This window comes from Aeromonas sp. Lyrl_2, from assembly GCF_051948815.1.
In the GTDB taxonomy this organism is placed as follows: domain Bacteria; phylum Pseudomonadota; class Gammaproteobacteria; order Enterobacterales; family Aeromonadaceae; genus Aeromonas; species Aeromonas veronii.
Genome location: NZ_JAYJLJ010000003.1, coordinates 172447 through 229721, shown reverse-complemented (window position 1 = coordinate 229721; position 57275 = coordinate 172447). Strand labels below are relative to the sequence as shown.

General features: G+C 59.6%; 54 protein-coding genes and 1 riboswitch (2 of these 55 only partly in view). Of the genes, 40 read left to right on the top strand and 14 right to left on the bottom strand.

From position 1 onward, the window contains the following. A protein-coding gene (narQ, locus tag VF684_RS04065; RefSeq protein ID WP_139440132.1) for a nitrate/nitrite two-component system sensor histidine kinase NarQ crosses the window boundary here: on the bottom strand, positions 1–1042 show its 5' portion. 671 nt of this gene lie to the left of the window's left edge; only the first 1042 of its 1713 coding nucleotides appear in the window; it begins with the start codon at positions 1040–1042; its stop codon lies beyond the left edge, outside the window. A gap of 78 nt (positions 1043–1120) precedes the next feature. Further along, positions 1121–1261, top strand: a riboswitch (molybdenum cofactor riboswitch). Between narQ and moaA the strand changes: the two genes are divergently transcribed. From moaA to VF684_RS03975, 18 genes are all read left to right on the top strand, one after another. Then, positions 1249–2244, top strand: coding sequence for a GTP 3',8-cyclase MoaA (gene moaA / locus VF684_RS04060; protein ID WP_043821348.1), 996 nt, complete (start codon positions 1249–1251; stop codon positions 2242–2244). It overlaps the preceding riboswitch by 13 nt. 239 nt (positions 2245–2483) lie before the next feature. Further along, the gene (gene napF, locus VF684_RS04055; RefSeq protein WP_106842667.1) at positions 2484–3026 is read left to right on the top strand and encodes a ferredoxin-type protein NapF; all 543 of its coding nucleotides are present in this window, start codon (positions 2484–2486) and stop codon (positions 3024–3026) included. A gap of 29 nt (positions 3027–3055) precedes the next feature. After that, positions 3056–3310: a chaperone NapD gene (locus tag VF684_RS04050; protein ID WP_031227438.1), complete on the top strand. Its 255-nt coding sequence runs from the start codon at positions 3056–3058 to the stop codon at positions 3308–3310. Between the two features lie 101 nt (positions 3311–3411). Continuing rightward, positions 3412–5901 (top strand): nitrate reductase catalytic subunit NapA, encoded by a 2490-nt coding sequence (gene napA / locus VF684_RS04045; RefSeq protein ID WP_227274011.1) that lies wholly within the window; start codon positions 3412–3414, stop codon positions 5899–5901. A gap of 16 nt (positions 5902–5917) precedes the next feature. Next, positions 5918–6655 (top strand): ferredoxin-type protein NapG, encoded by a 738-nt coding sequence (gene napG / locus VF684_RS04040; RefSeq protein WP_058059905.1) that lies wholly within the window; start codon positions 5918–5920, stop codon positions 6653–6655. Beyond that, complete coding sequence (gene napH / locus VF684_RS04035; RefSeq protein WP_279474868.1) at positions 6652–7527, top strand: quinol dehydrogenase ferredoxin subunit NapH; 876 nt, start codon at positions 6652–6654, stop codon at positions 7525–7527. Before napG ends, napH begins: the two co-directional genes overlap by 4 nt. Beyond that, positions 7527–7982 carry a nitrate reductase cytochrome c-type subunit gene (locus tag VF684_RS04030; RefSeq protein ID WP_005334452.1) on the top strand — a complete coding sequence of 152 codons (456 nt, stop codon included), beginning with the start codon at positions 7527–7529 and terminating at the stop codon, positions 7980–7982. Before napH ends, VF684_RS04030 begins: the two co-directional genes overlap by 1 nt. Before the next feature lie 11 nt (positions 7983–7993). Then, positions 7994–8584, top strand: coding sequence for a cytochrome c3 family protein (locus VF684_RS04025; RefSeq protein WP_279474870.1), 591 nt, complete (start codon positions 7994–7996; stop codon positions 8582–8584). Between the two features lie 241 nt (positions 8585–8825). Further along, positions 8826–9332 carry a molybdenum cofactor biosynthesis protein B gene (moaB, locus tag VF684_RS04020; protein ID WP_005344126.1) on the top strand — a complete coding sequence of 169 codons (507 nt, stop codon included), beginning with the start codon at positions 8826–8828 and terminating at the stop codon, positions 9330–9332. A 9-nt stretch (positions 9333–9341) separates the two neighbouring features. Then, entirely contained in the window at positions 9342–9866 is a 525-nt protein-coding gene (moaC, locus tag VF684_RS04015; RefSeq protein ID WP_101530463.1) for a cyclic pyranopterin monophosphate synthase MoaC, read from the top strand. Then, complete coding sequence (gene moaD / locus VF684_RS04010; protein WP_005353453.1) at positions 9863–10108, top strand: molybdopterin synthase sulfur carrier subunit; 246 nt, start codon at positions 9863–9865, stop codon at positions 10106–10108. The genes moaC and moaD overlap by 4 nt, the downstream gene beginning before the upstream one ends. A 2-nt stretch (positions 10109–10110) precedes the next feature. Next, complete coding sequence (gene moaE, locus VF684_RS04005) at positions 10111–10584, top strand: molybdopterin synthase catalytic subunit MoaE (protein WP_244775600.1); 474 nt, start codon at positions 10111–10113, stop codon at positions 10582–10584. Positions 10585–10671: 87 nt separating this feature from the next. After that, positions 10672–11400, top strand: a complete 729-nt coding sequence (gene modA, locus VF684_RS04000) for a molybdate ABC transporter substrate-binding protein (protein WP_043821148.1) — start codon at positions 10672–10674, stop codon at positions 11398–11400. A gap of 111 nt (positions 11401–11511) precedes the next feature. Continuing rightward, complete coding sequence (modB, locus tag VF684_RS03995) at positions 11512–12192, top strand: molybdate ABC transporter permease subunit (protein WP_005361814.1); 681 nt, start codon at positions 11512–11514, stop codon at positions 12190–12192. Further along, positions 12189–13289 (top strand): molybdenum ABC transporter ATP-binding protein, encoded by a 1101-nt coding sequence (gene modC, locus VF684_RS03990; protein ID WP_244775601.1) that lies wholly within the window; start codon positions 12189–12191, stop codon positions 13287–13289. The genes modB and modC overlap by 4 nt, the downstream gene beginning before the upstream one ends. A 91-nt stretch (positions 13290–13380) precedes the next feature. Beyond that, a complete protein-coding gene (locus tag VF684_RS03985) occupies positions 13381–14157 on the top strand; it encodes an alpha/beta fold hydrolase (RefSeq protein ID WP_279474881.1) in 777 nt (258 codons plus the stop codon). Between the two features lie 104 nt (positions 14158–14261). Further along, positions 14262–15305 (top strand): plasmid segregation protein ParM domain-containing protein, encoded by a 1044-nt coding sequence (parM, locus tag VF684_RS03980; RefSeq protein ID WP_139440137.1) that lies wholly within the window; start codon positions 14262–14264, stop codon positions 15303–15305. Further along, the gene (locus VF684_RS03975; RefSeq protein WP_234879858.1) at positions 15295–16056 is read left to right on the top strand and encodes a hypothetical protein; all 762 of its coding nucleotides are present in this window, start codon (positions 15295–15297) and stop codon (positions 16054–16056) included. Before parM ends, VF684_RS03975 begins: the two co-directional genes overlap by 11 nt. A 72-nt stretch (positions 16057–16128) precedes the next feature. Here the strand turns inward: VF684_RS03975 and moeB are convergent, their stop codons facing one another. Beyond that, positions 16129–16884, bottom strand: a complete 756-nt coding sequence (gene moeB / locus VF684_RS03970) for a molybdopterin-synthase adenylyltransferase MoeB (protein ID WP_279477106.1) — start codon at positions 16882–16884, stop codon at positions 16129–16131. Beyond that, positions 16881–18107, bottom strand: a complete 1227-nt coding sequence (gene moeA / locus VF684_RS03965) for a molybdopterin molybdotransferase MoeA (protein WP_440173827.1) — start codon at positions 18105–18107, stop codon at positions 16881–16883. The genes moeB and moeA overlap by 4 nt, the downstream gene beginning before the upstream one ends. A 309-nt stretch (positions 18108–18416) precedes the next feature. On the opposite strand from moeA, the gene folE reads away from it, so the two are divergent. From folE to VF684_RS03950, 3 genes are all read left to right on the top strand, one after another. Next, positions 18417–19073 (top strand): GTP cyclohydrolase I FolE, encoded by a 657-nt coding sequence (gene folE / locus VF684_RS03960; protein ID WP_005334419.1) that lies wholly within the window; start codon positions 18417–18419, stop codon positions 19071–19073. Positions 19074–19329: 256 nt separating this feature from the next. After that, a complete protein-coding gene (locus VF684_RS03955; RefSeq protein ID WP_139440141.1) occupies positions 19330–21417 on the top strand; it encodes a methyl-accepting chemotaxis protein in 2088 nt (695 codons plus the stop codon). Positions 21418–21689: 272 nt separating this feature from the next. Continuing rightward, a complete protein-coding gene (locus VF684_RS03950; protein WP_279474883.1) occupies positions 21690–23345 on the top strand; it encodes a methyl-accepting chemotaxis protein in 1656 nt (551 codons plus the stop codon). Positions 23346–23417: 72 nt separating this feature from the next. Here VF684_RS03950 and VF684_RS03945 read toward each other — a convergent pair whose 3' ends face one another. Next, on the bottom strand, positions 23418–25148 hold the full coding sequence (locus VF684_RS03945) for a formate--tetrahydrofolate ligase (RefSeq protein ID WP_279474884.1): 1731 nt from the start codon (positions 25146–25148) through the stop codon (positions 23418–23420). A 67-nt stretch (positions 25149–25215) separates the two neighbouring features. On the opposite strand from VF684_RS03945, the gene VF684_RS03940 reads away from it, so the two are divergent. Next, positions 25216–25632 carry a hypothetical protein gene (locus VF684_RS03940; protein ID WP_279474885.1) on the top strand — a complete coding sequence of 139 codons (417 nt, stop codon included), beginning with the start codon at positions 25216–25218 and terminating at the stop codon, positions 25630–25632. A 58-nt stretch (positions 25633–25690) separates the two neighbouring features. On the opposite strand, the gene VF684_RS03935 is transcribed toward VF684_RS03940, so the two are convergent. Then, positions 25691–26590: a LysR family transcriptional regulator gene (locus VF684_RS03935; protein WP_421319002.1), complete on the bottom strand. Its 900-nt coding sequence runs from the start codon at positions 26588–26590 to the stop codon at positions 25691–25693. A 109-nt stretch (positions 26591–26699) separates the two neighbouring features. Here VF684_RS03935 and VF684_RS03930 point away from each other — a divergent pair, with 109 nt between their 5' ends. From VF684_RS03930 to VF684_RS03915, 4 genes are all read left to right on the top strand, one after another. Further along, the gene (locus VF684_RS03930) at positions 26700–27260 is read left to right on the top strand and encodes a YceI family protein (protein ID WP_005334411.1); all 561 of its coding nucleotides are present in this window, start codon (positions 26700–26702) and stop codon (positions 27258–27260) included. Then, positions 27260–27997: a hypothetical protein gene (locus VF684_RS03925; RefSeq protein WP_113739143.1), complete on the top strand. Its 738-nt coding sequence runs from the start codon at positions 27260–27262 to the stop codon at positions 27995–27997. The genes VF684_RS03930 and VF684_RS03925 overlap by 1 nt, the downstream gene beginning before the upstream one ends. A gap of 182 nt (positions 27998–28179) precedes the next feature. Next, positions 28180–29304 carry an adenosylhomocysteinase gene (locus VF684_RS03920; protein WP_193860001.1) on the top strand — a complete coding sequence of 375 codons (1125 nt, stop codon included), beginning with the start codon at positions 28180–28182 and terminating at the stop codon, positions 29302–29304. A 77-nt stretch (positions 29305–29381) separates the two neighbouring features. After that, a complete protein-coding gene (locus VF684_RS03915) occupies positions 29382–29690 on the top strand; it encodes a SelT/SelW/SelH family protein (protein WP_279474892.1) in 309 nt (102 codons plus the stop codon). A gap of 113 nt (positions 29691–29803) precedes the next feature. Here the strand turns inward: VF684_RS03915 and VF684_RS03910 are convergent, their stop codons facing one another. Further along, positions 29804–31513 carry a lysophospholipid acyltransferase family protein gene (locus VF684_RS03910; RefSeq protein WP_279474893.1) on the bottom strand — a complete coding sequence of 570 codons (1710 nt, stop codon included), beginning with the start codon at positions 31511–31513 and terminating at the stop codon, positions 29804–29806. 212 nt (positions 31514–31725) lie between these two features. Beyond that, complete coding sequence (gene pepT / locus VF684_RS03905; protein ID WP_279474895.1) at positions 31726–32949, bottom strand: peptidase T; 1224 nt, start codon at positions 32947–32949, stop codon at positions 31726–31728. Between the two features lie 1014 nt (positions 32950–33963). Here pepT and speA point away from each other — a divergent pair. After that, positions 33964–35865 carry a biosynthetic arginine decarboxylase gene (speA, locus tag VF684_RS03900; RefSeq protein WP_005344160.1) on the top strand — a complete coding sequence of 634 codons (1902 nt, stop codon included), beginning with the start codon at positions 33964–33966 and terminating at the stop codon, positions 35863–35865. Between the two features lie 284 nt (positions 35866–36149). Next, complete coding sequence (locus tag VF684_RS03895) at positions 36150–36338, top strand: hypothetical protein (protein WP_139440156.1); 189 nt, start codon at positions 36150–36152, stop codon at positions 36336–36338. A gap of 80 nt (positions 36339–36418) precedes the next feature. Here VF684_RS03895 and VF684_RS03890 read toward each other — a convergent pair whose 3' ends face one another. From VF684_RS03890 to VF684_RS03880, 3 genes are all read right to left on the bottom strand, one after another. Next, the gene (locus tag VF684_RS03890; RefSeq protein ID WP_128815873.1) at positions 36419–36706 is read right to left on the bottom strand and encodes a hypothetical protein; all 288 of its coding nucleotides are present in this window, start codon (positions 36704–36706) and stop codon (positions 36419–36421) included. A 266-nt stretch (positions 36707–36972) separates the two neighbouring features. Beyond that, positions 36973–38979, bottom strand: a complete 2007-nt coding sequence (locus VF684_RS03885) for a methyl-accepting chemotaxis protein (RefSeq protein ID WP_440173810.1) — start codon at positions 38977–38979, stop codon at positions 36973–36975. Positions 38980–39172: 193 nt separating this feature from the next. Next, complete coding sequence (locus tag VF684_RS03880) at positions 39173–40468, bottom strand: amino acid permease (RefSeq protein ID WP_110302463.1); 1296 nt, start codon at positions 40466–40468, stop codon at positions 39173–39175. 251 nt (positions 40469–40719) lie between these two features. On the opposite strand from VF684_RS03880, the gene VF684_RS03875 reads away from it, so the two are divergent. The 7 genes from VF684_RS03875 to VF684_RS03845 all read left to right on the top strand — a co-directional run bounded on the left by VF684_RS03875 (position 40720) and on the right by VF684_RS03845 (position 48943). Next, on the top strand, positions 40720–41103 hold the full coding sequence (locus tag VF684_RS03875) for a Rid family detoxifying hydrolase (RefSeq protein ID WP_005344164.1): 384 nt from the start codon (positions 40720–40722) through the stop codon (positions 41101–41103). Between the two features lie 22 nt (positions 41104–41125). Beyond that, complete coding sequence (locus tag VF684_RS03870; protein ID WP_139746735.1) at positions 41126–42415, top strand: L-cysteine desulfidase family protein; 1290 nt, start codon at positions 41126–41128, stop codon at positions 42413–42415. Positions 42416–42479: 64 nt separating this feature from the next. Then, entirely contained in the window at positions 42480–43133 is a 654-nt protein-coding gene (locus tag VF684_RS03865; protein WP_005334376.1) for a helix-turn-helix transcriptional regulator, read from the top strand. 154 nt (positions 43134–43287) lie between these two features. Further along, positions 43288–43875: a histidine phosphatase family protein gene (locus VF684_RS03860; protein ID WP_279466496.1), complete on the top strand. Its 588-nt coding sequence runs from the start codon at positions 43288–43290 to the stop codon at positions 43873–43875. A 323-nt stretch (positions 43876–44198) separates the two neighbouring features. Then, on the top strand, positions 44199–45824 hold the full coding sequence (locus VF684_RS03855) for a methyl-accepting chemotaxis protein (RefSeq protein WP_323950003.1): 1626 nt from the start codon (positions 44199–44201) through the stop codon (positions 45822–45824). Positions 45825–46111: 287 nt separating this feature from the next. Continuing rightward, positions 46112–47305, top strand: coding sequence for an enoyl-ACP reductase FabV (gene fabV, locus VF684_RS03850; RefSeq protein ID WP_005361765.1), 1194 nt, complete (start codon positions 46112–46114; stop codon positions 47303–47305). Between the two features lie 162 nt (positions 47306–47467). Next, positions 47468–48943 carry a YfcC family protein gene (locus VF684_RS03845; RefSeq protein ID WP_058055838.1) on the top strand — a complete coding sequence of 492 codons (1476 nt, stop codon included), beginning with the start codon at positions 47468–47470 and terminating at the stop codon, positions 48941–48943. Between the two features lie 63 nt (positions 48944–49006). On the opposite strand, the gene VF684_RS03840 is transcribed toward VF684_RS03845, so the two are convergent. Further along, complete coding sequence (locus VF684_RS03840) at positions 49007–50221, bottom strand: pyridoxal phosphate-dependent aminotransferase (protein ID WP_005334367.1); 1215 nt, start codon at positions 50219–50221, stop codon at positions 49007–49009. 381 nt (positions 50222–50602) lie between these two features. Between VF684_RS03840 and VF684_RS03835 the strand changes: the two genes are divergently transcribed. Further along, a complete protein-coding gene (locus VF684_RS03835) occupies positions 50603–50815 on the top strand; it encodes a DUF1653 domain-containing protein (protein WP_005334366.1) in 213 nt (70 codons plus the stop codon). Between the two features lie 270 nt (positions 50816–51085). Then, positions 51086–51775 (top strand): aquaporin Z, encoded by a 690-nt coding sequence (gene aqpZ, locus VF684_RS03830; protein ID WP_005361747.1) that lies wholly within the window; start codon positions 51086–51088, stop codon positions 51773–51775. A 92-nt stretch (positions 51776–51867) separates the two neighbouring features. Here the strand turns inward: aqpZ and VF684_RS03825 are convergent, their stop codons facing one another. Then, positions 51868–52617 carry a lytic transglycosylase domain-containing protein gene (locus VF684_RS03825; protein ID WP_370688921.1) on the bottom strand — a complete coding sequence of 250 codons (750 nt, stop codon included), beginning with the start codon at positions 52615–52617 and terminating at the stop codon, positions 51868–51870. A gap of 328 nt (positions 52618–52945) precedes the next feature. Between VF684_RS03825 and VF684_RS03820 the strand changes: the two genes are divergently transcribed. Next, positions 52946–53386 carry a GNAT family N-acetyltransferase gene (locus VF684_RS03820; protein ID WP_041980377.1) on the top strand — a complete coding sequence of 147 codons (441 nt, stop codon included), beginning with the start codon at positions 52946–52948 and terminating at the stop codon, positions 53384–53386. A 5-nt stretch (positions 53387–53391) separates the two neighbouring features. On the opposite strand, the gene VF684_RS03815 is transcribed toward VF684_RS03820, so the two are convergent. Beyond that, entirely contained in the window at positions 53392–53934 is a 543-nt protein-coding gene (locus VF684_RS03815) for a DUF1439 domain-containing protein (protein ID WP_162516374.1), read from the bottom strand. A 97-nt stretch (positions 53935–54031) separates the two neighbouring features. Here VF684_RS03815 and cls point away from each other — a divergent pair, with 97 nt between their 5' ends. Continuing rightward, entirely contained in the window at positions 54032–55513 is a 1482-nt protein-coding gene (cls, locus tag VF684_RS03810) for a cardiolipin synthase (protein WP_005361740.1), read from the top strand. Between the two features lie 107 nt (positions 55514–55620). Further along, entirely contained in the window at positions 55621–56883 is a 1263-nt protein-coding gene (locus VF684_RS03805; protein WP_139440167.1) for a DUF945 family protein, read from the top strand. A gap of 79 nt (positions 56884–56962) precedes the next feature. Here VF684_RS03805 and purU read toward each other — a convergent pair whose 3' ends face one another. After that, positions 56963–57275, bottom strand: the 3' end of a protein-coding gene (gene purU / locus VF684_RS03800) for a formyltetrahydrofolate deformylase (RefSeq protein WP_019445959.1). Its footprint extends 524 nt past the window's final position; 313 of the gene's 837 nt are visible here — the last part of the coding sequence; its start codon lies off the right edge, out of view — the gene reads right to left on this strand; its stop codon occupies positions 56963–56965.

Below are 57275 nucleotides of genomic sequence, written 5' to 3'. Positions count from 1 at the left end.
GAGCCAGCAGCATGGTGAAGTTCTTGATCAACCGCTCATCGATGGGGTGCTGGCTGATGATGTCGAGGCGGCCGAACTCCTGCTCATCCATCTGCAGATAGAAGCTGGCGACCGCATCGAGATCGCCGGGCCAGCCGGTGCGCCCCGAGATGTAGACCGGCATGGCTTTGTGCTCGAAGCGGGTCAGCCGGATGTGGTCGATATGCTGGTGGGCGGCGGCGCGGTCTAGCAGTTTGATAAGGGTACGGGTGCTGAGCGGGGCAGCGTGCAGCTTCTGGGCGGTCGAGTAGAGAAACGAGAGGGTGTCATTGGCCTGCTGCAGCTTGGCGGTTTTCTCTTCCACCTTGTTTTCCAGTTCCCGATAGAGCTTGCCCAGCTCGTCCGCCATGGTGACGAAGGCGCGCGACAGCTCCCCCAGCTCATTTTCGCCGTGGGCGGGCAGCTTAAGATCGAAATCCTGCCGCTGGATCTGGCGGGCGCAGTAGACCAGCTGGTTGAGGGGGGCGACCACCTGCTGGCGGGTGAAGCGCACTGTAAACCAGGCGATGGTGATGATGGCCAGCAGGCCGAGCCCCTCCGCCAGTGCCAGCATCCGCACCTTGAATTCCACGTGGTACTGCATCTGATTGACGAAATTGTCGATGGCCGCCACAAACTGCTCGGTGTTATCGGTGTACCGTCTGGGGGTGCGATCCTCGATGTGCTGGCGCATTACCTGCCACTGGCCGAGCACCTCGCCATAGGTGCGACGCAGGGAGGCAGGAGTGATCCAGCGCTGGGTCTCCTGCAGCTCTTCGGCGTGCAGGGTCTCTTCAAATTGGGAGAGGCGCCCCAGCACGCTGTCGCCCCGCTCGATTTCGTAGGCCATCCGGTAGGCTTGCATCCGCAGCGAACCGGAGAGGTTGATCGCCTTGGCATCGGGTACCGAGTAGAAGAGGGTGACCATGGCGACCAGCGCGATCAGGCTGGCCATGAAGAGGATCAACACCATGGCGCGGCCAATGGCACTGCTGACCGAATGGACCCTGAACCGTTTTCCCATACTGATGCGCACCTCTGAATAGTGATAAGGACCCCGCAAGATGCGTGGGAGTGTACTCCAACTTGTGTTAGCATCGAAAAACTAGATGAACTCCGAGCGGTTTTGCCTAAGTCCTAGCGATAGGGGGAAACCAGCCGTCAGCCGACGTTCGAGCTGTAAGGGTCAGGAAAGAAATGCCCTGGCCTCCCGTATTTGGAAAGGTGTTTATGTTGCCACTTGAAGATGGTTTTTCCCGTCGTTTTTACTATTTGCGTCTGTCGGTGACCGATGTGTGCAATTTCCGTTGCACCTATTGCCTGCCTGACGGTTATCGACCCCCAGAAGGTCACAAAGCGGGGCGTCAACCCTTTCTCTCGATTGACGAGATCCGCCGCGTGGTCAGCGGTTTTGCCGCCATGGGCACCCGCAAGGTGCGCATCACGGGGGGCGAGCCCTCCCTGCGCCGCGATTTCACCGAGATCGTCAAGGTGATTGCCACCACCCCGGGTATCGAGAAGGTCGCCATGACCACCAACGGCTATCGCCTCAAGGAGCGGGCTCAGGAGTGGTTTGATGCCGGACTCAACGCGCTGAATGTCAGTGTCGACAGTCTCGACCCGCGCCAGTTTCACCAGATCACCGGTGAGAACAAGCTGGCCGAGGTGATGGAGGGGATCGAAGCAGCACTGGCCGCCGGTTTCAAATCGGTGAAGATCAATGCGGTGCTGCTCAAGGGGCTCAACGACTACCAGCTCGATGCCTTTCTGGGCTGGATCAGGCACAAGCCTATCGAGCTGCGCTTTATCGAGCTGATGCAGACCGGCGAGATGGATACCCTGTTTCGTGACCACCATGTCAGCGGCGAGCAGATCAAACAGCGCTTGCTGGAGAGCGGCTGGGTGCAGCAGTTGCGGGGCTCGGATGACGGTCCGGCGCAGGTCTTTATGCACCCCGATTCGCAAGGTGGGGTGGGGCTTATCATGCCCTACAGCAAGGATTTCTGTGCCGGTTGCAACCGGCTGCGGGTCTCCTCGCTGGGGAAGCTGCATCTGTGCCTGTTTGGTGACAACGGCATCGACTTGCGGGATCTGCTCGGCGCAGATGCACAATCCGATGAGCTGCAACAGCGCATTCGCGCGGCACTGGCGGGCAAGAGTGCCACCCATCGTCTCCATGAGGGCAATGCCGGCATCACCCCTCATCTCGCCTCGATCGGCGGATAACCGCAAAAAATCGCCAACGATTAAATAGCAATCCTCACATGGAGGTATTTTAACCGATACCTCCTTTTTTATTGCGCTGCAAGGCTTTGATCTGGCGCAAGAATCCCCCCTGTTTATCTCCCTGGTGGTATATCCCTTACCTTGTCAGGGCCGCAATATACACCCACTCTTATAATTGGTATCAAGAATGCCAATCATGGACTCGCACTGTCCCCTTTTTCACCAGAACAGGAGTCAACATGCCGGATGAGATCGATCTTGCCCGCCGCGGCCTGTTCCGGGGGCGGCTGAGAACTGCCGAACCGCCGGTGCAGTTGCCCTGGTCAGTCAATTGGTCGACATTTGTCGCCGACTGCACCCGCTGCGGGGACTGTCTGGCGGCCTGTCCGGAGCAGATCCTGGTGAATGGCGAGGGCGGTTTTCCGGTGGTCGATTTCCAGCGTGGTGAATGCACCTTCTGCACCGAGTGCGCCACGGTCTGCAAGGCGCCTGTGTTTCGCCCGACCAGCGAGTCTCCCTGGCACTATAAGGCCCATATCGAGGCCAACTGTCTGGCCAATGGTCAGGTGTTCTGCCAGCGCTGTCAGGACAGCTGCGAGCCCAATGCCATTCGTTTTATTCCGGTGCTGGGGCGTGTGCCCACCCCGACGGTCGAGCCGGATCGCTGTAATGGCTGCGGCGCCTGTGTGCAGGATTGTCCGGTTGGCAGCATCAAGGTCGACGGGCGAGCCGCCCCATCCGGTGGTGCGAGCCAGCCCACCCTCAAGCAGGAGTCAGAATGAGTCAGAAGCCGTGTGACACAGAAGCCACAATGGATCAGGAGTTCCATGTATCGAGTCTGGTGGTGCTGACCCAGCCCCCTTTGCGCCATCAGCTCGCCGAGCAGATTGGCGCCCTTGAAGGGGCCGAGATCCACGCCGTCAGTGACGAGGGCAAGCTGGTCGTGACCCTGGAAGGTCCGAGCCAGCGGCCGATCATGGCGGCCATTGATGCGATACAGGCGATGCCGGGTGTGCTCTCAGCCGCCCTGATTTACCACCAGTTCGATGAACTGGGCGGTCACTGAAAAGAGTGATGGGATGCCGGGCGTGCCCTCTGCCGCTGATGGCTGGCTCCCGTTCGACAGATTCGACAACTATTACGCGATAAGCAATGTGAGGATATGCCATGAAGCTGAGTCGACGCGACTTTATGAAGGCCAACGCGGTGGCAGCTGCCGCTGCCGTGGCCGGTGTCAGTGCCCCCACGCTGGCAGCCAATCTCATCACCAGTACCGACAAGACTGCCATCCATTGGGATAAGGCTCCCTGCCGCTTCTGCGGTACCGGCTGCTCCGTGCTGGTGGGCTCTCAGGATGGTCGGGTCGTGGCGACTCAGGGTGACCCCGATGCACCGGTCAACCGTGGCCTCAACTGCATCAAGGGCTACTTCCTCTCCAAGATCATGTACGGCCAGGATCGCCTGACCCAGCCGATGCTGCGGATGAAGAACGGCCAGTTCGACAAGGATGGTGACTTTGCCCCCATCAGCTGGGATCAGGCGTTCGACATCATGGCCGAGAAGTTCAAGGCGACCCTGAAAGAGAAGGGGCCGACCGCCGTCGGCATGTTCGGCTCCGGCCAGTGGACCGTCTGGGAAGGTTACGCCGCCGCCAAGCTGATGAAGGCCGGTTTCCGATCCAACAACATCGATCCCAATGCCCGTCACTGCATGGCCTCTGCGGTCGTCGGCTTCATGCGTACCTTCGGCATGGACGAACCGATGGGCTGCTACGACGATATCGAGCAGGCCGATGCGTTCGTGCTGTGGGGCTCCAACATGGCCGAGATGCACCCCATCCTCTGGTCGCGGATGTCCGATCGCCGTCTCTCCAACCCGGATGTGCAGGTGCATGTGCTCTCGACCTTCGAGCACCGCAGCTTCGAGCTGGCGGACAACGGCATGGTGTTTACCCCGCAGACCGACCTGGCGATCCTCAACTATGTCGCCAACTACATCATCCAGAACGACAAGGTGAACTGGGACTTCGTCAACAAGCACACAGTGTTCAAGAAGGGGGTCACCGACATCGGTTACGGCCTGCGCCCGACCGATCCGCTGCAGCAGAAAGCGAAGAACCCGGACAGCGGCGATGCCACTCCGATGACCTTCGAGGAGTTTGCCAAGTTCGTGGCGGATTACGATGTGGAGTCGGTCTCCAAGCTCTCCGGCGTCTCCAAAGAAAAGCTGGAAAAGCTGGCCAAGCTCTATGCCGACCCGGCCAAGAAGGTGGTCTCCTACTGGACCATGGGCTTCAACCAGCATACCCGTGGCGTCTGGGCCAACAACCTCTGCTACAACATCCACCTGCTGACCGGCAAGATCTCCGAGCCGGGTAATGGTCCTTTCTCACTGACCGGCCAGCCCTCTGCCTGTGGCACCGCGCGTGAAGTGGGTACCTTTGCCCACCGTCTGCCTGCCGACATGGTGGTGACCGAGCCCAAGCACCGCGCCATTGCCGAGAAGATCTGGAAACTGCCAGAAGGGACCATTCCCGACAAGGTGGGTTTCCACGCCGTGCTGCAGGATCGCATGCTCAAAGATGGCAAGCTCAACGCCTACTGGGTGATGTGCAACAACAACATGCAGGCCGGCCCCAACATGAATACCGATCGCCTGCCTGGTTATCGCGATCCGCGCAACTTCATCGTGGTCTCCGATCCGTACCCGACCGTCACGGCCCAGGCCGCTGACCTCATCCTGCCCACTGCCATGTGGGTGGAGAAAGAGGGGGCCTACGGCAACGCAGAGCGCCGTACCCAGTTCTGGCACCAGCAGGTGAAAGCGCCCGAAGGGGCCAAGTCCGACCTGTGGCAGCTGATGGAGTTCTCCAAGCGCTTCAAGGTGGAAGAGGTGTGGCCAGCTGAGCTGATTGCCAAGATGCCCGAAGTGAAGGGCAAGACCCTGTTCGACGTGCTCTATGCCAACGGTCAGGTCAACCAGTTCCCGAAAGAGCAGAGCAAAGGGCAGCTGAATGACGAGGCCGAGCACTTCGGTTTCTACGTCCAGAAGGGTCTGTTTGAGGAGTACGCCACCTTCGGTCGCGGTCACGGCCACGATCTGGCGCCGTTCGATCAGTACCACGAAGCGCGTGGTCTGCGCTGGCCAGTGGTAGATGGCAAAGAGACCCTGTGGCGCTACCGCGAAGGGTTTGACCCGTACGTGAAAGCGGGCGAGGGAGTGCGTTTTTATGGCAAGCCAGATGGCAAGGCGGTCATCTTCGCCCTGCCGTTCGAGCCCGCCGCCGAGTCGCCGGATAAAGAGTACGACCTGTGGCTCTCCACCGGTCGCGTGCTGGAGCACTGGCACACCGGCACCATGACCCGTCGGGTACCCGAGCTTTATCGTGCCTTCCCGGATGCGGTGCTCTTCATGCACCCGGACGATGCCAAGGCTCGCGGCGTGCGTCGTGGCGAAGAGGTGATCGTCTCCTCCCGCCGTGGCGAGGTGAAGACCCGTGTCGAGACCCGTGGTCGCAACCGTCCGCCGAAAGGACTGGTCTTCATGCCCTTCTTTGATGCCAGCCAGCTGGTCAACAAGCTGACCCTGGACGCCACCGATCCGCTCTCGAAAGAGACCGATTACAAGAAGTGCGCCGTCAAGGTGATGAAGGCTTAAGGCGGGGGAGTGCGAGATGAGTCGTAGTCGTCGCCAGTTTCTGGCCGACATGGCCAAGGGGGCCTGCGGTGTGGGCCTGCTTGGCGTGGGGCTCGGTGGTGTGGCCCGCCAGCAGGCACAAGCTGTGCCTGCCCAGGCGCTGCGTCCGCCCGCCGCTCTCGATGAAACAGAGTTCCTCAGCGCCTGCGTGCGTTGCGGGCTCTGCGTTGAGGCCTGCCCCTACGACACCCTCAAGCTCGCCCGGCTGTTTGACCCTGTGACCACTGGCACCCCCTATTTCAAGGCGCGTGCCGTGCCCTGCGAGATGTGTGATGACATCCCTTGCGTGGTGGCCTGTCCGAGCGGGGCGCTGGATCAGCAGATGACCGACATCGATCAGGCCCGGATGGGGGTAGCAGTGCTCATCGATCACGAGACCTGTCTCAACTATCTGGGTCTGCGCTGCGATGTCTGCTATCGGGTCTGTCCGCTGATTGACAAGGCGATCACTCTTGAGTTGCAGCATAACCAGCGTACCGGCAAACACGCCATGTTCCTGCCCACGGTACATAGCGATGTCTGTACCGGCTGTGGCAAGTGCGAGCATGCCTGCGTGCTGGAGGAAGCGGCCATCAAGGTGGTGCCACGCCAGCTCGCCAAAGGTGAACTGGGTCATCACTACCGGCTCGGTTGGGAAGAGAAGGCCAAGGCGGGGAACAAGTCGCTCATCGGCGACAGGCTCACCCTGCCCACCCGCAAACCGGAGGGGTTATGAGTCGTTATCCGGGGGAAGAGGCTCGCATCAAGCTGGGGTGGTGGCGTTCCCACCGCTTCCTGTTGCTGCGCAGGCTCAGTCAGTTCAGCGTGCTCGGGCTGTTTTTGCTGGGGCCGCTGGCGGGCATCTGGATCCTCAAGGGCAACCTCTCCAGCTCGCTGTTGCTGGAGACGGTGCCGCTGACCGATCCCCTCACGCTGTTGCAGTCGCTGGCGGCGGGTCACTGGCCCATCACCACCCTCTGGCTAGGGGCTGCCATTGTGCTGGCCGGCTACTGGCTGGTCGGGGGACGAGTGTTCTGCTCCTGGGTCTGTCCGGTCAACTTCATCACGGATGCCGCAGCTTGGCTCAGGGTGCGCCTTGGCCTCAAGGGCAATGGCCAGTTCAGCCGTGCGACCCGCTACTGGCTGCTGGCCATGGTGCTGGTGGTGCCAGCGGTGGTCGGGGTGATGGCGTGGGAGCTGGTCAATCCTGTGTCGCTGGCCATGCGCGGCCTGCTGTTTGGCATGGGGGCTGGCTGGGCCCTGCTTGCAGCGCTGTTCCTGTTCGATCTCTTCGTAGTTGAGCGGGGCTGGTGCGGTCATCTCTGTCCGGTGGGGGCCTTCTATGCCCTGGTCAACCGGGTTGGATTTATCAAGATTTCTGCCAAGGGGCGCGAGCGGTGCAACAACTGCATGGATTGTTATGCGGTTTGCCCGGAACGTCCCATCCTGCGCGGGCCTGTTCACGGTGCCAAGCGCGGTCACGGGCCCTTGATTGCGGCTCAGGAGTGTACCAACTGTGGCCGCTGCATCGATGTCTGCGCGGAACAAGTTTTTGAAATCACTGTAGGTTTTGCCGTCAAGGCAGAAAAAACGTCGGAGAACAAATAATGAAAAAGCTGATTGGAGCAATGCTGGCCTGCCTGATGGCGGGATCCTTGATGGCAGCGGCCCCCGAGATCACCAACAGTACCGGTGGCCTCAAGTCCGAGCGTGGCGCCACCGATCTGGTGACCGATGCCACCGCCGCGCCCCTGAAAAACTTCCGCAAGGATGGCGCGCCCTACGATCGCCAGTACATGCATCAGCCGCCGCTGATCCCCCACGACATTCGTAACTACGAGGTGGATACCAAGGTCAACAAGTGCCTGGCTTGCCACAGCTTCAAGAATGCCAGCGCCATGAAGGCCCCCAAGATCAGTCCGACTCACTTCGAGACCCGCGACGGCCTGACCCTGGGTGAAGTGTCGCCGCGTCGCTACTTCTGCCTGCAGTGCCATGTGCCGCAAGCGGATGCCAAGCCGCTGGTGGAAAATACCTTTAAACCGGTTGAAGCGCTGAACTGAGGAATCCATAGATGAAATTACCCGGCTTTATCCAGCGTCTGTGGACCACCTTCAAGTCACCGTCGAAGGCGGCTCTCTGGGTCATCTTGCTGATGGGCTTCTTCGGTGGCGTGATTTTCTGGGGTGGCTTCAACACTGCCATGGAAGCATCCAACACCGAGGCCTTCTGCACCAGCTGTCACGAGATGAAGGACAACGTGTTCGAGGAGTATCGCGATACCATCCACTACGCCAACCGCTCCGGTGTGCGGGCCAGCTGCCCGGATTGCCACGTACCGCACGAGTGGACCTACAAGATCATCCGCAAGGTGCAGGCTTCCAAGGAGCTGTGGGGCATGATCACCGGCAAGGTGGATACCCGTGAGAAGTTCGAGTCGCACCGGCGCGAGATGGCGGAGCGGGAGTGGCAACGGATGAAAGAGACCGATTCGCGCGAGTGCCGCAACTGCCACAACTTCGAGTACATGGACTTCTCCCTGCAGGGGCAGCGTGCCGCCAAGATGCACTCTACCAATCTGGCCAGTGGTGAAAGTACCTGCATCGACTGTCACAAGGGGATAGCTCACCAGCTGCCCGACATGACCGAGGTGAAAGGGTTCTGATCCTGCGACGACAGGCCGGGTTTGCCCGGCCTGCGTTTTGTTCATATATGGGACAAGCATCAGATTTGTGTGTCTTTTAAATCCCATATCTCGTGAAACCTTTGATAGAATCAGCCCGCCGTCACACGCTTGAGCAAGTTGGTCACCCCTGTCTGCGTCCGTTTTTGCGCCCTGACAGCTGGCCTCTCATACCCCTTCTCTTCCAGCCTCGTTGACGGCCATAGCCACAAGGAGCTGCCCGATGGGACAGAAACACAACGCATTTATTCCCCTCAAGATCGCCGTGCTGACGGTCTCCGACAGCCGCACTGCCGCCGATGACAGCTCGGGTGACTATCTGGTCTCGGCCCTTACTGACGCGGGCCATCAGCTGGCCGATCGGGCGCTCTGCCCGGACAACCTGTTTCGCATCCGCGCGCGGGTGAGCGAGTGGATCGCCGATGAGGGGGTGCAGGTGGTACTGATTAACGGCGGTACCGGCTTCAATGAACAGAACCGGGTACCGGAAGCGGTCGGTGTGCTGTTCGAGCGCACCGTACAGGGTTTTGGCGAGATGTTCCGTCAACTCTCTTTTGCCGAGATTAAAGGCTCCGCCATGCAGAGCCGTGCGCTGGCGGGACTCGCCAATCGCACCCTGATCTGCTGTCTGCCCGGCTCCACCGGCGCCTGCCAGCTGGGTTGGGAGCAACTGATCCGCGATCAGCTCGATGCCCGCACCAAGCCGTGCAACTTTGTCTCCCACCTCTGAGAGCAAGTGATGAACCAGACCGATACCAAGCAGACCCAGCCCAACCTGACGCATCTGAACCAGAGCGGCGAAGCCCATATGGTGGATGTGACCGACAAGCAGGTAACCGAGCGTGAAGCCCGTGCCGAGGCGTTTGTTGCCATGGCCCCCGAGACGCTGGCGCTGATTTTGAGCGGCCAGCACCACAAGGGGGATGTATTCGCCACCGCCCGCATCGCCGGCATCATGGCTGCCAAGAAGACCTCTGATCTGATCCCACTCTGCCATCCGCTGGCCTTGACCAAAGTCGAGGTGGAGATAGTGCCGCTGCCCGAGCAGCACAAGGTGCATATCCGCACCCTCTGCAAGCTCTCCGGCAAGACCGGGGTAGAGATGGAGGCGCTGACGGCGGCATCGGTGGCGGCGCTGACCATCTACGACATGTGCAAGGCAGTGCAAAAGGACATGGTGATCGAACAGGTGCGGCTGGTAGAGAAAAAGGGCGGCAAGTCCGGCCATTTTCAGCTGGGGTCAAATAGCGGGGAGCAAGCATGATCAAGGTACTGTTTTTTGCGCAAGTAAGAGAGCTGGTGGCCTGCGACGAGCTGAGCCTGCCGTGCGACTACGCCACTGCCGAACAACTGCGCGCGGCGCTCTGTGAGCGCGGCGACAAGTGGGCGCTCGCCCTCGAGGCGGGCAAACTGCTGGTGGCGGTCAATCAGACCCTGGTGCCCCTCGATACCCCCATCAACGATGGCGATGAGGTGGCCTTCTTCCCGCCGGTGACCGGAGGTTAAGGATGAGCGACGCAACCATCACAGATCGCATTCTGGTGCAGCGGGAGGATTTCTCGCTGGCGGACGAATATGCCCGCCTAGCCACCCGCCCAGACAGTGGCGCCATTGTCACTTTCGTTGGCAAGGTGCGCGACTTCAATCAGGGGGAGGAGGTGAAGGGATTGGCCCTCGAGCATTACCCCGGTATGACCGAGAAGGCGCTGGCCGATATCGTGCAGGAGGCCCGCCGCCGCTGGTCGCTGCAGGAGTGTACCCTCATTCATCGTATCGGCGAGTTGTGGCTTGGCGATCAGATCGTGCTGGTGGCGGTGAGCAGTGCCCACCGCGACGCCGCCTTTGACGCCTGTCACTTCATCATGGATTTCTTGAAAACCCGGGCGCCGTTCTGGAAAAAAGAGCTGACAGCCGAGGGTGTGCAACGCTGGGTCGAGGCTAAGGAGAGCGACAACGCCGCCGCTGCCCGCTGGCAAGCCTGACCTGTTCATCACGAGGGGCGCAGGTTCAACGGGAACCACGGCCCCGCCAAGGGGCGCGGATGTGCGGGCCCCATCAGGAGAAAGGGAATGAAACCGCTATTATCTGTTGTTATCGCCGGTGTCTGCGCCGCCACCTTGCATACCGGTGCCGTTCAGGCCGATGAAGTGAAAGTGGCCGTGGCGGCCAATTTCAAGGGCACCATAGAGCGTATCGGCAAGGAGTTCACCGCCAAGACCGGCCACACCCTGGCCATCTCGTCTGCCGCCACCGGAGTGCTCTACACCCAGATCAGTCACGGTGCACCGTTCGATCTCTTCCTCTCCGCCGATGCGGCGACCCCCGAGAAGCTGGAAAAAGAGGGCAAGGGGAGCGATCGCTTCACCTACGCCATCGGCCAGCTGGGGCTGTGGAAGAAGGGGGGGCCGGCCCCTGACGAGGCGACCCTGCGTAGCTGGAAAGGCAACCTCGCCATCGCCAATGCCCGCACCGCACCCTATGGTGCAGCCGCCATGGCTACCCTCACCCATCTCAAGATCGATCCCAAGCAGTACCGGTTGCTGACCGGCGCCAACATCGGCCAGACCTGGCAATTTGTCGACACCGGCAATGCCGAACTGGGCTTTGTCGCCTGGGCCAATCTGGTGGAAGCGGGCAAGACTGGTGAAGCCTGGGCAGTGCCTGCGAGCTTCTATCCCCCCATTGAGCAGCAGGGGCTGGTATTGAAGAAAGGCGCCGCGGTCGAGGCGCTGGTGGCCTGGCTCAAGGGGCCGGGTCAGGCGCAGATCAAGGCAGCTGGTTATGCCTTGCCCCAATAAGGGGATGGGCCTGATGCGATACCCTGAGTGGTCGGCCTTCGGGTCGGCCACTCTTTGCAATAAGGATGGATACCATGCCGTTGGGGGCATTTATCAACCGGGAGGTCGGCAATGAGTGAAGGGGATCTGCTGGCGGTCTGGCTCACCCTGAAGCTTGCGGCCTGCACCACAGCGATTTTGCTGTTGCTGGCACCGCCGCTGGCCTGGTGGCTGTCGCGCAGTCAGAACCGGCTGCGGCCGCTGGTGGAGGCGCTGGTGGCACTGCCGTTGGTGCTGCCTCCCACGGTACTGGGTTTTTATCTGCTGCTCGCCTTCTCCCCCGAATATGGCTTCGGCGCCTGGTGGCGCGACACCTTTGGTGCCCCGCTCGCCTTCAGCTTTCTTGGCCTGCTGTTTGCTTCCATCCTCTATTCGCTGCCGTTCGTGGTGCAGCCGCTCACCTCCGCCTTCGTCAACATGGGCAACAAGGAGCTGGAAGCTGCTGCGACCCTGGGGCTCGGCCCGCTGGAGCGCTTTTTCCACATCATCTTGCCGATGACCCTGCCCAGCTTCGTGATGGCGGCGGCCCTTGGCTTTGCCCACACCCTGGGGGAGTTTGGCGTGGTGCTGATGATTGGCGGCAATATCCCCGGCGAGACCCAGGTGCTCTCGATTGCCCTGTTTGATCATGTGGAGGCGATGGATTACCAGAACGCCCATATTCTGGCGGGCGGCCTGATGGCCTTCTCGCTGGTGATGCTGGTGCTGGTCTACGGGGTGTTGCAGCGCAGACAGCGGAGAGTGTTTGGATGAACCAGCCCGCTACTATGCCGCCTGTGAACGTGCCGCACCGCCATGCCCTGAACCTCCATGCCAGGCGCGAGTTTGGCTCATTTACTCTCGATTGCGCACTGACTCTCGAACTGGGGGGGATCCTAGGCCTGTTCGGCCCCTCGGGCTGTGGCAAGAGCACCCTGTTGCGCATCATCGCCGGACTCGATCGCCGAAGCGGGGATCGCTTGCTGTGGCGCGATCGGGAGTATGCTCAACTGCTGCCCGAAGCGCGCCGGATCGGGCTGGTGTTTCAGGACTCGCGGCTCTTCCCCCATCTGACGGTGCTCGGCAATCTGCAACTGGCGGCCCGCAAGGGGCGAGGGCGCTGGCAGCCCGAAGCGCTGGCGGCTCGGCTCGGTTTTGTCGATCTGCTGGGGCAGCCTGCCCATGCCCTCTCTGGCGGCCAACGCCAGCGGGTAGCGCTGGGGCGGGCGCTGCTGGCCGAGCCTGATTTGCTGCTGCTCGATGAGCCTTTTTCTGCGCTCGATCGGCGCAGCCGCATCCATCAGGCCCATGTGCTAAAGGGCTTGCAGCAGGAGAGCGGCATCCCGATGATCTTCGTCAGCCACGCCATGGAGGAGGTGAGCCTGCTCTGCGATCAGCTGGTGCTGCTGGAAGGTGGCAGGGTGGAGGCGCAAGGCCGGCCGAGCGAGATTTTCGCCCGTACCGACCTGTCACTCGCCAGCCGTGACGATGCCGGGGTGATGCTGGCGGCGACCCTCTCTCACTACGATGAAGAGGAGCAGATGGCGACTCTGCAGCTTGGTGAGCAGCGACTGCGGGTCACCATGACCCATGTTCCGGACGAGAGCGGCCCCTTGCAGATCAAGGTGGCGGGGCGCGATGTGGTGATTGCTACAGCCCCCATCGAGCACTCCAGTCTCTCCAACTGTCTCGTCACCCGTCTGCTGGCGGTGCGCGAGGTGCGCCCCGGCCAGACCCTGTTGCAGTTGGCGCTGGGTGAGCAGATACTGCTGGCCCGGATCACCAGCCGCTCCGCCAGGCGGCTGGCGCTGGCGCCGGAGCAGCAGATCTACGCTTATATCAAGGCGGTGAGTCTGGTCAGCGAAGGCTGATTGGGCGCCGTGCTGATAACGTGGCAGGATGGCCACGGGCAACATAACAACAAGAGATGGTTCAGGTGATGAGTCGAGAGGCAATACACTGATGCGCCGCAATCAGGTGATGAAATTCAACGGTCTTGCCCTGCGCAGTGCGGGGGAGGGCCCTTTGCTGTTGCTGCTGCATGGGCTGGGCTCCTCCAGCCTCGACTGGCAGGCGCAGATCGAACGGTTTTCCGAACACTACCGGGTGGTGGCGCTGGACTTGCGCGGCCACGGCCAGAGCATGCAGGAGGGGCCGTTCGATGTCGCGACCTTGGCAGCCGATGTGGTGAACTGGCTCGATGCACAGCCAGAACCCGCCTGGGTCGTGGGATTGTCGCTTGGGGCCATGGTCGCGCTGGAGCTGGCGCTGCAACTGCCCCACAAGGTGCAGGGGCTGGTGCTGGTCAACGGTTTTAGCGAGTTTCTGCTGGAGACCCCCAAAGAGCAGGAGCGTTACGCCCAGCGCCTCAAGTGGCTGCGCTGGTTTGGCATGCGCCCGCTCGCCTGGTGGCTGGGACGCGAGCTCTTCCCGGGCACGGATCTGGCGCAGGTGCGCCACACCTTCCGGCTGCGTTTCGTGCGCAATAAAAAGAAAACCTACAAGGCGCTGCTGGAGGCGTTACCCGGCTGGTCGGTACGCGCCCGGCTTGGCTCCATCTGGCAGCCGGTGGCCATCATCTCCACCAGTCACGACTACCTGCCGCTGGCCAAACGGGTAGAGCAGTTTGCCGCCTTGCCTAACGCCACCATCCACACCCCCAACGGCCACCACGCCTGGCCCGCGGAAGATCCTTCCGGATTTAATCATTTGCTTCACCGGATTTTAGAAACCCATTAAACTTGTCGCCCTTTACCCCGTGTATCTATTGGTTCGATCGCCTTGCCAAAGGCATAAGGCAAGGCAATCGGACCCATTTCTGATCTATTAACAGGTGTTTCCTCATGTCTGAAGTAATGAAAATGGCCATCGATGATGGCTCGACCAACGTCAAGGTGAGCTGGATTGAGAACAAGGTGCTCAAGACCATCATCTCTCCCAACTCCTTTCGCAAGGACTGGAAGAGCGCCGCATTGCGTAAAGACAAGAAGATCTACAACTACGAGATAGGTAACACCAAGTACACCTACGACGCGACTTCCGACAAGTCTCTGGCCACCACCCACGTGGAGTACCAGTATGACGATCTCAACCTGCTCTCAGTGCATCATGCCCTGTTGCAGACCGGAGTGACGCCGTGCGATGTCGCCATCACCGTGACCCTGCCCATCACCGAGTTTTACAACCCGGATGATTGCCAGCGTAACGAAGAGAAGATCGAGAAGAAACGCCGCAACCTGATGCGTCCGATCACCCTTAACAAGGGCGAGCTGTTCAATATCGTCAGCGTCGAAGTGATGCCGGAGAGTCTGCCTGCTGCGCTCTCCCGCCTGATGGGCTCAGGCTGCAACGAGTTCACCAAGACTCTGGTGATCGACTGTGGCGGCACCACTCTGGATATGGGGATCATCGTCGGTGAGTTTGATGATGTCTCCGATGTCTACGGTAACAACGAGATCGGTGTCTCCATGGTGACCGACGCTACCCGCAAGGCGCTGGCCGCAGCAGACAGCGACTCCAGCTATCTGGTGGCCAACGAGTTTATCAAGCGTCGTCACGACATGAGCTTTGTACGCGATGTGGTCAACGATGAGAGCCAGATCCCCAAGATCCTCGAAAAGATGCAAAACAAGATCGACGAGCTGGGCACTCAGGTTGCGCATGAAGCGAAGAAGTTCGCCAAGAACCCGAACCGTGTCTATCTGGTCGGTGGCGGCGCATCTCTGATTTATGACGCGATCAAGGCGGCCTATCCCACCCTGGGTGACCGTGTCGAGCTGCTGGACGATGCTCAGTCCGCGCTGGCTCGTGAAATCTGCCTCTACACCACGGAAGAGGATGAAGTCTATCGCGAAGCGCCAGTGATGGCCGAGGTTGATGATGAGTAGTCAACTCAAGCGCATGACCTTCTCCATCTACATGGATCCGGGTGCGCTGGAGTCTGATCGCTATGCGGTCGGGGTATTGCAGAACTGGTATCAACGGGCGCGCAAGATCCAGGAGGGCACCGAGGAGTTTGACTTCTCCAAGAGCCGTTTCCACAAGGATATCTACCTCTCCGGCATGTTCATGTATGTGCTGGCGCCCAACCTCTGCAAGGCGATCGCCAATGCGCTGGGGCCGGAGCAGGTGAGCATGACGACTCTGCGTCATGCTTTTGCCAGCTGTGGTTTCAATCTGGGGGAGGTGGCTGGCGAGGCGCAGCCTGCCGCAGATGTGATGATCGACGAGATAGTGGCCAGACTGGCCCCACAGCTGGGACAGAGTGATACCACTTCACTGGTAGACGAGATTGTCAGCCGGCTTGGCGAGCAACAACCCGCCGAGATGTGGGATGAACTCAGACAGGGGCTACCTGCTGCGCTGGATCATGACCAGTTGGCCGAAGCTATCGCTGGCAAGCTGCCATCAGCAGGGGCCGAGCAGGATCTGGCTCCCCTTGCCAGCAGTATCCAGCTGCTCTCTCGCCAACTGGAAGAGCAATCCCGGCTGATCCGCGAGCAACACAGATTGATCCAGCGACTGGCCAGTGCCCCCGCTCGACAGAGTGTTGTCGGCACAGAGGCAGAACCGTTGATCGAGGATCTCTCGAGTCAGGTGGCCAGTATGAAAAAGGTCAAAGCCAAGGGGATCTTCTGATCCCCGATACCGTTACTAAATCGGAATACAAAAGCCGAACCACAGGGTTCGGCTTTTTTGATCCCGTTTGCTTTATGGATGGGAGCAGACGGGGCAGTCGGGGCGCTTGGGCAGCTTCATCTCGCGGAAGGTGCCGCTCAAGCCGTCGATCATCAGCAGGCGGCCGCTGTAGCTTTTGCCCATGCTGGCCAGGATCTTGATGGCTTCGAGCGCTTGCAGGCTGCCCACCAATCCCACCACGGGGGCGAGTACACCGGCTTCGACGCAGGTGAGGGCCTGCTCGCCAAACAGGGCGCTGAGGCAGGCGTAGCAGGGTTCATCTTCCTGCCAGGTAAAGCTGCAGAGCTGCCCCTCCAGCCGGATGGCGGCGCCACTGACTAACGGAACCCTGTGTTGGCGTGCCTTGTGATTCAGCAGGTTGCGAATGGCCAGGTTGTCAGTGCAATCCAATACCAGCTGATGCCGGGGCAGCAAGGCATCGAGCAGCACCTCGTCGGCCACGGCAGCGTGGGTCTGTACCTCAAGCCAGGGGTTGAGGGCACGCAGTGACTGGGCGGCAGAGTCTACTTTGTAGTGACCGATGCGCTCATCGTTGTGTAGCACCTGACGCTGCAGATTGGAGAGCTCCACCTTGTCGAAATCGACCAGGGTGAGTTGGCCAACCCCGGCCACCGCCAGATACTGGCTGGCGGCGCAGCCAAGGCCGCCGGCGCCGATCACCAGCACCCTGGCCTGTTTGAGTGCCTCCTGCCCCTCGAAATCGAAGGGTTTGAGGATGATCTGGCGGTTGTAGCGCAACAGCTCGGCGTCGCTCAGGATCTCGCTCACAGCAGCAATCCCCCGAACGGTTCGACGGTGACGGTTTCGCCCGCAGCGACGCGCCCACGCTCGCGCTCAAGGACGATGTAGCAGTTGGCCCGCGACAGGGAGCTGAACACGGCGGAGTCCTGCGAGCCAGTGCTGCGTACCTCGAGGCCATTTGGTCCCTGACTCAGGATGCCGCGCTGGAAGTCGAGTCGGCCCGGACTCTTTTTGAGTTGCTCGGTGGTGACGGCCTGCAGCTGAAGCGGGCGCTCGAAGCGTTGACCCGCCAGCTTGGCCAGCGCCGGTTGCACCAGCTGATCGAAGGTGACCATGGCGGAGACCGGGTTGCCCGGCAGGCCGAAGAACCAGGCGCGGGGCAGGCGGCCGAAGGCAAATGGCTTGCCCGGCTTGATGGCCAGCTTCCAGAAGCCGATCTCGCCGAGCTCGTCCAGCAGCTGTTTGGTGAAGTCCGCTTCCCCTACCGAAACGCCGCCGGTGGTGATGAGCACATCGGCCTCTTCATCGGCGTGGATAAAGGCGGCGCGCAGTTGGGCCGGGTCGTCCGGGATGATGCCAAGGTCGAGACAGTCGCAGCCCAGCCGCGCCAGCATGGCCCGCACACCGTAGCGGTTGGAGTCATAGATATCGCCGTGGGCGAGGGGGGTGCCAACTGGCTTGAGTTCATCGCCGGTGCTGAAGATGGCCACTTTCAGCGGTCGGCGTACCGGTACGGTCGCGATGCCGAGGGAGGCCAGTAGCGGCATCTCGCGCGGGGTAAGGCGGGTGCCGGCTTGCAACACACAGGCGCCCTTGCCGATATCGCTGCCGGCGCGGCGGATATTCTGGCCCGGTTCGGGTTGTGCCAGAAAAGTGATCCGATTGCCGTCGGCCTGCGTTTCTTCCTGCATCACCACCGCATCTGTGCCTGCGGGGACAGGAGCACCTGTCATGATCCGCACACAGTGGCCAGCGGGCCATTCGCCCTGATAGGGCTGACCGGCAAACGCTTTGCCCGCCATGATGAGAGGGGTGCCGCTGGCGAGATCCGCAAGGCGCACGGCGTAACCATCCATGGCGGAGTTGTCGAAGGGGGGCACGGCGAGGGGAGAGGCGATGTCGCTGGCAAGAACCCGGCCAAGGGCCTCTGGCAGTGGCTGCTGCTCGCTGTCGCAGCAGCAGGCGAGTTGTTCCAGCATCCCTTGCAGGGCATCGCTTAAGGGGAGTAGTCCGCTGGTATCAAATCCCATCGTCATGGCCTCTTTCTATGATTGAAGGCGGGATTATCACAAAAATCCCCGGGGATGGGCAGGTTATCTCAAGGGAATCTCGGGGTAATCGGCGCTGAAACGGGGGGAGATGGCCATAAAGTATGAGGTGACGCACAAGTTGACTTGAATCTTGGCGGCAATGGCCGTTTACTATGCCGCCATAACAGATGGCCGTCACATCCCGTGTGGCGACCATTACAGTTATACCGTCGGCCCTGTACGCCGCCATAACATAAGGGGTTGCTCCTTGAGCTGCCCTCACAGTCCCTGAGCGTGGGAGAGAAGATAATGACAACCTTAAGTCCGGAAGCCTTGCTGGTCAGGGCTGCCCTCGAAGCCCAGGGACTGGAAACCCCCCTGGTCACCAACGAGCTTAACAGCCAGCAGAAGCGGGAGAAGATCGAAGGCCATATGCGCTCCATCATGGAGACGCTGGGGCTGGATCTGACCGATGACAGTCTGGCCGAGACGCCGCACCGCATCGCCAAGATGTACGTCAACGAGATCTTCTCAGGCCTCGACTATTCCACCTTCCCCAAGGTGACGGTGATCGAGAACAAGATGCAGGTGGACGAGATGATCATGGTGCGGGACATCAGCCTCACCAGCACCTGCGAACACCACTTCGTCACCATCGATGGCATGGCCCATGTGGCCTATATCCCTCGCGGCAAGGTGATTGGTCTGTCGAAGATCAACCGCATCGTGCAGTTCTTCGCCCGCCGTCCCCAGGTGCAGGAGCGGCTGACCCAGCAGATCCTGCTGGCGTTGCAGACCCTGCTCGGTACCAAGGATGTGGCCATCAGCATCAAGGCGACCCACTACTGCGTCAAGGCGCGCGGAGTGATGGATTCAACCTCTTATACCACCACCACCTCCCTCGGCGGGGTGTTCAAGACCCAGCCCGATACCCGGGCCGAATTTCTGGGCGGCCTGCGCGGATAAGATGGCGGTTGTTTTGTAACCGCCACGCTGAATAAACGAGACGCCAGCAGCCATTGCTGGCGTTTTTATGGACGATAGCCAGAGATGGCGAGCCTGTATCGACCACTTTCTCTATTTTCGTAAGCGAATATTTCATGTTCGTGATCGAACGCTCAAAGTGTGAAAATCCTGACTGGTAGCTCTTCGGAACCAACCAGTCCCCGTCTTAATATGCTTGCCATTACCAGCAGGGCATCATTTACAGGTTGGAGTCGCCGTGTTTCGTTCAATCAAACATCAGGTCATGTTTTTTGGTGGCTGTATTTTACTGGCTACCGTGTTGAGTGTGGTCGGGTATAGCTATCTGTCTCTTGCGACTATGCAAGGTGGTATTCAGGGCGAAATGCGCGAGACAACACGTCAGGATGCCGGACGATGGCTAATGGCTCTGGCTGGTCAACAAGCCGGCGAGATTGCAGGCACCTTTGAACAAGCCCTTAATACAGCAGAGACACTTGCCGCCATGCTGGCTGGCAATGTTCATCAACCCAGACCATTGGACCGGGCTACCGTGACTGCCTTGCTCAAGGATGTTGCTGAACGGAACAGCGACTTTCTCAGTATCTACAGTGGTTGGGAGCCTAATACTTTTGATGGTCAGGACAGTGCGTATTTGACTGACGGGGTACATAGCCAGGCCACTGGCAACTTTGCCCCCTACTGGAGTCGTGGTCCAGCCGGGTTCACCATCAAACCGCTGGGCGACTACTACAGCAAGAGTTTGAGCAAGACCGGTATCCGGGCATCGGAATGGTATCTCTGTCCGATGGAGAGCAAGGCAGCCTGTGCTGTCGACCCTTCCGTTTATACCGTGAATGGCCAACCGACGCTCTTGACCTCTTTTGTTGTGCCCGTTCTGGATCAGGGCCGCTATCTGGGGATGGTCGGGGTCGACTATTCCCTCAACTACCTGCAACAGTTGGCCAAGCAGGTAAGTGGCCAGGTGTTCTCTGGCCAGAGCCGGGTCAGGATCATCAGTCCACACGGCATCATCGCCGCGGATTCGGCGCAACCTGATGTGATCGGGGGGCGGCTTGAAGAGTCTGGCTTGATGGATCTGCTCAACAAGGGAGAGGCCAGTAGTCAGCAAGTTTCGGGTCAGTTGCGCGTGCTGGTGCCAATCCATCTTAAAGGGGTCACTAAAGCTTGGGGGATCATCATTGAGGTGGCTGATACGGCGCTGTTTGCCGATGCTGATCAGGCTGAACAGGCGAGAGCCGCTGATTTCAGCGAGAGTTTATGGATACAACTGCTGGTTGGGATCGTGGTGGCATGCCTTGGTCTTGTCGGTTTGGCCTGGGCTGCCGGATCCATCTCGCGTCCGGTACAACAGACCGCCAGCATGGTAGGACGTCTTTCTGCCGCCGGAGGGGACTTGACCCAACGCCTCAATGTGATGCGTAAAGATGAGACTGGCGAGTTGGCTGAGGGGATCAACCGGTTTGTCAGCACTATTCATCATATTGTGAGTGATACGGCACAAAGTGGCCGCGACCTGCAGCTAGCTGCCCACCAATCTGCCGAGCTGGCTCAGCAAGGATTGTCCAATAGCCATCGGCAATTGGAAGAGATTGAACTGGTTGCAGCGGCCATCCACGAAATGGCCTCGACGGCGGATTCCGTCTCCAGCAGTGCACAGATTACCGCTGATGCTGTAGATGAGACCCGCAAAGCGGTACATAGAGGTCAGCATGTGGTGAGCAATTCAGCTAGCGGGATCCGTGAACTGAGTGTGCAAGTAGATGTTGTGGCACAGCGTATTGCCGAGTTGCAGCAACAGGGTCAACAGATCGGTTCGATTCTTGATGTGATCCGTACGATTTCAGAACAGACCAATTTGTTGGCTCTGAATGCAGCGATTGAGGCCGCTCGTGCTGGGGAGCATGGTCGGGGGTTTGCGGTGGTTGCGGATGAGGTCAGGGGATTGGCGTCCAAAACCCAAGCTTCAACCAAAGAGATCCAGGGCATGATCGAACGCCTTCGTCAGACCACGGCAGAAGCTGTGAGTACCATGGGAGAGGGAAAAAACTTGAGTGAGCTGGCATTGCAGGATGCAGAGCTTGCCGTGACCGAGCTTGCGACGATAGTTATGTCGGCAGACCGGATCCAGGATATGGCGACCCAGATCGCCAGTGCGGCAGAGGAGCAGTCCAAGGTCACCGATGATATCAGTCGAAATGTCAGCAACATTCATGAAGCGGCAACCGCATCGACCCGTTTGGCTAACCAGCAGGATGAACAAAGTCAGCAAATGCATAAGTTAGCCAGCGATGTGATGGACAAGATTGGGCGCTTCCGCTATTAAGTTTTCACCCCCTTATAGTTGATCTTTCATCCGAATGACCCCTGTTTTGAACGGGGTCATTTGAGTTGCTTCAATTTTAATCACAAGACTCTTTCCGAACCGCAATAATCCGGCTATTCTACCGCCCCTCTCGGCTCTCGCTGCCGCTCATGGAATTCAGAGATATCCATCAAGGTTGGATGGTGCGCCACTGAACAGGTGGCCAGATAGTTCATGCCAGGAGGGCGTGAACCGGACGAGTGCTACGAATTTAACGACCACCAGGATATCCCATGAATACCAGTACCATGACCATAGGTAAAAAACTCACCGCCGGCTTTGCCGTGCTCGGTTTGATGGTCGCCTTTATCGGCGGTTTTGCCCTTGTCCAGTTTGGCAACATGAATGATGTTGCCATCCGGTTTACCGACAGCATCTTGCCAGCGGTCAATCGCACCAGCGCGATCGGGGATTCTCTCGGTGAGTTGCGTCGTTATGAGCTGGGTTATTTCGTGGTGGCCGCCGAGCCGCTGAAAAGGGCTGAATATCGGAATATTGCCAGTCAGCAGCTTAACTCGATCGCACAGCAGCTGATTGCCCATGACAAGACGATCTGGCCTGAGGATGTGGCGGAGCGCCGTACCTTCGATACGGTGAAATCTGACTGGGATCGTTACGTCGCCCTGCACCAGCGAGTCAAACAGCTGCAAGACAGCGATCAGCTTGCCGAAGCCCAACGCATCTTCCTTGAGGAGGGGGTTCCCCTTTATACCGCGCTGAGCAAGTCAGTGGCCTCCCTGATCCAGATTAACCATGGTTATGCGTCTGAATCCCGCAGTGACATTGTCGCCTCTTACCAATCCGCCAACCTGAGCGTCACCATCGCGCTGGTGATCGGCCTGATCCTTGTGGTGGTGCTCTCCGTGGTACTGACCCGCCAGATCCGCGATCCGCTGATCATGCTGGCCCGTCAGGCCCAGCGTATTGCCAATGGCGATCTGGGTCAGGGCGAACTGCAGCAGTGGATCCGTGACAGCCGCTTCAACCGCGATGAACTGGGTCAGCTGGGCTCCGCCATCAACCGGATGCAGGGCTCCCTCTCCGATCTGGTGAGCGAGATCGCCGGCTCCGTGAGCCAACTCAGCAGCGCAGTGGAGGAGGTGAGCGCCATCTCCAGCCAGTCCGCCAGCGGCATGGCTATCCAGCAGAACGAAGTCTCCCAGGTGGCGACCGCCATGAACGAGATGCAGTCCACCGTCAATGAAGTGGCCCGCAACACCACGGATGCCATGAGCGCCGCCAAGGATGCCTCCCGCACCTCTGCTGCTGGCAGCGAAGTGGTTCGCAGCTCCATTGCCAGCATCGAAGAGGTGTCGGTCAAGATTGAGCAGGCGGGCACAGTAGTGCAGCAGCTGGAGGCCGACAGCGCCAACATCAGCGTGGTGCTGGATGTGATCCGCGATATCGCCGGTCAGACCAACCTGCTAGCCCTTAACGCGGCCATCGAAGCGGCCCGTGCCGGTGAGCAGGGTCGTGGTTTTGCGGTCGTTGCGGATGAAGTACGTTCATTGGCCCAGCGTACCCAGGACTCCACCGCCGAGATCAGCAAGATGATCGAGCTGCTGCAGAGCCGCGCCGCCGAGGCGGGCAACGCCATGCAGCTGAGTCGTCACCAGATGCAGGAGAGTGTCGGTCTGGCACGGGATGCCGGTACCAGTATCGAGACCATCAACGGAGCCGTGGTGCGCATCACCGACATGAACACTCTGATCGCCACCGCCACCGAAGAGCAGAATGCGGTGACCGAAGAGCTCAACCGCAGCATCGTCAACATTCACAATGCCGCTGACGAGAATGCCCAGGGCGCTCATCAGATCGCCCAGGCTTGCGTCGAACTGAGCAAGCTGGCCAACACCCTGCACCATATGACCCAGCGCTTCACCCTCTAAGGGTTGATGCATGGATAACTAAAGGCCCCGCCAATTGGCGGGGCCTTGTTGTTTCTGGCGTTGTGGAAGGGCTCAGCTCAGGCCGACTATCTCGCCGTTCTCATCGATATCGATATGGCGATAAGCAGGCAGACTACCCAGCCCCGGCATGGTCATGATGGGGCCCGCCAGCGCATAGACGAAGCCTGCACCGGCGCAGAGCTTCACCTCGTCGATGGGCACCTCGAAATCGGTCGGCACGCCCTTGAGAGCGGGGTCATGGCTGATGGAGAGCGGCGTCTTGGCTACGCAGATGGGCAAGTGATCCCATCCTTCGGCAGAGAGCTGTGCCAGCTGCTGGCGCGCTTTGTCGGAGAGCTGCACTCCGCGGCCGCCGTAGCCGCACTCCACCAAGGTCGCCAGTTTGGCGTCGAGGCTCGCCTCGTCGGGGTAGAGCAGTTTCACCTTACCTGGTTGCTCGCAGGCGGCGACCACGGCGCGGGCCAGCTCGCTGGCACCGGCACCACCCTGAGTGAAGGCGTTGGAGATGGCTGCGCCACAGGCACCGGCTTGCTGGGCTTCATGGGCCAGCAGCGCCAGTTCGACCTCGCTGTCGGTGGGGAAGCGGTTGATGGCGACCACTACCGGCACCCCGTAGCGGCGGGCGTTCCGGATATGCCAGGCGAGGTTGGCGCAGCCTTGCTTGAGGGTCGGCAGATCTTCCCCTTGCAGGCTGGCTGGCAGCGGCTGACCCGGGCGGATATCGAGCAGGCCGCTGTTGGCCTTGAGGCCGCGCACCGTGGCCACCAGCACCACGCAGGCGGGGGTAATACCGGATTGGCGGCTCTTGATGTTGAAGAACTTCTCCAGCCCCATGTCGGAGCCAAAACCTGCCTCGGTCACCACATAGTCGGTCAGGCCAAGAGCGATGCGATCGGCGATCACCGAGGAGTTGCCGTGGGCAATATTGGCAAAGGGGCCGGCGTGCACCAGCACCGGCGTCTGCTCTGTGGTCTGCATCAGGGTCGGTTGCAGCGCGTCTTTCAGCAGCACCGTCATGGCGCCCGCCACTTCCAGCTGTTCGGCGGTAATGGGCTTGCCGTGAATATCGCGGGCCAGCTGGATGCGGCCGATGCGCTGGCGCAGGTCTTTCAGATCGCTCGCCAGCGCCAGAATGGCCATCAGCTCGGAGGCGGCGGTGATGACGAAGCGATCGCTGCGTTCCACCCCATCGGCTGCGCCACCTTGACCTATGGTGAGGTGGCGCAAGGCGCGGTCATTCATGTCGAGGGTGCGCGGCCAGAGGATGTTATCGGCATCGATATCGAGCCGCGGCAGGCCGGTTTTGGCGGTGAACTGGTCGCCGAGTTTGCGCTCATGGAACAGGCGGGCATCGAGGGCTGCAGCCGCCAGATTGTGAGCCGCCGTCAGAGCGTGAAAATCGCCGGTGAGGTGGAGGTTCATCTCCTCCATCGGCACCACCTGGGCGTGGCCGCCACCTGCGGCCCCCCCCTTGACCCCGAATACCGGGCCGAGGCTCGGCTGGCGGATAGTGGCGATGCTGGGCTGGCCGACATGGTTGAGCCCCATGGAGAGGCCAAGGGTAGTCACCGTCTTCCCTTCACCGAGCGGGGTCGGGGTGATGGCGCTCACCAGTACCAGCTTGCCGCTATGCTTGGGTTGAGACGTGAGAAGATCGAGGCTGAGTTTGCCTTTGTAGTGGCCATGAGGGCTGAGCAGGTGCTGGGGGATGGCGAGGCGTTCGGCCAGCGCGTGAATGGAGAGACGGGGGGACTGGCGGGAGATCTCGATATCGCTTAGCATCAGCACCTCGTTGGCATATCGGGGTAAAATATGCGGCGCAGTCTAGTGGAATATAACGGGTAATCCAATGACGAAAACGATTTTATTTGGTGAGGGTGAGGTTCGTCAGAATCCTGTTCGGCTGGATCTCAACGCACTCTATCATCCCCCCAAGCAGCCGATGACGGCGCTGGGGATTGTCAGCGCGCTGGTGCCGTTATTCGGTTTCGGCTGGCAGGCGATGACCCAGGACCCCGAAACCCAGCTGCGCCACGAGATCCGCAAACGGGTCAACAAGCACAAGACCGACGAGGCAAACCTCATTTTGATCCTGCAGCTGGCCGCCATGTTTGACTGCCCCGAGATTGAAGTGGCGCTCCCCTATGCCCTCAGTGAGCAGCAGTTGTCGGTGATACGCACCCGTTTGCCACGCTGGCAGTTAAGCCTCGAGCAGGAGCGTCTGCTGGCGAAGCTGGTTCCTGCCACGGCCCCTGGCCAGCGCTAGGTTTTAAGCCGGGTCAGCAGGCCGGACAGTCAGGCCCTATCCTCTGCTCTGGCAATCATCACGGCTTATCCCACTGTTGCGGGGCGAGATAGCGCTCCTGCACGAACTCGATAAAGCAACGCACCTTGGCCGAGACGAAGCGGCGGTGCGGATAGACCGCATAAAGTCCCACCTCTCCCTTGTCCCACTCTGGCAGCAGGCTGACCAGCTGCCCTGACCGCAGGGCCTCCCCCACGATAAAGGTGGGCTGCAATATGATGCCCTGATCATCACAAGCGGCGCGGGTCAGCGCCACCCCGTTGTTGGCCCGCAGTGGCCCCTGTGGCCGGATGCTCTGCTGCTCGTTTCCCCGTTTGAAGTGCCACTCCGGCTGGGTCAGGGTGTAGATCAGACAGTCGTGCTGTTTGAGATCCTCGGGTTTTTCCGGTCTGCCCTTGCGTGCCAGATAGGCGGGGCTGGCGCAAAGCTCGACCCGAATGGTGGCAAGCTGGCGCGCCACCAGCGAGGAGTCGCTGAGGTGGCCGATCCGCAGCGCTAGATCGAACCCCTCTTCCACTAGCGCGACCCGCCGGTCGCTGTACTCGATATCGAGCTTGAGATCGGGAAAGCGCTGGCGAAACAGCGGCAGGGCGGGGGAGAGGTGCAGATAGCCAAAGTCCATCGGCACCGAGAGCTTGAGGGTGCCGTTCGGCTGCTGGTTGTGGTGGGTCAGCTGGCTGTGGGTCTCTTCCAGCTCCGCCAGCAGGGCGAGGGAGCGCTGGTAGTAGAACTGGCCCGCTTCGGTGGGATTGACCTGACGGGTGGTGCGCGACAGCAGCCGGGTGGCGAGGGACTCCTCCAGCTGCTGCATCAGTTTGGAGGCCATGGCGACCGAGATGCCGAGCTGGTTGGCGGCCTTGGTAAAGCTCTGGCACTCCACCACCTTGATAAAGGTACGCATGGCGGCGATCTGGTCCATTTTCCATCCTCAGTAAATAATGAATTTAATAAATCACTGATTATTCATCTTCAGAACGAGGTTAGCATTTTAACCACTGATGTGAACCCCAAGATGAAGGAACGAACGGATGAAAATGACCAAGGCTCTGCTGGCCTCCTGCCTGTTTATGGCTACCCCTCTGATGGCGGCGGATTACGATGTGGATGCGGCGCACACCACGGTGCAGTTCAAGGTGGGTCACCTGGGCTTCTCCGAGCTGGTGGGTCGCTTCAACACCTTCAGCGGCACCTTCAGCATGGATGACGCCAACCCGGCGGCCGCCAAGGCGAGCTTTGAAGTGGATGCCGCCAGCGTCGACTCCAATCACGAGGCCCGCGACAAGCACCTGCGCAGTCCGGACTTCCTCGACGTGAAGCAGTATCCCAAGATGACCTTCGTCAGCTCCGCTTACGAGGGCACCAAGGATAAAGGCGTGCTGAAAGGGACCCTAACTCTGCACGGCGTCTCCAAGGAAGTGGCCTTCGATCTGGTCAAGATCGGTGAGGGCAAGGATCCCTGGGGCGGCTACCGCAGCGGCTTCAACGCCTCCACCACCATCAAACGCAGTGACTTTGGCGTGAGCTACATGCTGCCCGGCATTCCGGACGAGATGAACATCAACCTGTTTGTCGAAGGCGTGCGCAAGTAATGGGCGCGGAACTTCTGCTGCAAACCCTGGCGGCTCCTCTGGGAGCCGCTTTGCTATCGTGGCGCTGGCCGCGACTGGGGTATCTGTGGGGCGCGCTGGCGCTCTGGCTGGTGGGATCCTGGCTCGGCGGCTTCTATGGCATGCCGGAAAAGGCGTGGCAGTGGCTGCCGCTGACCCTGCTGGTGCCCGCCATTGCGGCTCAGGTGAACGATCTGCGTGGCTCGCTGCTGCTCTTTGCCGTGATCAGTGTGCTGGTGTGGTGGCAGGGATTGGCCTCGGTACTGGCGAGCGAACCCGGGATCTGGCTGGCGCTACTGCCCGCCATCCTCTGGTTTGGCTGGAGCACCTTGCGCTGTGATAGCCGCGAGGGGCTCGGGTTTGCCCTCGGTTTTATCTGGCTGGCGCTGGTGATCGGCATCGATGGCAGCCTGCTGATTGCCCAGCTGGCCGGTGCGCTGGCCGCTTTCGCCGGTTTTCGCGCCCTGCTCGCCATCTTTATTGGCATCAAGGTGGCCCCCGCCGGTCTGGCGCTGGCCCTCGCCTTCGTCCAGATGCTGGCCTGGCAATATGTGGAGGTGCCGCTGGTGGTGTTGCTGCCGGTCTGGTTGCTGCCGCTGCTGGAGTGGGCATTGCGTGACAAACCGTTGCCAGTGCGTTGGGGTGGGCTGATCTTGCTCGCAGCGGCGGGAACCGGGCTCAGCCTGTGGTGGGTGTGGCCTGCTGCTTCTTTGTACTGATTTTTGCATGAAAAACAGGCAATTACAGTCATTTTTGCATACTCGCTCATACTCTTGGCAGATAATGATTGAGCCACCTATGTGTTTCAGATAAAAAGGTTTTTCATTTTATTTGGACACACACAGAACCCGGCCGCGCCGGGTTCTGTTTGCCTGCTTTGCGGCACATAAGGAGGCCACAGTTGCGCAGTCAAGGATCTGAGCATCTGTTTTTTCGCCATTTCACCGGACAGGGACGTATCGATGGTCTCTGCATTTTGTTGGTCACTCACCTGCTTCCCGATCGCCCCCGTTTTATCGAAGCGCTTTCCCGGATTGGGCGGATTGGCGCCATTTTACCCAAACCGAAATCGGTACACGGCCCGACCCTGGAGTGGGTATCCCAGCACTATCCTGTGCTGCCCCTCAACCGGCGCTGGACCAATGAACCCGACAGCCTCATCCAGCAGATTGCGCCGCTGGTGGCCCCCCACGAGCGGTTGCTGATCCTCGATATTGGTGGTTACTTTGCCAAAACCCAGGTGATCTTGAGTGAATACTTCGGCCCCCGTTTCCTCGGGGTGGTGGAGATGACCGAGAACGGCCACCAGCGCTATGAGCAGGAGGTGCTGGCGACCCCCGTGGTGTCGGTGGCACGCAGTCCCCTCAAGCAGGCCGAGGATATCCAGATTGGTTTGAGCGTGGTCTACTCCGCGGAGTCGCTGGCCCGCAACCTCAACCGTACCTTCAACGTCTGCGAAGCCGTGCTGTTTGGCTATGGCAAGGTGGGGCGCAGCATCGCCCGCGACCTGCGTTGTCGCAACCTCCATCTCGGGCTGGTGGAGACCGATGTGCTGCGACAGGTCGAAGCGCTCTCTCACGGTTTTCGCTTGATCACCAAGGCCGAGGCGTTGAGCCGCGCCGAGCTGGTGATCTGCTCTACCGGCAACGGCTCGCTGGATTTGGCGGATCTGCAGGCGCTGCGCCCCGGCACCATGGTGGCCTCGGTCACCTCGGCTGACGACGAGTTCGCCTTCTCGCTGGCCCAGTTGCCGTGGCCGAGCGAAGAGGTGTGCCCCCATGTGCTGGCCCTCAACCGGCCGGATGGTACCCAGATCTACCTGCTCAACCGGGGCGAGGCGGTCAACTTCGTCCATGGCGCCGTGATTGGTGAATATGTCTATCTGGTGCTGGCGGAGATCATGGAAGGGATCCGGATGCTGGCGGCAGGCCCTCTTGCACCCGGCCTGTTCGAGCTGCCAGAATCGGCGATGCGTACCATTGCCCGCCATTGGCTGGCCGATTTTCATGGGGTTGATCAGCACTGATTTGACCAAACCGGGATCGGCCATTGGGCGGCAGTACGCCATTTCCCGCCATTGGCCGCTTTTTTATGGAGTCACTCATGAGCGAATCTGAAACCCTGATCAGCAAACCCCGCATCGAAATCCGCTACTGCACCCTCTGTCGCTGGATGCTGCGCGCCGCCTGGCTGGCGCAGGAGCTGCTATCCACCTTCGACAGCGATCTGGGGGAGGTGGCGCTGGTGCCGGCCAGCAAGGGGGAGTTCCGCATTCTGGTGAGCGGGGTGCAGGTGTGGGATCGGGTGGTCGATGACGGCTTCCCCGAGGCCAAGGAGATCAAGCAGCGGGTGCGTGACGTCATCGCCCCTGAGCGGGATCTCGGCCACTCGGATCGCAAGGCGGCCGAGTAACGCCTGATGGGCCGAGCGCCTCGAAAAGGTGCTGAGCATGAGAGCGAAAGGAGAGGGAGGCGATGGCCTCTCTCTCTTTTTTGCATTTGGCTGTTTGCCTGGCTCCAGCAGGGTTATAAGCGCGGCTCGGCCAGATGACTGCCGATATAGCGGGCCCGCTTGTGGGACTTGATGCGGCTCACATCGACCCACACCAGCCCGTCGATGCAGTGGTTGAAGTCGGGGTCGATGCCAAAATCCATGAACTGCACCCCGCCCGGCTCGCACAGCTCGGAATACTGCTTGTAGAGGGTAGGGATGGCGCAGCCCAGATTGTCGAGACGGGCCTTGAGTGCTTTGAGATCGGCGCCGTAATCCACCCCTTCGAACAGCGGCTGCGTCTCGGGGTAGGGACGGCGGGAGGGTGCCAGCGCCAGCTCGGGGGCAAAGTGCTGGCGGTAGAAGCTCACCAGCAGATCCTTGGCCGCCGGCGGCAGGCTGCCGGAGAGCGACACCGGGCCAAACAGGTAGCGGTAGCGGGGATAGCGGGCCAGATAGGCACCGATGCCGAACCAGAGATAATCGAGCCCCCGCTTGCCCCAGTAGGCGGGCTGAATAAAGCTGCGGCCAAGCTCGATTGCCTGCTCCAGCCGGGGCAGTAGCTTATCCTCAAAGCCGAACAGGGTGTGGCTATAGAGGCCATCCTTCCCCTTGCTGGCCAGCAGCTCCGCCACCGGGGCGAACCGGTAGGCGCCGATAATGTCGAGCCGGGCCGGATCCCAGAGGATCAGGTGGTGATAGTCGTTGTCAAAGCCATCGAGATCCCGCCGCTTGCCAGACCCTTCCCCCACAGCGCGAAAGGCGATCTCCCGCAGTCGCCCCAGCTCGCGCAGGATCACCGAGTGACTCAGTTCGTGGCGGCGGTAGAGGTAGATCCCCTGACCATCCGGGGTGGTGCCGAGCTGCTCGCAGCTTTCGATGGCCTGTTTGAGCTGGCGGCGATCCTCCGGCAGGGCGATGGGGGCCTCGGTCTGCAGCCGTCCCGCCTTGCCACGGCCAATCCGGTAGAGGTGGTTGCGCACCAGCCGCGCCGCCGTCTTGGCGGGCAGCTCCTGAAAACTGCCGAGCGGAATGCGCGCTCCTATGGTCACCGGCAGGGTCTGCCCCTGCTGGCGAAACAGCTGGCGCACCAGCAACAGGGCGGAGGCGGGCTTGTTGAGCCAGGAGGCGAGATAGAACCAGAGGCTGTTGCGCCCTCCCAGATGGATGGGCACCAGCGGGGTGCGGGTGCGCTGGGCCAGTTTGATAAAGCCTGCCTGCCAGGGGCCATCTTTCACCCCCTTGAGGCCAAGCCGGGATACTTCGCCTGCGGGGAAGATCACCAGCGCACCTTCATGGGCGATGTGCTCGTTCATGGCGAGGATGGCCTGTCGATCGGTCTTGCCTTCCATGTTGTCCACCGGCAATAGCAGAGGGCGCAGCGGCGCGAGCTGGGCCAGCAGCTGGTTGGCGACGATCTTCACATCGGGGCGGATGCGACCGAGCAGTTGCAGCAGCGCCAGTCCATCCAGCGAGCCGATGGGGTGGTTGGCAACAAGAATGACCCGGCCGCTGGCGGGAATATGCTCCAGCTGCGCCTCGCTGACCCGATAGTCGAAATCGAGCTGGGTCAGCGCCTGCTCGACAAAGTCGAGGCCGCGCAGGTGCGGGTAGCGGGTGGCAAAGTCGGCAAAGGCACGTTCGTTGAGCAGCCAGCCCAACAGCCGCTTTAACAGCGGGGTGAGCAGGGGGTAGCCAAGCAGGCGGGGGAAGTGCTGGGTCAGCAGGGTATCGATAGTGAACATCTGGGGGCTCCGGCGATCCGTTGCTCCCAGCATGATGTGACACTGTTCCCGCGACATGTCAGCGGGATGACAGTTTGATGGCAGCTGCAGCCAGTTGCTCCTGAGCGACCCTCCCCCGGTTTCCCTTTCCTGACGGGTGATGGCCAGATAGCAAGGGGGGAGCCGGTAAACCGGCTCCCCCCTTGGTGGTCATGGTCATGATAGCGACCCGATTAACCGCGCCAGGCTGCGGTGAGGCGCACCAGCTCCACCAGGGTGGCGACCGATTTCTCCATGGATTGCAGCGGGATGAACTCGTGCTTGCCGTGGAAGTTGTGGCCACCGGTGAAGAGGTTGGGGCAGGGCAGACCCATAAAGGAGAGGCGGGCGCCATCGGTACCGCCGCGAATGGGCTTGATTTTCGGCACCACGTCGGCGGCCTGCATGGCGGCCTTGGCCAGCTCGACGATATGCATGTGCGGCTCGATCTGGCTGCGCATGTTGCGATAGCTGTCGGTCAGGGTCAGCTCGATGCGGGCCTTGGGATACTCGGCCTGCAGGGCGGCCACCCGGTTCTGCATCTCGGCTTTGCGTGCGGCAAAGTGCTCGTCGTCGAAGTCACGGATGATGTAGTGCAGGGTGCTCTCCTCCACGGTGCCGCTCATCTGGGCCAGATGGAAGAAGCCCTCATACCCTTCGGTGCACTCCGGGGTCTGCTCGGCAGGCATGGCGGCGTGGAAGCGGGCGGCCAGGGTTTGGCTGTTGATCATGCTCCCCTTGGCGGTGCCGGGGTGGACGTTATTGCCGATAAAACGCACCGTGGCGCTGGCGGCGTTGAAATTTTCATACTCCAGTTCGCCCAGCTCGCCGCCATCCACGGTGTAGGCCCACTTGGCCGGGAATCTCTCCAGCGGGAACAGGTTGGCGCCGCGGCCGATCTCCTCATCCGGAGTAAAGCCGACCCAAATATCGCCGCGGGGGATCTCGGGGTGGGCCTGCAGGTGGTCGATGGTGGTGAGGATCTCGGCGATGCCCGCCTTGTCGTCGGCACCAAGCAAGGTAGTGCCGTCGGTGGTGATGAGATCCTGACCCAGGTAGTTTTTCAGGAAGCGGTAGTCACGAATGGCGAGCACCTCGTCACCCTTGCCAAGGCAGATGTCGCCGCCCTGATAGTTTTCGATGATTTGCGGTACTACGTGCTCCGCCTCGTAGTCGGCGGTGTCCATGTGGGCAATCAGGCCGATAGCGGGGGCGTCCGGCTGGTTGCCCGGCAGGCAGCCGGTGAGGTAGCCGTGTTCATCCAGGGTGACCTGGCTCAGCCCCAGCGCCTTCATCTCTTCTTGCAGGGCACGGGCAAAGATCAGTTGGCCTTCGCTGCTGGGGCAGGCTGGATTGGTCTCATCGGAGCGGGTATGAAAAGTTACGTAACGCAGAAAACGCTCAAGCAGGGTATCCATTAGTCAGCCTCTAACCGATTGTGAGCGGCCATTGTGGCCAATCCGTGCGGGGCACTCATTGCGTCAGCGCAGGTTTTTCCCATTTTTTGACGCAAGGGAAGAGCGGCGAATGTGCGGCACGTGGGGCAACGTCCGGGAGGGAGATCGCATAAATGTGGCATTTATTGCGATATTTAGGCGCTGGCGGTGGCGGCCAAATTCCCCTCAGCGACCGCACAGCAAGGCGTCAGCCCAACCATGGCGTTTTCACACACTTTTCAAGGGGAAACCGGGCTGTCGCATAACCTGCGCCATCCCAGAGCCCGCCTGCCCGCCAGCAAGATTTGATCGACTTATTAAAAGGGGATTTTGAACACTATTTTTTATTGTCACTGCCCGCGGTAAGTGTGTACACTCCGCGCCGATCCAAGGGCAACCCTGAAGCAGGCAGAGCCGCCAGAAACCCGACCGATCATACGCCTATAGGGCGAGGCACGCAGAAACGACAGACACTGCTGGGGAATGGTTTCTTTAATACCGGTTAGGCTCCGGTATCAGGGAGAACAACAGACTCTCATCCTTCATTTGACCGAGTGGGCCACCGGCTCATCATCTTCCCTTGTCATGGGCGGTCACTGACGGTGAGGTGGGCTGTGGTTGTTGTCGTCTATCAACACGCATGCGTGCTGGCGCCTTCGCTTCTCTTCCTTGGAACCCTCTCCTTCTGTCGGGATCGCTGCCGAATGATGAACTGACGGCGTGGCTGATGTCGTCTGTCATCAAAGTACCGCGGCGCCACGGCATAGTGGCACCGCATACCGTTGAGCTTGATGTAAAGCCACCAGCCCCACATCAAGACTCGTTACTTCCCCAAGATCCACCAGGCAGCCTCTGGCTTGCCGCGATGTGCAAAGCGTTGGTTTGGGTGGCTGCGTCTCGTGATGGCAGCGCTCGCCGTACTCTGCACTAGATGGTCTGGATGTGATTGAGGGTAACGAAGGCGACTTTGGGTCGCTCATTTGCGAGGCATAGCCCATGACTAACTGGTCCAGCAAGGACTCCTTGAAGGTCTACAACGTTCCCTACTGGGGTGCGGGTTTTTTCAATATCAATGACGCCGGTCATGTGACCGTCGCCCCCGACAAATCACGCCCTGACGCGCATATCGTGCTCTCTGACGCCATCGAACAGTTGCGTCAGTCCGGGCTGACCACCCCCGTGTTGCTGCGCTTCCCCGACATTCTCAAGAGTCGGGTCGATGCGCTGTTCAACGCCTTTGGTCAGGCCATCGAGAAGTCAGGCTATGAAGGGGACTACCTCTGCGTTTACCCGATCAAGGTAAACCAGCAGCGTCGTGTCATCGAGACCATCAGCCAGTCCTACAGCGACAAGCCCCGGCTTGGCCTGGAAGCTGGTTCCAAACCGGAACTGCTGGCCGTGCTTTCCCATCACCATGAGCAAGGCTCGGTGATCGTCTGCAACGGTTACAAAGACCGCGAATATATCCGCCACGCTCTGCTCGGTAACCTGATGGGCCACAAGGTCTACATCGTGGTAGAGAAGCCCTCCGAGCTGGAGATGGTGCTGGACGAGTCAGCTCGTCTCAACATCAAGCCCAACATCGGGGTGCGTGCCAAGCTCGCTTCCACCGGCTCCGGCATGTGGGAATCGAGTGGCGGCTCCATGTCCAAATTTGGTCTCTCCGCCTCCCAGATCCTGGCGCTGATCGAACGTCTGCGCGGGCTGGGCAAGCTGGATTGCCTGCAGTTGCTGCACTTCCATCTGGGCTCCCAGATCGCCAATATCCGCGACATTCAGGGCGGCATCCGCGAGTGCGGCCGTTTCTACGCTGAACTGCGTCGCCTCGGTGCCAACATCGAAGTCGTGGACGTCGGTGGTGGCCTGGGCGTGGACTACGAGGGAACCCGTTCCCAGAGCCACTGCTCCGCCAACTACAGCCTCTCCGAGTACGCCAATAACGTGGTATGGGGCATCGGTGATGTCTGCCGCGAGTTCGATCTGCCGCACCCGACCATCATCAGCGAGTCCGGCCGTGCCCTGACCGCCCACCACGCCGTGCTGGTCACCAATATCATTGGTGCCGAAGGGGTGGAGATGAACGACATCAGCGCGCCGGACGAAGATGCGCCGACCATTCTGCAGAACATGTGGAAAGGCTGGCTGGACCTGCGCAGCGAAGATCCCTCCCTGCTGGAGATCTTCCATGACTCGGTGGCAGATTTGGGTGACGTGAATACCCAGTACACCATGGGCCTCTTGAACCTTGAACAGCGTGCCTGGGCCGAGATGCTGCACCAGAACACCTGTCTGGCACTCAAAGAGATGCTCAACCCGGTCAACCGCAACCACCGTGCGCTGGCTGACGAGTTGAGTGAAAAGCTGGCGGACAAGTGCTTTGCCAACTTCTCTCTGTTCCAGTCCCTGCCGGATGCCTGGGGTATCGGTCAGGTATTCCCGGTGATGCCGCTGGCTGGTCTCGATCGTCCGCTTAGCCGTCGCGGTATCCTGATGGATATCACCTGTGACTCCGACGGTCAGGTCGAGCACTATGTCGACGGTCTGGGGGTCGAGAGCACCCTGCCAATGCCGGTCTACGGTGAGAACGAAGAGTGCCACGTCGGCTTCTTCCTGGTCGGTGCCTATCAGGAGATCCTCGGCGATCTGCACAACCTGTTCGGTGACACCCACTGCGCGGAAGTGTGGCTGGACGAAGAGGGCAAGATGGACATTCGCAACGTGGTGCGCGGCGACACCGTCGACCAGCTGCTGCGTTACGTCAACATCGACCCGTCCGTGATCCGTGAAAACTACCAGCGGATCGCCGCTCACCCGGCGCTGGACGATGCCACTCGCAAAGCCCTGCTCGACGAGCTGGAGCTGGGCCTGCAAGGCTACGCCTATCTGGAAGACGAATAAGCCTCTTGCTTGTTTACCCCGTCGGTGGAAATAACATGACGGGAATGAAAAAACGGCGCCTGCGGGCGCCGTTTTTGTTACCGGGGGCCATCCGGCGATATGACAGGGCACTCGGCCCGTCTTCATTCGGATAACCTATGGTGGCTCGGGGCATCCGCAGGCCACAGATCTGGCTGATATCTGTCCCTTTCAGCCGCTTCCCTTGATCTGCATCAAGCGTGAACCTCGGTGGTTATTTTACGGTCAGGAGTGATGTTGATGGGATGTAACAAAAGGATGTGCATATGGAACTGAAAAGGGACCCGAGATGCTATACCGACATCTGTATCGACGGTAAGTGGTATCACTACGACCACTGCAGCACCAACGTCTACATGCTGATGGGGGGCGCTGCGCCGAGCCTTCAGCTGGCCTATGAGCCGAGCAGCGAAGAGGAGCTGATCGAGATGCTCCAGCAGCTGGGGCGCTTCTGACTTACCGAATTGATGTCTTGCCATATGGCCATCGGGCGCGTTGCCTCGATGGCCACCACTCTTCACCGCTGTGCCTTATTTCAGCGGGTTTTATTGCCCAATAACCCCTTGCCAATCTCCAGCATGGCGACGGCCGCGGCATAGCTGCTATCGGACTTGCCTATCTCATCCGCTATATAGAGAAAATTGGATTGGTACTTCTCGACGGCCTCTCGCGGGCTGGTTGCGTCAATAAAGTCCTCCTCCACCTCGAATCCTTGGGTCAGCAGTGCCGCCTTTTCACTCAGAAAAGTCGGAGATGCCATGTCGATAAAGGTGTATTGCTGCCGATTGGACGCCGGAATGGTAAAAAACTGGTATCTGGCCATGGGTAAATCCTCGCTTGAAGCGGGTGATAGATGACGTGACGCTGGTTTTAATCTGTGGCTCGCAGGCGGCTTGCTTGCCTCGACGTCGCAGACCGTGCGTGTCGGGAATGCCGTATTTTGTTTTCGTTCGAGACTACCTTGTTGGCGTTTGCCCGGCAAGTGGGAGCAGCGATTTTCTGAATGATCCGCTCAACCTAGATGTTGTCGGGAGATGCGAGACCGGGATAATGCCGGGCTCACGTTGAGCCCGGCTTGTCAGCGCTCTGTTACAGCACGAAGCTTTGTACCATGGCGCGCAGCTGTTCGGTGAGCTGGTGGATCTGGCGGGCGGCATCGCGGGCGGCGTTGGCCACTTGCAGCGCCTCGTCACTGCCATCGGAGATGCGCACCACGTTGCGTTCGATCTCGTTGACCACGGCGCCCTGCTGCTCGATGGCGCTGGCGATGATGGCGTTGGTATCGACCATTCGATCCACCTTCTCGGTGATGGCGCCAAAAGCCTGTTTTGCCTCCTGCGCCAGCCCGACCCCCTCCTGAGCTTCATGGCTGGCCGCCGACATGGCGGTGACCGAGGCGCGGGCGCCGGATTGCAGCTGTTCAATCATCTGCTGGATCTCGACGGTAGCCCCCTGGGTGCGGTTGGCAAGAGAGCGCACCTCGTCGGCCACCACCGCAAAGCCGCGACCCTGCTCACCGGCCCGGGCCGCTTCGATGGCGGCGTTGAGGGCGAGCAGGTTGGTCTGTTCGGCGATGCCGCGGATCACGCTGATGACGCCGCCAATCTGGCTGCACTGCTGCTCCAGTTGGCCTATGGTGTCGGCGGTGCGCAGCACTTCGCGGTTGATATGATCGATGGCCTTGATGGTGCGCTCCACCACATCCTCGCCCTGACCGACCACGTTCTGCGCCTCCTGGGTCATGCGGGCGGCTTGCAGGGCGTTGCCCGCCATGTCTTGTGAGGTGGCGGCCAGCTCCTTGATGGCGGTGGCGACCTGATGGGTCTCCCCTTGCTGATCGGCAATGACCTCCTGCGAGCGGCAGGTGCGCGCTTCGATCTCGGTAGCGCTCTCCACTACTGTGACGCCATTTTCCCGCACTCGCAACATCAGGGTGCGCAGGGTCTCCAGGGTCACGTTGTAATCCCGGCTGATGGCGGCCAGCTCGTCCTGACCGACGATTTCGATATGCTGGCTGAGATCCTGGGCGTTGACCCGGGCGGCAATATCACGCACCCGCCCTACGGTGTCGCGCAGGGAGAGATAGGCACCGATCATCAGGTAGAGGTAGAGCAGCAAGCTGACGGTCAGCGGCGCGGTGACCCACCAGAAGTGGCGCTGGTTGGCGGCCAGCCGCTGATGCAGGTCGGCCTCCAGCCGCTGGCGTACCTGGCCTGCCAGCGCGGTGATGGCCTCGTCCATCTTATCCCCCAGCGCCTGCACCTCCTTGGTGGAGAGCTGCACCAGCTGATCCTTCATCATCTTGTTTTCCATGGTCTCGACCCCCTGACGCACCAGCTGTATCAGAGCATCGGTCTGCTGACCCAGCTCGGCGCGGTAGGCCGGTTCAATCTGGTAGAGCAGGGTCAGGTCGGCCTCCAGCTCTTGCAGAGTGGCGCTGATCAGGTCGAGACGAAAACGCAGGCCGCTGTAGCCCTCGGCCTGAAACAGGCCGAAATCGGCGATGGTGGCGGCGCGATCCCGCACCTGGGCCAGCAGGTCGCGCAGTTGCGGCAACCGCTCACTGGCGAGGATCACCATGTAGTAGGTACCGAGCGCCGGATCCTGGATCAGGCTGCTACTGGCGGTAATGTGCTTGTAGAGGTGGCGCACCTCGGTCAACAGCTTGTCGTGGCGCAGGTTGCTCTGCTCCACTTCCAGCTTGCCCGCTTCACTCTGCAGTGCGGCCCAGCCCTGCTGGATCACCTCAAAGGAGGGGTTGTTCTGGCGTGTGTCGGCAAAGGCTTGCAGGCTCTGATCAACGGCTTGTGCGGCTGTCTTGACCTGATCATCACCGACCGGATCCACTTCATAGGCGTGACGGGTTACCAGATTGCGATGGGTGAGCAGGGCTTGCTCGATAGCGGGCACGGGGGCGAGATTGACCACTCCTGTCAACTCGCGGTTGGCCTGCGCGTTGTCATCCTGCAGCCGCCCCAGCAGATTGGTCATGCTGTAGGCCAGTGGCAGCAGCATCAGGCAGGACCAGAGCAGGAATTTGTATTTGAAGGAGAGCTGGTTGCCCAGCCGGATGGCGGGGTTGAAAATCCATTTCATGTTAAGCCTCGATACCTGAGTGCGGGCGTGAGTCGTGTTGCCTGAATAGTACTCCGAGCGGTCTCCCTTGGGTGATGGCCGGTTGCAAGTTGTGATCCCCTTGGCTTTTTACTTCCGGGCGGGGGCGCGGTCAGCCGCACCAATAGAAAACGGGCCACCCGAAGGTGACCCGCGGTCGATAAGGGGAAACCGATCAGTTGAACGCCAGGAAGGGCGAGACACAGAGCAGTAGGCCGGTGACGATGATGATGTAGAGGGAGGTGCCCTTGTACTTGTGCAGCGCCGGTACCTGATAGACCAGATAAGCCGGGATGAGACAACCTACCATGCCGAAGATGGGGCTGCAGATGGAGGTGAAGCTCAGTACCGGTGCGTTGAGCACGATGGCCCCCCAGGAGAGCATGACGGTAAACACCATGATGCCCTTACCCACCAATCCTTTGTTGATGCGGTTTTCCGGCAGCACCCGGCGCAGCAGGTTCATTGCCAGCCCCTGACAGGCTTCACGGAAACCGAGGTAAACGCCGAAGTAGGCGGTCATTACCGCAAAGATGTTGAGGGTGAGGCTCAGGAGCTTGAGGGTCTGGCCGGGCATCCCCTGGGCTACCATCGCCAGCGCGGAGATGTTCTCCTCGGAGGCTTTAACCGCCTGATCGTGGCCCATGGCCAGAGTGAAGGAGATCGCGTAGAAGAACACCACCACGAACAGGATGCCGAAGGCGATATTCATGGCGCGCATCGCCTTGAAGCGGGCCACTTCCAGCGACTTTTCCCGCGAGCGGTAGGAGATCACCATGGGGCTCAGGCTCTGGATAAAGAGGATAGAGGTGAGGGTAAAGGGCAGCATGATGATGGCATCCTTCATCCAGTCACCGGCGGCGGGCATGGCGGTGATGTTGGCCGCATCCCACTTGTCCACCATCATCAGGCCGAGCACGGCCACCACGCTGATCTTGGTCAGCACCATAAAGGTGGAGATCTTGAACAGCAGGTTTTCGCCGCGCGACGCCAGTGCCACCAGACCGCAGATCAGCACCAGACCGTAGAGCGGGTTTTCGGAGAGCAGGCCGTCGGTGACGCCGAAGCTCTGCAGGAAGGAGGCGCTGTCATTGGTGATGGCGGTGGAGTAGACGAAGACCCAGATCACCAGCATCACGAAGTAGAGGGCGCCGAGCAGCACACCCCAGTTCTTGCCAAGGTAGCCGGTGATGACGCTGGGGTAATCCTTGCACTCCGGCGAGGTGGCCAGGGTGTTGATAAAGAGGCGTTGGAACATGTACATGGCGGGGTAGCCGATCACCGCCGAGAGCAGAAAGACCCACAACCCCATCAGACCCACCTGTACCGGCAGGAAGACGATCCCTGCGCCGATGGCCATGCCGATGCTCATGATGATCCAGCCCCAGTCGGTGCTGTCGAAGCGAACCGCTTCTTTCCATTCCAGCGTGCCCATCACGGGGCTGGCGAGTGTAGTGCTATGCGCGTCCATTAAAACCTTCTTTTTTGTAGGGATGTGGGAAAGCGGCGCAAATATAGTTGAATGAAACTGTCATAAACAATGCCCATAAGAGTACTTTTGTTCAAATCAGGATGGTGATCACGGTTTATATTGAGGCCGAAAGGTGCCTTTAAACGCCATTTTTGTATCTTTTTGTTGAATGGATAAAATAAAAAGCAAATAATGTTGAACGGAATGAGATTCATGATTGCAAAAAAAATTGCACAAACAGGAGTGGCTATATGAAACGCATCATCACAGCAGCAGCGGCACCTGACGCTATCGGTCCCTACAGCCACGGCACTGCCTATGGCGACCTCATCTTTACCTCCGGTCAGTTGCCGGTCTGCAAGCAGCAGGGTGGTGTGGTGGAAGGGGGGATTGCCGCCCAGACCCGCCAGTCACTGGAAAACCTGAAATCCGTGCTTGAAGCCGCTGGCGGCTCGCTGGATACCGTGCTCAAAACCACCTGCTACCTCGCCGAGATCAGCGATTTTGCCGCGTTCAACGAGGTCTATAAAGCCTATTTCCAGAAAGATTGTCCGGCGCGCAGCTGCTTCGCAGTGAAGGATCTGCCGATGGGCGTCAAGGTTGAAGTGGAAGCGATCGCCCATATCGCTCGTTAATGCTGATAAAAAGGTTCAAGTGATGAAACAAGCGTGGCAGCAGTATCTGCAGATTATTCAACAGGTTGTCAAACCAGCGCTGGGTTGTACCGAGCCAATCGCCGCCGCCTATGCCGCGGCTGTCGCCGTCCGGCAACTGGGCTGTGAGCCCGGTCGCCTCGAGGTTGCGGTGTCGGACAATCTCTATAAAAACTCGATGGGTGTCTATGTGCCGGGCACCGGCAAGATCGGTCTGGCCATTGCGGCCGCGGCCGGTGCCATCGGCGGTAACGCCGATGCCGGGCTGGAGGTGCTGGCTGCGATCCAGCCAGCACAGGTGGATCGTGCCCAGCAGCTGATCGATGCCGGCAAGGTGCAGGTGAGCCGCACCGCCGCCCCCGAGTTTATCTTCTGCCGCGTGACCGTTTATGGCACTGATGACAAGGGTGAAGAACACAGCGCCGAAGTGACCCTCTGCGGCGGTCATACCCGCATCGTCGAGCAGCGCCGCGATGGCGAGGTGACCTTCACCGCCGATCAGAGCCAGGGCGGTGCCACCGGTTCCATCTGCGATGGCGTCGATATCAGCATCGCCGCCATCTACGAGTTCGCCACCCAGGTGGAGTTCGAGCAGATCAGGTTCATCCTCAAAGCCTCGGAGCTCAACGGCAAGCTCTCTGCCGAGGGGATGAACAACCCCTATGGTCTCGAGATCGGGCGCACCATGCAGCAGAACATCAATGCCGGTCTTATCGGCGAGGATGTGATGAACCGCATCGTGATGATGACGGCGGCTGCCTCTGATGCCCGTATGGGGGGCGCGACCCTGCCAGCCATGAGCAACTTCGGCAGCGGCAACCAGGGCATTGCCGCCACCATTCCGGTGATGGTGATTGCCGAGCGCTTTGCAGCCAGCGAAGAGCAGCTGGCTCGCGCCCTCATCATGAGCCATCTGGGCGCCATCTATATCAAGTCCCACTATCCGCCGCTGTCGGCCTTCTGTGGCAATACCGTGACCAGCGCGGCCGCCTCCATGGCCATGGTCTATCTGGCGGGCGGCAGCTTCGAGCAATCCTGCTTCGCCATCCAGAATGTGCTGAGCGACAGTGCCGGCATGGTGTGCGACGGGGCGAAGGCCTCCTGCGCCATGAAGGTGAGTACCTCCTCCGGTGCGGCGGTGCGCGGTTTCCTGATGGCCCTCAATAGCCACTCGGTGTCAGGGCAGGGGATCGTCGCAGGCAACGTGGATCAGACCATACGCAACGTCGGCCAGATGGTGAAGGAGGGCATGTCTGCCACAGACAGCACCATTATTGATATCATGTCCGCCTGATGTCCCTGTCGGTTGCTGCCCGGCGCCCATTGCCCGGCAGCAACCCTTGCAAGAAGGTCCCATTGTGAAGCTGCAAGAGTTGAGTCCGAGCGATTTTGAGATCCTCAAGTCGATGGAGAACATTGTGGACGGCATCGCCGCCATGTATGGCCAGCACACTGAAGTGCTGCTCCACAGTCTGGATGCGCGCAATCCCTCGATCGTCAAGATTGCCAACGGCCATATCACCGGCCGCAGTGTCGGCGCTCCCATCACCAACCTGGCGATGATGAAGCTCAAGAGCGGGCAGGATATCTCCAGCCCCTACATGACCAAGTGCGCCACCGGCAAGACCCTGCGCTCCATCACCACCGTGATCCGCAACGGGGAGCACAGGGCCATCGGGTTGCTCTGCATCAACAGCGACATGGATGCTCCGCTGCAATCCGTGCTGCGCACCATGATGCCGGAGTGTATGCATCCCCACGAGAGCCATGCCACCCCGGAGGTGTTCGCCCGCAACATCGACGAAGCGCTCAACAGCACCATCGACACCGTCAGTGCCGAGGTGCGTGGCAACGAGGCGGTGCCTCCGTCCCAGAAGACTCGGGTTATCGTCAACCAGCTGCACGACATGGGGATCTTCGAGTTAAAAGACAGTGCCCAGATTGCGGCGCGCCAGCTCGGGATCTCGGTCCACTCCATCTACCGCTATCTGCGGGAGATCAAGAAGGGCTGAGCTGCTTTAATCTGGCCAAATTGGCAGCAAACGGGTCAGCCCTGACCCGTTTTTTACGCCCGTTTTAGCCTCTCTGTTTGGGCCATCCTTCGGGCTCATCTGCTATCATCTTCCCCCTTTATTTTTCTATCTCTCTGAACGTGCTGGAGAAATCATGTCTCGACTCATCTATCTGCTGCGCCATGGCCAGACCCGCTTTAATGCCGAGCAGCGTCTGCAGGGGCGTTGCAACTCCGATCTGACCGACAAGGGTGAGGCGCAAGCCATCGCCATGGGGCGGCGCCTTGCCGTCGAACTGGCGGATCCCGCCCGCTGGACCGTCTATGCTAGCCCGCTCGGTCGCGCCCGTCAGACTGCATTGCTGGTGTGCGAGCAACTGGGGTTGGCGGCAGAGCGCATCGTCTGGGACGACCGGTTAATGGAGCTGGGGATGGGGGAGTGGGAGAGCTGCCAGATCCCGGCGCTGCGTCTTGCCCACCCCGAACTCGATACCGGCAAGGGGGACTGGTATCTGCAGGCACCGGGGGCCGAGAGCTTCGAGAGCATTCAGCTCCGAGCACACCAGTGGTTGCAGGATCCTGCCATCGCCGAGCGGGCCATCGTTATCTCCCACGGTCTGCTCGGTGCCATGTTGCGCGGCGTCTATGCCGATCTCGACTATGAGGCGATCTGGTCACAGGAGTTGCCCCAAGATGCCTTCTATAAGCTGCAGGATGGCCACATCACCCGCATTGCTTGCTAGTTTCGTGGACGTTGCCGCCATCAGTGCATGGACGATGCAGGCTGCAACACGCTACGGATTTTGCTTTGCGAAGATTAGACATCAACGAAATGATGAATAGACTCAAAAAGCGCATTATCAATAAGGGCATTAGCCCTTCTCCTGCGTTGATGTGTTTAAGGTCTGGTTTTGCGAACAGGTTGCAACTTGCATTGCACTATGGTGCACAGACCGCGCTTTTTAATGAGGTAAGCGGGTGATTGTATTGAAATGAGTGGTCGCGTGATGCTTGGTGTATCAATTGCATATTAAACGACCAGTGGCCTGAGTATGAGGACGACACCATGAAAGGGATCTCGGTTCGTAGCAAATTATTGATGCTGGTTGTGGTACCGCTGTTTTGTATGATTTTGCTTTGCACTCTCTCCCTTTGGGGGATGCGCCTGATGAATCAGGCTGCCCATCAGGTGAATGAAGAGGAGGTGCAGCAGTTATCCGAACTGAAGCTGATTTCAGACTTGTATGCGGTCAGTGTCGTTGATGCGATCAATAAAGCGCATGTTGGATTAATCACCCGTGAAGAGGCAAAACGTTCCGTTACTGAAGCGCAGTTAAAAGCAGCAACGGAATGGAAGCGTTACATGGCCCAGAAGATGTCTGCGGAAGAACGGGCGATTGCGGAGTCTGCCCAGGTATTGATGAACAAAGCCGACATTACACTGGATGGTATTCAGAGTGATCTTTCATTAAAAGCGCCTCTTGATAAGTCAATTCATCAATTATACAGCACGGTTGATCCTTTTAATGAGGAGCTGGGCAAGCTGGTTGAACTCCAGCTGAGATTTGCAGATGAGCATGTTGGTACCCTGGAAAGTCTGGCCGTTGATTTTTCATTTGCCTTCCTCTCCATCACCGGGATTGCCCTGTTTGCTTTATCCGTGCTGGGGATCTGGATTTTTCGCGGGATCAGTCAACCGCTCACCGCTTTGCGCAGAGCGCTTTACAAATTGCAACATGAGCAGGATTTGACCGTCACCGTCCCCGTCATTCGGGAAGATGAATTGGGGCAAGTCGCACGGGCGCTGAATGATATGGTTAGCCATTTCCGCAGATTGATTGGCGAAATGGATGACGTGGCCGAACAGTTATCGACAGGCGCCGATGCACTGAACGAGCTGGGGCTAACCAGTGCAGAGCAAATGGCCCAGCAGCGTCTGGAGACAGATCAGAGCGCTGCGGCGATGAATGAGATGAGCGCAACGGTTAACGAAATCGCCCAGAATACAAATAGTGCTGCAATTGCCGCCCGTCAGGCTGAAAACAAGGCAGAAGAGGGGCAAGCGGTTGTCAAGGAGACCATTGGGAATATGGCTCTGCTCTCTGGTCAATTACAAAATACATCCACTGTGCTGCAAAACCTGGCTATCGAGAGCAATAACATTACTCAGGTGATGGGGGTTATTCGCTCGATTGCCGAACAAACCAATTTACTGGCATTGAATGCGGCAATTGAAGCCGCCAGAGCTGGTGAGCAGGGGCGTGGCTTCGCGGTGGTGGCTGATGAAGTCCGGGTACTTGCTCAGCGCACCCAAAACTCTACCGGAGAAATCCAGAACACCGTCAATCGCCTGCAACAGAATGCAACTATGGCTGTTGATAGTATGAATATCGGATTATCTGAAGTGGAGAAGACGAATACCCTGATGCTGACGTGTGGCGTCTCTTTGGAAGAAATTGTGAGTGCGGTGGATGATCTGAATAATCTCAATGTGCAGGTCGCCGCTGCAGCCGAAGAGCAAAGCAAAGTCACCGAAGAGATGACGCGCAGCATGGTCAATATTGCCGATATCGCAGTACATACCTCGGACTCGGCAGCCCATGTATCGGCCAAGTGTCAGCGTCTTGATGAGATGGCCAAGTCAATGAGAACACAGATTAATCATTTTAAATGGCGCTCACATGCCGCTTGATATAGTTCGATGACATTCCCCCCAGGCCCCGAGAGTTCGGGGCCTTTTTGTATCATGTTGGTCGTACTGCACCTGCGTTGAAACATGTCATCGGTTTCCATGGATATGGGGAGATTCAGTACCGGACTGATGAAGTGACGCTTTCCGAAAAATTGTGCATTTTTGACGGCAGCCGTCACCCTGAATGGCCATTTTTGCCGCAGTTCAACACATCAGAGCACCTTATCGCGGCAAGATGAGGTATCTTATGCCCCGATTTCATCCATTAAACGGATCCGAGACCCCATATGATCATCAAACCCAAGGTTCGCGGCTTTATCTGCACCACCACTCATCCGGTCGGTTGTGAAGCCAATGTTCGTCGCCAGATCGCTTATACCAAGGCCAAGGGCACCATCGAGAATGGTCCCAAGAAGGTGCTGGTGATCGGCGCTTCTACCGGTTATGGCCTGGCCTCCCGGATTGCGGCTGCCTTCGGTAGCGGCGCCGCCACCCTCGGCGTCTTCTTTGAAAAAGCGGGCACCGAGTCCAAGACCGGTACCGCTGGCTGGTACAACTCTGCCGCCTTTGACAAGGCAGCCAAAGAGGCGGGCCTCTACGCCAAGAGCGTCAACGGCGATGCCTTCTCCAACGAGTGCCGCGCCAAGGTGATCGAGCTTATCAAGCAGGATCTGGGTCAAATCGATCTGGTTGTCTACTCCCTGGCCTCTCCGGTGCGCAAGATGCCGGAAACCGGAGAAGTGGTGCGCTCTGCCCTCAAGCCCATCGGTGAGGTCTACACCACCACCGCCATCGATACCAACAAGGATCAGATCATCACCGCTACCGTCGAGCCGGCGAACGAGGAAGAGATCCAGAACACCATCACAGTGATGGGCGGTCAGGATTGGGAGCTGTGGATGGCAGCCCTGCGTGATGCTGGCGTGCTGGCTGACGGCGCCAAGTCCGTGGCCTACTCCTACATCGGTACCGATCTGACCTGGCCAATCTACTGGCATGGCACTCTGGGCCGCGCCAAGGAAGATCTGGACCGCGCCGCTGCAGCCATCCGTGGCGATCTGGCTGCCAAGGGCGGCACCGCTCACGTGGCCGTGCTCAAATCCGTGGTGACCCAGGCTTCTTCCGCCATTCCGGTGATGCCGCTCTATATCTCCATGGCCTTCAAGATCATGAAGGAGAAGGGCATTCACGAGGGTTGCATGGAGCAGGTGGACCGCATGATGCGCACCCGTCTCTACGCGTCCGACATGGCGCTGGACGATCAGGCTCGCATCCGCATGGATGACTGGGAACTGCGTGAAGATGTGCAGCAGACCTGCCGCGACCTGTGGCCATCTATCACCAGCGAGAATCTTTCCGAACTGACCGATTACACCGGCTACAAGCAGGAGTTCCTGCGCCTGTTCGGTTTCGGTCTGGATGAGGTCGATTACGATGCGGATGTGAATCCGGACGTGAAATTCGACGTGGTCGAGCTCTGAGTCTGACTCAAGTGAAAACGGGGCCCCGCGGGGCCCTGTTTTTTTGGCAAAAATTCCGCTAATTTGCGGAATTTTATTATCAGCGATCACCTTTTTCCCATATCAAACCCGCTAGTCTTGCGCTGATCGGATCACAGACGGCATTGCCGAGGTACGGAAGCTATGACCACTCCAAACGAGGCGCCCAAGAAGCGCCAACTCCCCACTGTTTATACCCTGCTTTTCATCATCATCGCCCTGATGGCCGCCCTGACCTGGGTGCTGCCAGCGGGCAAATATGACTATGTCACCGCCAAGACCCAGCAGCCGGTGGCGGCAGCGGCCGTGGCCGATTACAGCGGCGACGAGCGGCTGTTGCCGGTGCCCGGCAGCTACACCGAGTTACCCGCCCACCCGCAAGGGGTATTCGAGGTGCTCAAGGCGCCCATCCAGGGTTTTCACAAGGCGGCCGATGTGGCGCTGTTCGTGCTCATCATCGGTGGTTTTCTCGCTGTGACCATGCAAAGCGGTGCGCTTGATGCTGGGGTGGGGGCCATTGTGCGTGGCTTTGCCGGGCGTGAGCGGCTGCTAATTCCTGTGTTGATCGCCCTGTTTGCCCTCGGCGGCTCCACCTTCGGCATGGCGGAGGAGACGGTAGCCTTCTGGGCGCTGATCGTGCCGGTCATGATGGCGGCTGGCTTCGATCGCATGGTGGCTGCGGGCATTATCCTGCTCGGCTCCGGGGTCGGGGTGCTCGCCTCCACCGTCAACCCGTTTGCCACCGGTATCGCCTCCGGTTTTGCCGGCATTCCCATCGGTGAGGGGATCGGTTTGCGGGTCATCCAGTGGCTGCTGCTGGTGATCTTTGCCTCCTGGTTCGTGATGCGCTACGCCAAGCAGGTGCAGCAGGACAAGTCCCGCTCCGTGCTGGCCGACATCACCTATGACGACGAGTTCTCCCAGATGAAGAGCGGCAACCTCGCCTTCACCGGCAAGCAGAAGCTCACCATGCTGGTCTTCTTCGGCACCTTCCTGCTGATGATCTATGCGGTGGTGCCCTGGTCGGACTTGGGGATCGATGTGCTGCCCACCTTTGGCTGGTGGTTTGACGAGCTATCCACCCTGTTCTTCAGTGCCTCCATCCTGATCGCGCTGATCAACCGGATGCCGGAGTCCAACTATGTGGCGACTTTCCTGAGCGGCGCTCGGGATCTTATCGGGGTGGCGCTGGTGGTGGCGGTGGCGCGCGGCATCTATGTGGTGATGGAGCAGGGCGTCATCATCGACACCATTTTACACTGGGCCGAAGGGCTGGTGACCGGACTCTCCTCGTCGGTCTTCATCCTGATGGCCTATCTGGTGCACATCATCCTGAGCTTCTTCATCCCCTCCACCTCGGGGCTGGCGACCGTCTCCATGCCGCTGATGGGGCCGCTGGCGGACTTCTCCGGCATCTCCCGGGATCTGGTGATCACCGCCTATCAGTCCGCCTCCGGCTGGATCAACCTGTTCGCCCCTACCGCCGCCCATCTGGTGGCCGGTCTGGCGCTCGCCAAGATCCCCTACGATCGCTTTGTGCGCTGGGTGCTGCCCTTTATCATCGGCGTAGCCCTCATCACCATGGCGGTGCTGGTAGCCGGTGCCCTGCTGCACGGCTGATGGCACGGATAAAACCACAGATAACAAAAAGGCTCCCGCGGGAGCCTTTTTCATGAGCCTTGCTTACTGCTTGTAGCCCTTGAGGAAGCGGGCGAGGCGGCCGATGGCATCCTCCAGCTCCTCTTCGCGGGGCAGGAACACCAGCCGGAAGTGATCCGGCGCCGGCCAGTTGAAACCGGTGCCCTGTACCAGCAGCAGCTTCTCCTGCTGCAGCAGGTCGAACACCATCTTCTGATCGTCGCGTATGTCATACACCTTGGGGTCGAGGCGCGGGAACATGTAGAGCGCCCCCTTGGGTTTGACGCAGGAGACCCCGGGGATCTCGTTCAAGAGCTCCCACGCCTTGTCCCGCTGCTTGCGCAGGCGACCGCCCGGCAGGATCAGCTCGTTGATGCTCTGATAGCCACCAAGGGCTGTCTGGATAGCGTGCTGCATCGGCACATTGGCACACAGCCGCATGGAGGCCAGCATCTCCAGCCCTTCAATGTAACCGCGAGCACGGCCTTTGGGGCCGGTGATGACCATCCAACCCTGACGGAAGCCGCAGGCGCGGTAGGCCTTGGAGAGGCCGTTGAAGGTCACCACCATCACATCGTCGCACAGGGTGCAGACGCTGGTGTGGGAGATATCGTCGTAGAGGATCTTGTCGTAGATCTCGTCGGCGAAGATGATGAGATTGTGCTGGCGGGCAATCTCGATCACTTCCAGCAGGAACTCGCTGCCGTAGACGGCGCCGGTCGGGTTGTTGGGGTTGATCAGCACCAGGCCGCGGGTACGCGGGGTGATGCGGGCGCGGATGTCGTCGAGATCCGGATACCAGTCAGCCCCTTCATCGCAGCGATAGTGCACCGCATGGCCACCGGAGAGGGTGACGGCAGCGGTCCAGAGCGGGTAGTCGGGGGAGGGTACCAGCATCTCGTCGCCGTTGTTGAGCAGCGCCTGCATCGCCATCACGATCAGCTCGCTGGCGCCATTGCCGATGTAGATGTCGTCGATATCGACCTTGCGCATCCCTTTTTGCTGGTAGTACTGCATCACCGCTTTACGGGCAGAGAAGAGCCCCTTGGAGTCGCAGTAGCCCTGGCTCAGCGGCATGTTGAGGATCACATCCTTGATGATCTCTTCCGGCGCATCAAAGCCGAACGGGGCCGGGTTGCCGATGTTGAGCTTGAGAATGCGGTGGCCTTCGTCTTCGAGACGGCGAGCCTCTTTATGCACCGGGCCGCGGATGTCATAGCAGACATCGTCGAGCTTGTGCGACTTGTCGATTGTGAACATGGTGAGTGTGATTCCTTCCCCACAGGGACGCGTTGGCGAAAAAGGCGATTTTTAGTATCAAATTTCTTTTCCCCTATTCTTCACAGAATTGAATGCTAGAACAATCCTCTTTTTAGAAGAATTCCCTGATTTTTAGCCCTAAAACAGGGTTGCTAGAACGTTAAATTCAGCACGATCTTTGGTGCTAACCAAGGTTAACTAGTGAAACATGGGGAACGAATTAACAAAGCTGCCTGACTGTGTTGCAATATCCGGATCCTGTGGCACGATTGGCTTGTGTAAAAAATCGTCTTCGTCCCCCTTTTCGATGAGTTGACTGGCACTCATGGTGTCATCTTTATGTGGTTCGCTCATCGGTGTTCACTTCTGCGAGGTTTTCCCATGCAAGCACCCGTTCCAGGCCGCTATCGCCACTTCAAGGGGGGTTACTATCAAGTGCTTGCCCTGGCTTTGCATACCGAAACTCAGGAGCAGCTGGTAATTTATCAATCCGAGCAGGATGGTCAGGTCTATGCCCGTCCCGTCGCCATGTTTATGGAGTGGATTGAGCATCAGGGGCAGGTTGTCAGCCGTTTTGCCCCTGCAGGAGACTGACCACGCCTCCGTTTTTATCGTTCAAGGGATGAGCACTCGAGCTAAACGGTGTCACAAGTTGTCGCATGACGCCCTCGGGTATGAGATGTGCAGCCGGCTGTCTTAATGATAAATCCCTTATCTAATCAACTAATTGTGACGAACATCACATTCAATGAGCTCTGCCTGCCGGGTTCGCAATCTGGACTCACACTCCCATAATGCTGCGCTTGTTCAAGCATGGGCCCTTCTCGGGTCTTGTTCGGTGTTATCTCAAATGGGAGAAATAATGTGAAACCTGTTGCTGCTGAGTTTATGGGCACTTTCTGGCTGGTATTGGGCGGGTGCGGCAGTGCCGTGCTGGCTGCAGCCTTCCCTCACGTCGGTATTGGTCTGCTGGGGGTCTCGCTGGCTTTCGGTCTGACCGTGCTGACCATGGCGTTTGCCATCGGCCATATCTCCGGTTGCCACCTCAATCCGGCCGTGACCGTCGGCTTGTGGGCGGGTGGTCGTTTTCCGGCATCCGGTGTACTGCCTTATATCGTGGCGCAAGTGCTGGGTGGCATTGCCGCTGCTGCCGTGCTTTACGTGATTGCCAGCGGTCAGGCCGGGTTTGATCTCTCTGCCGGTTTTGCTTCCAACGGCTACGGTGAGCACTCTCCGGGTGGTTATAGCCTGACTGCCGCACTGGTGTGTGAAGTGGTGATGACCGGTTTCTTCCTGTTCGTCATCATGGGCGCCACCGATAGCCGTGCGCCTGCCGGTTTCGCGCCGATCGCCATCGGTCTGTGCCTGACCCTGATCCACCTCGTCAGCATTCCGGTGACCAATACCTCGGTCAACCCGGCCCGCAGTACCGGTGTTGCGCTGTTTGTCGGTGACTGGGCCATCAGCCAGCTGTGGCTGTTCTGGGTTGCCCCGATTGTCGGTGCCATTCTGGGTGCGCTGGCTTATCGCCTGGTGGCGACTGAGCAGAAGTAATCATTTGCGAAACAAAGTGTGGTATCGACACGCCTGCGGGCGTGTTTTTTGTTTCTGGAGGGGCGAGAAAAGAGCATTAACCGAGGCTAACCTCAGAGCCCTTTGGCCTGCAGCATCTCTTTGTAGCGCAGGTGGAGGAGCTGGACGCGCTCCACATAGGCACGGGTTTCCGCATAGGGCGGGATACCGCCATGTTTTTGTACGGCACCAGCGCCGGCGTTGTAGGCCGCGGTCGCCAGCGCCACGTTGCCGTCATACTGCTTGAGCAGTCCCGCCAGGTATTTCACCCCGCCGAAAATATTCTGCTCCGCCAGCAAGGCATTGCCGACCCCCAGCTCCCGCGCCGTGGCGGGCATCAGCTGGGTCAGCCCCATCGCCCCCTTGCGGGAGACCGCCAGTGGATTGAAAGCGGATTCCGCATGGATCAGCGCCCGGATCAGCGCAGGCTCAACCTGATAGGTTTTGGCGGCAGCCTTGATGGTGCTGGCATAGTCATAGAGAAACAGCCCTGTGGTCTGCCAGTTGACGCTGGATTTGGGATCGCAGGCGAAGCAGTCATTGAACAGCAGCAGCTCGTAATGGCCCTCTTCGGGTGCCATATCGGAGTAGCGAACCACCCCGTTCTGCTGCACCGATTTATAGACCTGGATCTGCTTCTTGCCGTTGGTGGCGACTGCTGCTGTTTGAGCGGTGTCGGGTTGTGAGGCGGGAGTGGCATCTTTGCTCGGACGCAAGGGGGAGGGCGCTGCGGTCAGGAAGATCACCTCCGCGGGGGGGGGAGTCTGGCTCCATCCGCTCAGGGGGATCAACAACATATGGCCTGCCAGCATCCATGCTTTCAACCCTAATACTCCTTCTTGTGATGACCATGTTGAGTAAAGCATCATGACGAGGGCAGAACAAGCGGCCAACAGGGGGCAAATGATCCGATTCGGTGACCGGGATCAAAGTATCCGCCGCAATAAAGGATTGTCATCATAAAGCACGGTTGTGGCAGTCGGGCGGTGGGTCATGGCCTCTTCCACCGGGTAAGCAAGCTGCCCACGACGTCCGCTTTTTTGTTGACGAAAGGCATGCTATCGTGCTGGCGTCATGTGGTCGGATTAGCGCACCGTATCTGGCACTAATAACTGATTATCAAAGGATTTGTCTGTGACAAGCAAGCTGGCGATGGAACTCACTTTCGAAGAGTACTGCGACGCCGACCTCTCCCTTATCAGGGACTATTACGAGACGACGTTTTCCCACTATGTGCCGGATCTGGCCGAGCGGATCTTTGTCGTGCGTGATGCTCACTGGCTGGTGGGGGCGGTTCGGTTACGGGACGAGGAGGAGTTTTACCATCTGTGCGGTTTTCGCCTGTTGCCCCACTACCAGTCGCTGGGATTGGGGTCACGGCTGCTGCAGCACGCCTGTCACGGTCTGTTGGACAAACCTGTGGTCTGTCAGGCGCTGCCCTTCGAGAAGCCTTTCTATCTCAAAGCCGGGTTTGCCGATATGCCCCTCAATCAATTGAGCGGGTCGCTCTTCTCCCTCTACGAGCGGCAGCAGCAGCAGGGTTATCAGGTGGAGCTGCTGGTACGGGATACCACCCAGCCCCTCCTGAATTGAGCGGTTTAGCGGGGTTTGGTCAGTAGGTGGATCTTGCCCGGTGACAGCTCCAGCCCCAGCAGATTCTCCTTCAGCCAGGCCTGATCCGGATCCTTGTCATTGAGTTTGTAGACTGGTTTGGTCTCGAGCCGCTTCTCCATACTCTGCAGCAGCATGTTGAGCATCAGTCCGAACTTCTTCTCGGCCGCCTCCGGCTCCAGCTTGTACTCCACCAGCTTCATGTTATCGAGAAACAGCGCGCTCTGGCTCTTGTCATAGCGGGGTCTCGCCTCATAGGTCATCTGCAGGCGGGCGTCATATTCGGTATTGTCTGGCAGGGCGATTTTGAGCTTGCCCTTGCCATAGACCCGGGCGGTATCGGGGCGTTGGCGACCGATCTGGACATCGCTTTGCTCAAGCATCACATGGGCCTTGATGATGCCCGGCAGCTCCAGCTGTTTGTCGACTTGTATCTGAGATTGCAGGTACTGGTTTATCTGTTGCTCATTGATGTCATATGAGCCTTGGCCTAGCATGGCCAGGCTGAGCAGCATAGATTGCAGAATCATGCGTGCGACCTGATAGAATGGATTTGCCTTACAGCATACCATCCCGGCCGGTTGGGGTCTGCCCACCGCGCTGTTTGTCGATTAGAAGGAGTCCCCGTTGTTTAACGGTCTGGAACACGATCTTCAACTGCTGTTTTCCCGTTTTCTGGGTTGGCTGCTACTGCTTTTTCATACCGTGATTGTCACCGGTGTGTCGTTTCGGGTGGTGATGAAACGCCGTCCCATCGGGGTGTCGCTGGCCTGGCTAGCGCTGATCTATGCCATTCCGTTTGCCGGGGTGGGTTTCTATGTGCTGTTTGGTGAAATAAAGCTGGGGCGCCGTCGTGCCGAGCGCGCCCAGGCCATGTATCGCCCTTATGCCATCTGGATCCGCCAGCTGGCCCGTCTGTTCCCGCAACACTGCTGCGAAGTGGGCGCCAAGGCACAGCCGCTGCACGATCTCATCCAGGGACGGCTCGCCATGCCGATGCTCTCCGGCAACCGTATGACCTTGCTCAACAAGCCGGACTGGATCTTGCGCGAGATTGCCCAGGATATCCGTCGCTCGACCCTCTCCTGCTATCTGGAGTTCTATATCTGGCATCCGGGCGGCGATGCCGACGAGGTGTGCGAGGCGCTCATTGAAGTGGCGCAACGCGGCGTGGATTGTCGCTTGCTGCTCGATTCGGTGGGCAGTAAACAGTTCTTCCGCTCCCACTGGCCCAAAAAGCTGCGCAAGGCGGGGGTCAAGCTGGTGGAGGTGCTGCCGGTCGGCGCCTGGCGCATTCTGTTCCAGCGTCAGGATCTGCGGATGCACCGCAAGCTGGTGGTGATCGATGACAGGGTGGGTTACACCGGCTCAATGAACATGGTGGATCCCCGTTTCTTCAAGCAGGATGCCGGGGTCGGCCAGTGGGTCGACATCATGATCCGGGTGCAGGGGCCCATGGTGCCGCTGATGTGGTCGATCTTTGTCTGGGACTGGGAGATGGAGACCGGCGAGCGGCTGCTCGACAGTTTGCAACATGAGCCGGAAGCCTGGCCCCAGACCAACTACCGCGCCCAGCTGATCCCGTCCGGCCCCTTCGTCGGTGGCGACTGCATCCAGCAGAGCCTGCTGCTGGCCATCTATCAGGCGCGCAGCCATCTGGTGCTGACGACCCCTTACTTTGTACCCGACGATCCGCTGGCGGCCGCACTCAGCTCGGCGGCGGCGCGCGGAGTGCAGGTGCAGCTGGTGTTGCCGGCACGCAACGACTCCATCATGGCCAATTACGCCTGCAACGCCTTTATGGAGGAGCTGCTGGCGGCCGGGGTGGAGATCTACCGCTACGATGCCGGTCTGCTCCATACCAAGAGCGTGCTGGTGGATGATGACTTCGCGCTGGTGGGGACGGTCAATCTGGATCGGCGCAGCCTCTGGCTCAACTTCGAGGTGACCCTGTTGGTGGACAACCCCTCGTTCGTGGCCCAGATGACCCGGCTGGTACAGGGCTATATGGCGGAAGCTACCCCGATGACCCTGGCCCAATGGCAGGCCCGCCCCTGGTACAAGAAGGCGATGGAGAACATCTTCTATCTCTTCAGCCCCTTGCTGTGATGTTGTGGCGAGCCGTAAGAAAGTGGACTCGCCATCTGATTGGACTTGCCTAGCCCCGAGTCCGCCCCGTAGAGTGCAGTGACAACTCCCTGGAGACACATGGATATATGAAAAAGATAGTGGCCCTCGCCGTGGGTGCGGCACTGGTAGGTGGTGGTCTGGCTGCGTGCTGGTACACGGGCAACAGCTTCGACAACATCATGGCGGAGCAGATCGCCAAGGTAGAGCAAGAGACCGGTATCGACATGCAGTGGCAGCCGGGTAGCAGCAACCTCTTCACCCGTGACGGGATCCTGAAGGTCGTGGTGACGCCGGAGGAGCTGGCTGCCATCGACAGCGAGCTGGAGGGCAGTCAGCCCATCGAGTTGCAACTGGTGGTCAAGAGCCAGATCCTGCCGCTCTACATCAAGAGCCACTTCCTGCTCGATACCCATAATGGCACTCTGGCACCGGTCTTTACCGCACTGGGTATGGAGCAGTGGGAGCTCGGTCTGGAGTCGGTCACCAGTCTCTGGACCCAGGGTAACAGCAGCCGTTTCTGGGCCAATGAATTCAAGATCAAACAGGGGCTGGACGAGTTCAGCTTCCTGCCCCTGAGCGGTGAGTTCCACGGCAATCTGGAGGGGAATGGTCACCTCACCATGACCTGGCAGGGGATGACGGTCCATGAAGAGCAGAGCAAGATGGACTTGGTGCTGGCCGATCTGAAAGGGAGTGCCGACATTGCCGAGATCAGCGGTGTGCTCCTCTCGCCCCAGAGCGAGATGACCCTCTCGGCCCTCACGGTACAACTTCCTGACAGCGTCAAGGTTGCCCTGCAGGGGATGACTACCGAGACTCAGCTGACCGGTGATGATGTCCAGACCCTCTCCAGCAGCTATCAGATGAAAATTGCCAAGCTGGATCTGGAGAACGAGACCGACACCCTGGCGGTGACCGACAGCAAGTTGGCGCTCAACCTCAACGGTCTGGATCTGGAAGGGTATCAGGGGCTGCAGGCCGCCGGTGGCAAGGGGGTTGAAGATGCTGCCATCCAGCAGGCGCTGGACAAGATGCTCAAACGTGGCGCGACCCTTGAACTGGCCGATCTCAGCGCCAAGCTCAACGGTGAAGCGGTGACCATGAAGGGGGACGTGAAGCTGGCCTCTACCTCGCTGGAGCAGCTGTTCAACAGCGACGCGGGGATGCAGGCCCTCTCCGGCGTGCTGCATGCCAGCCTCAGCGACAAGCTGGGCAAGGCGGTGCCGCAACTGGCCCCCATGCTCGATCAGCTGACCCTGATGGGTTATCTGAAGGCCGACAAGCAAGCGCTGACCTCCGAGTTGAAGCTGGAGAAGGGCGCGGTGACGGTAAACGATCTGCCGCTCTGACACTCGGCGCAGAAACAACAACGGCTCCCGCGGGAGCCGTTGTTGTTTCTGGCGTTTGCATACGAGCCATGTGGGCGGATTACTTGAAGACCACCGTCTTGTTGCCGTAGACGAACACCCGCTCGTTCAGTACCAGCTCCAGCGCGCGGCTCAGCACCGATTTCTCCACATCCCGACCCGCCTTGGCCATGTCGTCCGCACTGAAGGCGTGACCGACGTGGATCACGTCCTGTTCGACAATGGGGCCTTCATCCAGATCGTCGGTCACGAAGTGGGCGGTGGCACCGATCAGCTTGACGCCGCGATCAAACGCCTGCCGGTAGGGGCGGGCACCGATGAAGGCGGGCAGGAAGGAGTGGTGGATGTTGAGGATCTTGCGCGGATAGGCCTCG

Bases quoted from the DNA above. Each gene is read 5' to 3' on its own strand.
- VF684_RS03820 (WP_041980377.1), top strand. From the start codon at position 52,946: ATGGAACTCACTTTCGAAGAGTACTGCGACGCCGACCTCTCCCTTATC.
- VF684_RS03930 (WP_005334411.1), top strand. From the start codon at position 26,700: ATGAAAATGACCAAGGCTCTGCTGGCCTCCTGCCTGTTTATGGCTACC.
- VF684_RS03840 (WP_005334367.1), bottom strand. From the start codon at position 50,221: ATGTTCACAATCGACAAGTCGCACAAGCTCGACGATGTCTGCTATGAC.
- fabV (WP_005361765.1), top strand. From the start codon at position 46,112: ATGATCATCAAACCCAAGGTTCGCGGCTTTATCTGCACCACCACTCAT.
- VF684_RS03895 (WP_139440156.1), top strand. From the start codon at position 36,150: ATGGAACTGAAAAGGGACCCGAGATGCTATACCGACATCTGTATCGAC.
- VF684_RS03975 (WP_234879858.1), top strand. From the start codon at position 15,295: ATGATGAGTAGTCAACTCAAGCGCATGACCTTCTCCATCTACATGGAT.
- VF684_RS03880 (WP_110302463.1), bottom strand. From the start codon at position 40,468: ATGGACGCGCATAGCACTACACTCGCCAGCCCCGTGATGGGCACGCTG.
- VF684_RS04025 (WP_279474870.1), top strand. From the start codon at position 7,994: ATGAAATTACCCGGCTTTATCCAGCGTCTGTGGACCACCTTCAAGTCA.
- moaC (WP_101530463.1), top strand. From the start codon at position 9,342: ATGAACCAGACCGATACCAAGCAGACCCAGCCCAACCTGACGCATCTG.
- napA (WP_227274011.1), top strand. From the start codon at position 3,412: ATGAAGCTGAGTCGACGCGACTTTATGAAGGCCAACGCGGTGGCAGCT.
- VF684_RS03950 (WP_279474883.1), top strand. From the start codon at position 21,690: ATGAATACCAGTACCATGACCATAGGTAAAAAACTCACCGCCGGCTTT.
- VF684_RS03985 (WP_279474881.1), top strand. From the start codon at position 13,381: ATGCGCCGCAATCAGGTGATGAAATTCAACGGTCTTGCCCTGCGCAGT.
- VF684_RS04030 (WP_005334452.1), top strand. From the start codon at position 7,527: ATGAAAAAGCTGATTGGAGCAATGCTGGCCTGCCTGATGGCGGGATCC.
- VF684_RS03925 (WP_113739143.1), top strand. From the start codon at position 27,260: ATGGGCGCGGAACTTCTGCTGCAAACCCTGGCGGCTCCTCTGGGAGCC.
- VF684_RS03945 (WP_279474884.1), bottom strand. From the start codon at position 25,148: ATGCTAAGCGATATCGAGATCTCCCGCCAGTCCCCCCGTCTCTCCATT.
- parM (WP_139440137.1), top strand. From the start codon at position 14,262: ATGTCTGAAGTAATGAAAATGGCCATCGATGATGGCTCGACCAACGTC.
- modB (WP_005361814.1), top strand. From the start codon at position 11,512: ATGAGTGAAGGGGATCTGCTGGCGGTCTGGCTCACCCTGAAGCTTGCG.
- VF684_RS03935 (WP_421319002.1), bottom strand. From the start codon at position 26,590: ATGGACCAGATCGCCGCCATGCGTACCTTTATCAAGGTGGTGGAGTGC.
- pepT (WP_279474895.1), bottom strand. From the start codon at position 32,949: ATGGATACCCTGCTTGAGCGTTTTCTGCGTTACGTAACTTTTCATACC.
- modC (WP_244775601.1), top strand. From the start codon at position 12,189: ATGAACCAGCCCGCTACTATGCCGCCTGTGAACGTGCCGCACCGCCAT.
- VF684_RS03915 (WP_279474892.1), top strand. From the start codon at position 29,382: ATGAGCGAATCTGAAACCCTGATCAGCAAACCCCGCATCGAAATCCGC.
- napF (WP_106842667.1), top strand. From the start codon at position 2,484: ATGCCGGATGAGATCGATCTTGCCCGCCGCGGCCTGTTCCGGGGGCGG.
- moaB (WP_005344126.1), top strand. From the start codon at position 8,826: ATGGGACAGAAACACAACGCATTTATTCCCCTCAAGATCGCCGTGCTG.
- VF684_RS04050 (WP_031227438.1), top strand. From the start codon at position 3,056: ATGGATCAGGAGTTCCATGTATCGAGTCTGGTGGTGCTGACCCAGCCC.
- VF684_RS03875 (WP_005344164.1), top strand. From the start codon at position 40,720: ATGAAACGCATCATCACAGCAGCAGCGGCACCTGACGCTATCGGTCCC.
- napG (WP_058059905.1), top strand. From the start codon at position 5,918: ATGAGTCGTAGTCGTCGCCAGTTTCTGGCCGACATGGCCAAGGGGGCC.
- VF684_RS03890 (WP_128815873.1), bottom strand. From the start codon at position 36,706: ATGGCCAGATACCAGTTTTTTACCATTCCGGCGTCCAATCGGCAGCAA.
- moaD (WP_005353453.1), top strand. From the start codon at position 9,863: ATGATCAAGGTACTGTTTTTTGCGCAAGTAAGAGAGCTGGTGGCCTGC.
- moeA (WP_440173827.1), bottom strand. From the start codon at position 18,107: ATGGGATTTGATACCAGCGGACTACTCCCCTTAAGCGATGCCCTGCAA.
- VF684_RS03805 (WP_139440167.1), top strand. From the start codon at position 55,621: ATGAAAAAGATAGTGGCCCTCGCCGTGGGTGCGGCACTGGTAGGTGGT.
- VF684_RS03815 (WP_162516374.1), bottom strand. From the start codon at position 53,934: ATGATTCTGCAATCTATGCTGCTCAGCCTGGCCATGCTAGGCCAAGGC.
- moaE (WP_244775600.1), top strand. From the start codon at position 10,111: ATGAGCGACGCAACCATCACAGATCGCATTCTGGTGCAGCGGGAGGAT.
- VF684_RS03885 (WP_440173810.1), bottom strand. From the start codon at position 38,979: ATGAAATGGATTTTCAACCCCGCCATCCGGCTGGGCAACCAGCTCTCC.
- VF684_RS03910 (WP_279474893.1), bottom strand. From the start codon at position 31,513: ATGTTCACTATCGATACCCTGCTGACCCAGCACTTCCCCCGCCTGCTT.
- VF684_RS03940 (WP_279474885.1), top strand. From the start codon at position 25,216: ATGACGAAAACGATTTTATTTGGTGAGGGTGAGGTTCGTCAGAATCCT.
- napH (WP_279474868.1), top strand. From the start codon at position 6,652: ATGAGTCGTTATCCGGGGGAAGAGGCTCGCATCAAGCTGGGGTGGTGG.
- speA (WP_005344160.1), top strand. From the start codon at position 33,964: ATGACTAACTGGTCCAGCAAGGACTCCTTGAAGGTCTACAACGTTCCC.
- modA (WP_043821148.1), top strand. From the start codon at position 10,672: ATGAAACCGCTATTATCTGTTGTTATCGCCGGTGTCTGCGCCGCCACC.
- VF684_RS03845 (WP_058055838.1), top strand. From the start codon at position 47,468: ATGACCACTCCAAACGAGGCGCCCAAGAAGCGCCAACTCCCCACTGTT.
- moaA (WP_043821348.1), top strand. From the start codon at position 1,249: ATGTTGCCACTTGAAGATGGTTTTTCCCGTCGTTTTTACTATTTGCGT.
- VF684_RS03835 (WP_005334366.1), top strand. From the start codon at position 50,603: ATGCAAGCACCCGTTCCAGGCCGCTATCGCCACTTCAAGGGGGGTTAC.
- folE (WP_005334419.1), top strand. From the start codon at position 18,417: ATGACAACCTTAAGTCCGGAAGCCTTGCTGGTCAGGGCTGCCCTCGAA.
- VF684_RS03860 (WP_279466496.1), top strand. From the start codon at position 43,288: ATGTCTCGACTCATCTATCTGCTGCGCCATGGCCAGACCCGCTTTAAT.
- VF684_RS03870 (WP_139746735.1), top strand. From the start codon at position 41,126: ATGAAACAAGCGTGGCAGCAGTATCTGCAGATTATTCAACAGGTTGTC.
- VF684_RS03855 (WP_323950003.1), top strand. From the start codon at position 44,199: ATGAAAGGGATCTCGGTTCGTAGCAAATTATTGATGCTGGTTGTGGTA.